Here is a 57,671-nt window from a genome sequence, read left to right on the forward strand (position 1 = left end):
CGAAGTAGGCCTTCGCCTTTTTTAGCATGTCATTCTCCATTTCAGCCCTTTCAAGCTGCTTTTTAAGACGAGCGACTTCTCGCTCTAGCTCAGCTAAAGAATGCTCTGGACCTTCGTTCTTAATCGGGTTTGAAGTTTGCTTAGATGATGTCAATTTGCGCCTCCATTTACTCAAAAGCCTAGGATGAATACCTAATGACTTGGCGACTGAGTTTACTGTATCTGGAGACACTAGTGATTTTTGAACTGCGTTTCTTTTAAACTCGTTTGAAAATACTCGTTTTTGTTTTACTTGCATGACACCTAATCCTTAAATTAGGTGTCTACTTTATTGAGGTCGTATCAGGTCCTATGGCCTTAGGATTAGGGAGTAGCGCTGAACGTCGTCCCTGAGTTGTTTTATCGGGGACCTTTTAGTTTAAGCAGTGCGAATAGATTCCCGACCAGTGTGCTGGCCCAAAAAAGCGTTCGGGAATAACAGAGCTTTAAAAAACTGACAGCTGAAAGCTTCCAGCTGTCAGCTAGTCCCGTCCCCTACGGCCTTTCACCCGCCGCTAACCTACGCTCAATATCCGCTACAACCTCTGGGAAATCAGCAATCGTATCAATCAAATAATGCGGATTGCTTTTCTCCAATTTAGCTCGTGCTTTATCGCGTCCTGCTTGCAGTGTTGCTTCATCTGCATCTAGGTATTCTTGAAGTGTTAACCCTGCCTCGTTACCTGATAGCAATAAACCAACGGTCCACATGCCGGCGTTGTGGCCTTCATCAATACCGGGTGCTGCGTCATCAACCTTAATACAAGCTCGAACATCGCTAACGCCTAAATCAATGACATTTTTCAATGCCATGAATGGAGACGGGCGACCGCCCTGGGGAAGATCATCGGTAGCGACAACGCAATCGGGTTGGTAGCCGTAGTCAGACGCTGCTCTAACTAGTATATCCATGACTTGTCGTGGGTAACCTGAGCATGAGCCAATCTTGATATTTTTATCCTTAAGCCCTTGAACAACCTCAAGTGCATGAGGGATAGGCGCGGCATGATCCGCTACCTTTGCCTTTTGCAGTGGCATGAAGGTTTGATAGATCTTGTCGATATCTTGCGTGTCCATAGGCTGTCCAAATCGCTCAACCCAGCGTGCGTTTACTGAAGGGATTCGACCGACTGCTTGAATATGGTCCCATTTTCCTAGTCCCATTGGCTCGCGAGCCTCTTCTAATGTGAGATCGAAGTCGTATTCTGTCTTGAATGCTTCAACAAAGATGCTAGTTGGTGCAAATGAACCAAAATCTACAATAGTGCCGGCCCAATCGAAGATGACGGCTTGGATTGGTGAAACAGGTGAGTTAGACATAGTTAAAATCCTTACATACTTTTGCAATCGCACGTTCAAATATTTGAAGTGCACTAGTGAGTTCTTCACGAGAGATAATCAGAGGCGGGCTCAGCTGGATTACGTTACCTTGTGACACTTTAAAGCTCAGACCATCGTTTAAACATTGATATAAAGCCGCTTCGGCTTCGTCGAAGGCGCGCTCTTTGGTGACATGATTGGTGACCAGTTCGACGCCCCATAAAAGCCCGATGCCTCGCACATCTCCAATCACTGGATATTGCGCTTTCATGCGCTCAAGCTCGGCTTTTACAAACAGGCTATCTTCACGCACTTTGTCTAGCAGCTGGTCTTGTTCAATGGTGTTGATGGTGGCAAGTGCAGCTGCGCAACCAATAGGGCTCTTTTCATGGGTATAGTGACCCAGTGATACTTGAGCCGCTGTGTTGTATTTGTCTTTTGTTACCATGGCCGCAATTGGCACCACACCGCCGCCTAAGCCTTTACCAATACATAGAATATCCGGCTCAATATCATAGGCTTGGTAGGTAAACCACTCGCCACTGCGTCCCATGCCATTTGGGATATCATCGATGATGAGCATGACATTGTGCTTGTCACAAATCTCTCGCACACGCTTCCAATAGGCCTTGCTTGGTACTTGCACATCGGTGTTGCGAACGGCCTCAGCAATGAAGGCGCCAATGCCCCCTTCTTTCTCGATGACGTACTCTAAATAGTCGGCATAATGCACATCGCTACCGTCTTGAGACGGCAAGGCACCTCGATAAGATACTGCTGGAGGAATGCGCTCCACCCCTGACATTAGCGGCCCCATGCCCTCACGAAAACAGGCCTCACCACCTACAGATATGGCATCTAAAGAGGCGCCGTGAAACGAGTCCCAAAGTGAAACCACTTTGAAGTTTTTAGTAACGTGACGAGCAAGCTTGAGCGCCATGCCGACCACAGAAGTACCACCGGGTGCGAACAGCACGCGGTTTAGTTCTCCACCACAAATCTCAGTGAGCTTTTCAGCACAAGAAACAGCGGTTTCGTTGGTAAAACGGCGTGGAGAAAAAGGCAGTTTCGCCAATTGCTCACTAATGGCATTCAGTACCGCAGGGTGACCATGGCCAAGCTGGTGGACATTATTACCGTGAAAATCCATGTACCTTTTACCGTGAGTATCTTCTAGGTAGATACCATCAGCGCTTTCCAGTGAATCGAGACAAGGCGTCGACATCGCTTGATGCAGAAACACCTCAGAATCTCGTTTTAGGAGCGCTTGAGTGGGTGCATGTTGTAAAGATTCATTCCAAAGCGTACGTGCAGGGGTAGTATTGACGTCCCCTTCACTTCGAAAATGCGTAGAAGCAGTTGCTGCAGTCATTACACCATCTCCCAGTACATGCTTTGCTTCACAGCAATAATTAAGCGTTTGATGTCTTCTGGATACACTTCACCTATATTGCCAATGCGAAAGCAATCGGCGTTAGAGACTTTACCCGGGTAGATAACAAAGCCCTTTTCTTTCAATCGGTTATAGAACTCTTTGAACTGATAGTCGCTATGTGTTGGTGAATAAAAAGAGGTGATGATTGGCGAATGTAGCTCTTCATTTAACAAAGGAGCGAAACCAAGAGAGCGCATGCCTTGCACTAATGCTGTTTGGTTTTCTGTATAGCGTGCTTCTCGCGCTTCTATGCCACCTTCGGATTCAAGCTCAAGTAGCGCTTGATAAAAGGCGCGCACGGTATGCGTCGGCGAAGTAAAGCGCCACTTGCCGTGGTTGTCCTGCATGCACTTCCACTGCGCATAAAGGTCTAAGCTGAGAGAACGGGCTAAACCGTGACACTTTTCTAGTTCACTTTGTTTCGCGATGACGAAACCAAATCCAGGTACACCTTGGATGCATTTATTGGCAGAGCTGATCATAAAATCGACGCCTATCTCACCAATATCCATCTGGATTCCGCCAAAGCTGGACATAGCATCAAGGATGACCACCTTGTTGTAACGCTTAGCCAGAGAGATTAACTCTTTGATTGGATTCAGCATTCCGGTTGTGGTTTCACAATGGACCACTGCAAGGTGAGTAATATCACTATCACGCTGAAGCAACGCTTCAACGGCATCAAGGGAAGGTCGGCTCGTCTCGCCAGGAGCTAATGTCTCACAGGCAATATTAAGGTAGCCGGCGATCTCTGCCATGCGCGCTCCATAAGCGCCATTGTCGACCACTAAAAGCTTGCCGTTACTAGGAATCGCCGAGCCAATAGTGGCTTCAACAGAGACTGTACCGCTACCTTGCATTAATACACTGGTGTAACCGGATTGGTTGGTAGCCAGTGTTACTAACTTGCTACGAATGACCTCAACGATCTCTTTGTTGTATTCGTCATCCCAAGTACACCAATCCTTAAGCATGGCCTCACGAACGGTTTCTGAAGTTGATAGGGGACCAGGTGTCAGTAATAGATATTCATTTCTCATTATCTTTTCTCATTTGGACTATACCAATTAATGTTTGTACCTTAACAAGGCACAGTTCGATGAGTAAATAGGCAGAAAACAGATTTCATAAAACCTTCATCTAACGGTGTAATCTGTCAATAATTACTCTATTTCGTCTTATAAATGCCATTTTTTGTTCATTGAGTCGTAATAAAACCGCTCTAACCTAAGTCTCGTTATCTGGCACAGACCATCAATATTTAAGGAATAAAAAGATGAAAAACCGTTTTATTAAGGGCTCTCTAGCGGCGCTAGTAGCGACACTGGCAACCAATGTATTTGCAGCAACAGAAGTGACGGTTTACACCGCTTTTGAGGCAGACATTCTTGCTAAGTATAAAAATGCGTTCGAACAAGCTAATCCAGATATCCAAATTAAATGGGTACGCGATTCAACGGGTATCATGACGGCGAAGTTGTTGGCAGAAAAAAACAACCCACAAGCAGAAGTAGTGTGGGGATTGGCTGGCTCTTCAATGGCGCTATTGAAAGAAGAAGGCATTCTTAAGCCATACACACCAAATGGCCTAGACAAGCTACGTGTAGAGTTGAACGACCCACAAGGTGAACAGGCGTGGTACGGCAACGATGCATTCTTTAACGCTGTTTGTTTCAATGAAACAGTCGCTAAGCAACTTGACCTTCCAAAACCAACATCGTGGGAAGACCTAACTAACCCTGTATACAAAGGCCAAATCGCAATGCCGAACCCTGCATCATCAGGCACGGGTTACATGCAGGTATCTGCGTGGCTACAAAACATGGGTGAAGATAAAGGTTGGGCATACATGAAAGACCTTCACCAGAACATCGCACACTACACACATTCTGGTTCTAAGCCATGTGTAGAGGCGGGTATGGGTGAGGTTGCTATCGGTATTTCTATGGCAAGCCGCGGCGCGAAACTAAAAACTCAAGGTGCACCGCTAGATGTGATTACTCCTGCTGGTATTGGCTGGGAATCTGAAGCCGTTGGTCTAGTAGCGCCGTCTGATGCTGCAAAGCGTGTAGTTGATTGGTCTATCTCAAAAGAAGCAAACGAGCTTTACATTGAAATGTACCCAGTTGTAGGTCACAAAGACGTAGAAGCAACCATCGCCAACTTCCCGAACGTACAAAAGAAAATGGCGAAAATGGACTTCGCCCGCATGGGTAACGAGCGCTCAGACGTTCTAAAAACATGGTCTGATAAGTTTGACGGTAAGTCTGAAGCGAAGTAATTCGAGCAGTAAGAGCGAAGTATAATCAAACGTCATCCTGACGAAATTCAGGATCTTGGGGAGCACACCGTTAGTTAGGCTGTTTCTAAGATCCTGGATAGTTGCTCTGCAACTTCCAGGATGACGGTATTGATGACACTATGAAAAAGTTCACTAAAGAAGCGCGAATATACCCCAATTCGTCATCCTGATAAAAACTGGATTGCCAGCCCAGTGGAAGCCAGCCCAGCAGGATCTTAGGGTGCACATAGCAGAAATCAGTACTCTCCAAGATCCTGGATAATTGCTCTGCAATTTCCAGGATGACGATAACCTTGTATCTAATCTAGCTAGCCACTACAACCTTCCTATCAATCGGCGTTGCATTAATCGGCAGGTGCACAACCGCAGCTACCAGTGCCAACGCTACCGTAGACCACCAAATTGGTTCGTACGAACCGTAATGATCGTAGATGCTGCCGCCAACCCAAGCGCCCAAGAAGCTGCCGATTTGGTGACTAAAGAATACTAATCCATACAGCGTCGACATGTACTGCGGTCCAAAAATTTGACGCACTAAGCCTGAAGTCAGTGGCACAGTACCTAGCCAAACGAAGCCAATCGCACCACCAAATATTGTCGCACTGAACTCGGTGATTGGCAGAGTTACAAACGCGGCGATGATGGCTGCGCGAAGCAAGTAAAGCACGAAGCTGATGTGTCGTTTATCGAACTTATCCGCCATCATACCCCAAAAATATGAGCCAAAGATGTTGAAGATACCTACATAGGCGAGCGCCATAGCCGCGCTTGATGCAGGTAGGTTTTTATCCGCCAAGTAGCTTGGCAAGTGGGTGGCGATAAACATTACGTGAAAACCACATACGAAGAAGCCAAGGTGGATTAACCAATATCCTCTGTGAGCAAATGCCTCTTTTATCGCCTCTTTAAGGGTGATGTCATCATGGTGTTTTGGCTCTTGAGCGTTGGTGACCTTGGCTTTCTTGTTGCTCTTCATAAAGGCAACAAACGCAATGATCAAGGTACACAGCATAGCAAAACCTTGCATCGCACCCTGCCAACCGAAGTTCGCCAGCATAGTCTGTGCGCCTGGGATCATGGCAAACATACCAAAAGAGCCCGCAGCCGTGGTTAAGCCAAATGCTTTAGCTGCATGTTGAGCTGGAACCACTTTTGCTACTACGCCAAGAATGATCACGTAGCTAGTGGCACTTAAACCAAGCCCCACTAACGCGCCCAATGACAAATACACAACTGCAGTAGAAGTAGTAATTGAGGTCAAAAACAGACCTAAGCCATAAGCTAATGCACCCATAATGATGATGCGCTTAGCACCCCATTTATCTGCGGCCATGCCAACGAAGGGTTGGAACATGCCAAACAGCAGGTTTTGCAGCGCGATAGCAAGGCTGAAAAACTCACGACCCGTATCAAAGTAGTCTGAGATTGGCATCATAAAGATACCAAACGACTGCCTGATACCTAGGCTGATGATTAATATACCAATCCCTATCCACACGACAGGTGGGAAACGAAAAATGCTCATGTGTGGCTCCTAGTGATGGTGCTTGTGCTGATGGTGTTCGGCGGCGTGCATGTGACCCTCTATAGAATCATGCTGGTGGCAACCGGCAGCCATGGCTTGCTCTGCAAGTACATCTAGCATGGGTTGGCAGTTATGTACCGCCAGCAAACTGACGCTGAGCGCGAGTGTCCAGCGTACTAATTGTGCGGTCAAAGATTGTGAGAACATATGCAAAGGTTGTTCGAAAATAAAGGCGCGAATACTAAGGATAGAGCACCCATGAAGCAAATGATAAAAAGGGGATTAGTCTATGCAATTCATGCATATATTCGAGAAATTAGCTGTCAGCTGTCAGCTGTCAGCCGCAAGCCGCAAGTCGCAAGCCGCAAGTCGCAAGTCGTTAGAGTGCTCGGGGACGACGGATTATTTGGCGCGTGTTTTTAAAAGTCTACCCAGAGCCCAGAGCCTAGGACCCATTTCCCTAGAACCCTGCATCCCTTCCAAAATTGTCATAATTTGTCTACTTAAGTGTAATCTGCTTGTCATGCAATAAATCTATGGTTGGTATATACCATTTGGAGGGTGTTATGGATACCAATCAAACCTATTTACAGATTAACAATGTAGTGAAGCAATTCGGTCAGTTCACTGCACTTAAAGATATTTCATTGAGCATTAACAAGGGCGAGTTTGTGTGCTTTCTTGGCCCTTCAGGCTGTGGAAAGACAACCTTACTGCGCGCTATTGCAGGCTTAGATTTGCCAACTTACGGGCAGATTGAGCAAGCAGAGAAAGATATCACCTTTTTACCACCAGAGAAGCGTGACTTTGGCATTGTGTTTCAGTCTTACGCGCTTTTCCCTAACCTGACGGTTTCAGAAAACATTGCTATTGGCCTGCGCAATCAAGGCTCAAGTAAATCTGAAGCAGAAGAAGCGGTGAATCAATGGCTAGAAACCATTGGCCTACCAACATCAGGGAAAAAATACCCTAGTCAGTTATCCGGTGGTCAGCAGCAACGTATTGCCCTGGCTCGCGCCCTTGCGCTGTCTCCGGGTTTATTGTTGCTAGATGAACCACTATCGGCGCTAGATGCGAAAGTACGTACTCACCTTCGTGAAGAAATCTGTCTTTTGCAACGCAAGTTGGGCATCACTACCGTCATGGTGACTCACGATCAGGAAGAAGCGCTATCAATGGCTGACCGCATTGTGGTGATGAACCATGGCGTGATTGAGCAGGTAGGAACGCCGCAAGAGATCTATGAAAAGCCAGCCACACGCTTTGTTGCTGAGTTCGTGGGCAGCATGAACTTCCTTGAAGCGAAGAAAGTGAGTGACACCCAAGTGCTAGTGCATGATCACTTGATTGACGTTGAGTGTGCTAAGTACATGCAAAACAAGGTGGTTTCTGAAGCTTTGGGCGACAAGTTCGAATTGGCCCTAAGACCAGAGAGCCTGTTCTTTACTGAATCCAATGAAAACTCACTCACAGTAATGATTGAAATGCTTGAATTCCAAGGCGCCTACATGCGCGTCGATTGCCGCATCTATGGTCATCCAGAACTGCCACTGATTGGTGTTGATGTGCCGGTCAGAGAAGCAAGAAAGCTCAACTTGAAGCTTCATGAAATACGTTACCTCGAGTTTGTCACTAAGCATATGCATGCCTACCCACTCGCGAAACAAACCGTGCAAGAGGCGGCCTAGTCATGAGTACAAGCGCAATGGATCATAACCCTGTACCCACAAAGGTACCTAGTGCCAATATCTGGACGTTTTGGACCAAAAAACTGAGCCGCGACAATCTCATGCTGCTCGGTATTCTGGGTGTGCTATCGCTATTCATGTTGGTATTCATCTTGATGCCACTTTGGGCGATGCTGACTAAGAGTGTGCAGAACTCTAGCGGTGAGTTTGTCGGACTCGAGAACTTCATTACTTACTTTTCATCACCGAGTTTGTGGTATTCCCTGACCAACACATTAACCGTGGGCTTTCTGGTTATGGTGATTGTGGGTGTGCTGGCATTTGGTTATGCCTTTGCGCTTACGCGCTCATGCATGCCTTTTAAGACGGTATTTCAAGTGCTGGGTATGGCGCCAATATTGGCTCCTTCGCTACTGCCCGCCATCAGTTTGATCTTTTTGTTTGGCAATCAAGGCGTGCTTAAGGAATGGCTTGGCGGTCAGTCGGTGTATGGCTTGATTGGTATTACCATGGGTCTGGTGTTTTGGACCTTTCCTCATGCGCTGATGATTCTGACGACCTCACTTCGCACCTCAGACGCAAGGCTTTATGAGGCCGCTAGATCGCTGAAGACCTCACCACTAAAGACCTTTTTTATGGTGACTCTGCCAGCAGCAAAGTACGGCCTTATTAGCACACTAATTGTAGTGTTTACCCTAGTGGTGTGTGACTTTGGTGTTCCTAAGGTCATTGGTGGTAGCTACAACGTTTTGGCGACAGACATCTTTAAGCAGGTAGTGGGACAACAAAACTTTGCCATGGGCGCGGTGACCAGTATCTTATTGCTAATGCCTGCACTGCTTGCGTTTGCTGTGGATCGCTGGGTGCAGAAGAAGCAAAAGAGCCTGTTTGATACTCGCTCGGTTGCGTACGAACCAAAGCCGAACAAGCTTCGTGATAATGCTTGCCTTGTGTACTGCATCGTAATTTGTATCGCAGTGCTGGGTGTTTTAGGTATGGCGGTGTACGGCTCTTTAGTCACCTTCTGGCCTTGGAACAAAGCGCTAACCCTGAACAACTACAACTTTAGTGAGCTCAGCACCTACGGCTGGAGCCCTTACTTCAACTCATTGACTCTGGCTGGTTGGACTGCGCTAATCGGTACTGTGGTTATCTTCATTGGTGCCTACTGCATTGAGAAGGGACGTGCATTCGGACCACTGCGACAAGCAATGCAGATGCTGAGTGTGGTACCAATGGCTGTACCGGGTATGGTGCTAGGCTTGGGTTATATCTTCTATTTCAACGATGCCAATAACCCGCTTAATGTCATGTACGGCACTATGGCGTTCTTGGTCGTAAACACAGTTGTGCATTACTACACCGTTGGACACATGACAGCAGTAACCTCACTGAAGCAGATCCCTGCTGAAATCGAGTCTACAGCGGCATCGGTGAAACTACCTCAATACAAGTTGTTCTTTAAGGTGACGCTACCTGTTTGTTTACCCGCTATTCTAGATATTGCTACATACTTATTTATCAATGCTTTAACCACGACCTCGGCAGTAGTATTCTTGTATTCTACCAATACGATTCCTGCGTCTGTGTCAGTGTTGAATATGGATGATACTGGGCAAACAGGCGCGGCGGCGGCAATGGCAGTAATGATCATGATTTCGGCGGCAACCGCTAAACTGGTACACGTTGTATTAGACAAAGTGCTAGGAAAGAAAACTCAAGCGTGGCGTAAGCGATAAGCTTGTAACAAACGAAAAGGAAACTCCGTGCAGTACGTAAAAATTAAAGACGTTATCGTTGAGCAGATTGAGTCAGGGTTATTAAGCCCAAGACAAAAGCTGCCGTCGGAGCGCAAACTGGCTGAATCGTTTGATACCACGCGAGTGACTTTACGAGAAGCGCTGTCATTGCTTGAAGCTGAAGGGAAGATCTATCGAGAAGATCGCCGTGGGTGGTTTATCTCACCTGCGCCATTGCGCTACGACCCAACGCGAACTCTCAACTTTAATAATATGGCGCTGCAGCAAAACCGCATACCAAGAACGGAACTGGCATTGTCAAAGAATGTCATGGCAACCAAGCAGGCGTCTGAGCTACTTGATTTGCCTCCGTTTTCAGATGTTGTTCAGGTTGAGCGTGTTCGCTATCTTGAAGATAGACCTGTGGTGTATGTGATTAACTACATTCGCCCTGAAATGGTGCCAAATTTGCTTCAGCACGACCTGTCTCAATCACTCACCGAGCTATACAAAGAGCATTACGGCATTGAGTATTTAGAGACCCGTTACCGCGTGAGCACCACCTCATTGCTAGGGCAAACCGCAACGGCACTTCGCGCCACATCTGGAAGCCCTGCCATGATGGTAGAACGCTTGAACTACGACCAACACGGCAACCTAGTCGACTGTGATATCGAATACTGGCGTCATGATGCGATTTGTATTGAGTCGTTTGCGAAGTTGGAGCGGTGAGTGACGCCCTCTCGTCATCCTGATTTTCATCAGGATGACGACGCATGTGTTTTATCCAAACTTTATTACTAAATAACCCAGGCAAATGCTCTGGGTTATATTCTCACGCCTAAAATTTGGCGTATCGTACAAAATTAACTCAAAAGCAGGTGTGTCATGAGTGAAAAAACGCATCCTTGTCATTGGATAGCAGAAGCCAAGCAAAAGGAAGATTGGGACGAGCCTAGCCCGCTACAGCAGGATATCGAAGCCGATGTGTGTATTGTCGGAGGCGGTTATACGGGGCTGTGGACTGCCATCATGCTCAAACAAAAGTCACCAGAGACTAAGGTGGTTGTGATAGAAAAGCGCTTTTGTGGCTCGGGCGCATCCGGTGTTAATGGCGGGTGTATGCTGACTTGGGCAACGAAATACCCGTCTATGGTAAAACTGTTTGGTGAGCAACAAGCAAAGTTTCTAGTACAAGAGTCTGAGCAAGTTATTTATGAGATAGAAGCCTTTTGCAAAGAGCACGACATAGATGCTGGTCTTCGTCGTCACGGCACCTATTACACCGCCACCAATTCCGCTCAATGCGGCTCAATGAGCCCAACCGTAGAAAAGCTTGAAGCCCTTGGCATCAACAGTTGGAGTAAAGCCAGTGAGCAAGAGCTCAAAGAGAATACTGGCTCGAACAAGCATATTGAAGGTTACTTTTCGGATGCCGCAGGCAGTGTGCAGCCTGCGTTGTTAGCGCGTGGATTACGAAGAGTCGCGCTACAGCTTGGCGTCGAGATCTATGAAAACACAGAGATGACCAAGCTGGACTTTGGTCAGCCTGCGAAGGTGGTAACAAAGCAAGGCGTCGTCACAGCAAACAAGGTGGTATTGGCCCTTAATGCTTGGATGGTCGAGCAGTTCAAAGCGTTTAAGAACAGCATAGTCGTGGTGTCTTCAGACATGGTGATCACCAAGCCTAATCCAGAAAAACTTAAGCAAGCAAAGCTCGCCAATGGCGCAACTGTGGTCGATTCACGCATTTTTGTTCACTACTATCGCGACACGGTGGATGGACGCTTGATGTTAGGAAAGGGAGGCAATCAATTTTCCTTTAACAACCAAGTTGAGCCGATGTTTAATCAACAATCTAAGTACTTGAGTCTACTAAAGCATTCATTCGATACGCTTTTCCCGAACATAGGTCGGGAGCAAATCGCTGCCAACTGGACTGGGGGCTCGGATCGCTCCACTACAGGCTTTCCATTCTTTGGCAATATTAAGCAGCAAAACAACGTGCTTTATGGCTTAGGCTATTCTGGCAACGGTGTAGCTCAAACTCGCATTGGTGGAAAGATCCTGTCTTCAATGGTGCTGGCAGAAAACAACGATTACGCCAAGTGCGCGTTAACAGGTGGCCCAAGAGGGTACTTCCCCCCAGAGCCGGCTCGCTGGTTAGGTGCCATGATGGTTCGAGACGCGGTTCGTCGAAAAGAGAACGCCGAAGACAAGGAGCAAAAGCCCTTCGTAATAGACAAGCTACTGGCTAAATTAGCCGGTCCAGCAGGTAAGGCTGATAAGGTATAGGTTGATATTTAAACGGTTAGTTAGCACTTGTTTTCATATATGTAAAAATTAGTTTGTAAAAAAGGGGACTGTATATCAGTCCCTTTTTTTATACAGTACACCGTCAATGCTAGTGCATATTTTTTGTTTACGGATGATTACGGGCGGTATATTTGATGGCAAATGAAGACAAAACTAAGCGAGTTATTAAAGATGCTAAAAAACAGAATGAGCAAGGTCGAATCAAGAAGACTCGCCAGTTCTCCATTCCAAGAACTTATGTACCTCGCTCAGTCGCTCTCATTCTACCCTCGTATCATTTTGGAGGTAAGGCTTCAGAGGGCGGAGTTGATTCTGAAATTTCGCACACAGAATATGTAAATACACCTCAAGATCTCGCGTATAGCCCAATTGAAACAAAGGGCAATCAGATAGTTCATCCAGAACCAGCACCTTATATCGCTGGTGGTGATTATGAGCCACCACACCATACTGAAAACACCGGTAGCCATCACTTCACGCAGCCTCATCATTATGGAAAGCCTGTCACTAGCACGCCTACGAATACCTTCGGTCAGACGAACTTAACACCTATTCCAACCATTAATTCTCATACAGTTGAGCACAAAGATTATTCATATTTGACACCTCCGGTGGTTGGGTTACCTCAACCTGGAACAGTCGTAGAAGACACCACACTGGCAGTATCAGGAACAGTTGATATTCATAGTGCGCAAAAAGGCGCTCCACTAACATTTACTCCCGACAACTTGCATGGCCAATACGGTGAATTCACCCTGAACAAGGATACGGGCGAATGGAGCTATGCCCTTGATAACAGTCATCACCAGAATCTTGCACAGGGTGAGACTCACACTGAAATTTTGCACGTAACCGCGACTAGCGCTGCAGGCGTATCTGTCCATCAAGATATTACAGTCACGGTACAAGGTACCAATGATATTCCGGTTATCACCAGCCAAGCACAACATGAATCAACTAAAGAAGACGGTGTTCTATTCGTAAATGGGCAAGTTTCTGCTTCCGATGTGGATCATGGGGCAGTGTTGACCTATACCCCTGATAATCTTCAGGGACAGTATGGTTTGTTTTCATTAAACCCTTCGACAGGGAAGTGGGCATACACCCTTAACAACCAAGGCGATCAAGCCCTAGCGGAAGGCGAGCACCACACTGAAACCATGCTAGTGACTGTTACAGACGAGCACGGCGCTACGACTACTCAAACAGTCACGGTTGACGTAGAAGGTACGAACGATAGGCCTGTGATTACCAGTCAACCCCAAGCAGGCACTGTGAAAGAAGATGATGTATTGGCGGTTAAAGGTCAAGTAACGGCAACAGATGTAGACCATGGGTCTTCGTTAACCTACACGCCGGATAATCTTCAAGGGCAGTATGGTTCGTTTTCATTAAGTTCTAGTTCAGGTCGATGGATCTACAAGCTAAACAATAATGCTCACCAAGCTCTAGCTCTGGGTGAATCTCATACAGAAAACATGCTGGTTACCGTAACCGATGAGCGTGGTGCAAAGACTACACAGCAAGTGACGGTTACCGTTGAGGGTACTAATGATAAGCCCGTAATCACCAGCCAAGCTCAAACCGGAGCCGTCAAAGAAGATGACGTGCTATTTGTTCGTGGTCAGGTAACCGCGACCGACATCGACCATGGGGCTGTGCTTACATATACCCCTGATAGCTTACAAGGTCATTATGGCAGCTTTACCCTTAATTCCGGTGCAGGCACCTGGACCTATAAGTTGGACAACAATGGCCATCAAGATTTAGCTTTAGGTGAGCATCACACTGACGTGATGTTGGTTACTGTAACCGATGAGCATGGTGCTAAGGCGACTCAAGAGGTAAGGGTTGAAGTTACTGGCACCAATGATAAACCTGTAATTACAAGTGGCGTACAAAGCGAAACGGTAAAAGAGGACGCGACTTTATTTGTTCGAGGTCAGGTAGTAGCAACCGATGTAGATAATCATGCGGTTCTTACTTACACCCCTGATAATCTTCAAGGGCAATATGGCTCCTTTACTCTAAACAAAAGCTCTGGATCTTGGGCATATAAATTAGACAATGCTGCTCATCAAGCCTTAGCAGAGGGTGAACATCATACTGAAACCTTGTTAGTTACTGTAACCGATGAACATGGCGCTAAGACCACACAGCAGGTGACGGTTGAGGTTGAAGGCACCAATGACCGACCTGTTATTGCCAGTCAGGCGCAAACCGGTGCGGTAAAAGAAGACGCTACCTTATTTGTTCGCGGTCAGGTGACCGCAACGGATGTCGACAAGGGCGCCGTGCTTACTTATACACCAGATAGTCTGCAGGGTCAGTATGGCTCATTTACCTTAAATAAAAACTCCGGAACATGGACCTATACACTAGATAATAGCGCTCATCAGGAACTGGTTGAGGGACAGTATCATACCGAAACGCTTTTGGTCACGGTAACCGATGAGCATGGCGCTAAGACCACCCAAACGGTCACGGTTGATGTTGAGGGGACTAATGACAGACCTGTGATTACTAGTAGCGTGCAACATGAGAGTGTCAAAGAGGACGCTACTTTATTTGTACGAGGTCAGGTTACGGCATCTGATGTTGATAACCATGCAGTTTTAACTTACACCCCTGATAGCCTAACAGGCCAATACGGTGCCTTTACTTTAAATAAAAGCTCAGGTGCTTGGACCTACAAGCTTGATAATTCTGCTCATCAAGCACTTGTAGAGGGTGAGCATCACACTGAAACGTTACTGGTTACAGTAACCGATGAGCATGGCGCTAAAACGACTCAAACAGTCACAGTTGATGTCGAGGGTACCAATGATAAACCCGTAATCACTAGCAAAGCGCAAGCTGAGACGGTAAAAGAAGATGATGTATTAACCGCTACAGGACAGATAACGGCTAGCGATGTAGATCATGGTGCTGTATTAACTTATTCGGCTCCACAAACTGAAATGACAGGCGCGTATGGCAGTTTCACGTTAAATCCAAGCTCGGGCGTATGGCACTATAAACTCGATAATACTGCTCATCAGGCCCTAGCATTTGGAGAAACCCACACTGAAACACTGCATGTGACGGTTACCGATGACAAAGGTGCAACCACCACACAAAGTGTTGTGGTAACAGTAGAAGGCACTAACGATAAGCCAGTCATTACAAGTTCAGCACAATCAGGCTCAGTCAATGAAGACGGCACTATGTTCACTAAAGGTCAGGTCTCTGCCTCGGATGTGGATAATGGGGCCATTCTTACCTATACCCCAGATAACCTTCAAGGTCACTACGGGAGCTTTAGCCTAAATCCGAGCTCAGGTACTTGGACTTACACACTGGATAATCAGCACCATCAAGACCTTGCCGAAGGTGAGAAGCACACAGAAACCTTGTTGGTTACCGTCACCGATGAGCATGGTGCTAAGACCACTCAGCAAGTGACGGTTGATGTGACAGGCACGAACGACAGGCCTGTGATCACCAGTAATCCTCAATCAGCGGGAGTGAAAGAAGACGACGTATTACTCGCTCGCGGTCAGGTGACTGCGACTGATGTCGACAAAGGCTCTGTGCTCACTTACACGCCAGATAGTCTGCAGGGGCAATATGGCTCATTTACTCTTAATAAAAGTTCGGGTACGTGGACTTACACTCTTGATAACCAGCATCATCAAGATCTTGCGGAGGGTGAACACCACACAGAAACCATGTTGGTTACAGTGACCGATGAGCATGGCGCTAGGGTAACACAGCAGGTATCCATTGATATTGAGGGCACCAATGATAGGCCCAAGATCACCAGTCATGCGCAGACCGGCTCTGTAACCGAAGATAAAGTCTTAGATGCTAGCGGTCAGGTAATCGCGACTGATGTAGACCATGGTGCGAAACTTTCCTATACCCCTGACAGCCTACAAGGAAACTATGGCGTCTTCACTCTGGATAAAACCACTGGCGCTTGGCATTACTCTCTAGACAAAGCAGCCTCACAGGTCTTGGGTGATGGAGAACACTACCAAGAGCATATGTTGGTTACTGTGACAGACGAGCATGGAGCAAAGGTGACTCAACAGGTATCGGTCGATGTTCAAGGCACCAATGACGCTCCGGTTATTACCAGTCATCCACAGGCCGAAACAGTTAAAGAAGACGATGTGTTATTTGTGCGTGGTCAGGTAACTGCGACGGATTCAGACCAGCATGCAACTCTACAGTATTCAGCCACCAATAATTTGCATGGTCAATACGGTACCTTCACCTTAAATCCAAGCTCAGGCGGTTGGACTTACACGCTAGATAATGCCAACCAAAGAGTTCAAGCACTGGCTCATGATGAGACTCATACCGAAACATTGCATGTGTTGGTGACTGATAACAATGGGGCTACGACTACTCAAGATATAGAGGTAACGGTAAAAGGTACCAATGATAGACCTGTTATTTCATTGCACGGCAGTGATGCCGATTCAGGCAGTGTGATTGAGGAAGGCTCTACTGCTGCGGGTCAACCAATCACTGGCTCTGCAACGACTACTGGGCACCTGACAGGAACGGATGTCGATAGTGGTGATACTCAATCTTGGAGTATTATCAATCCAATTGGCGGTCATGCCGCTGGTGATGGCGTTTATGGTCATCTAACGGTCAATGCTAACGGCCAGTGGACCTATGCCCTAGATAACAGTCGAACTGAAACCCAGGCTTTAACTCAAGGGCAGCAAGTATCTGAAACCTTTACGGTAAGAGTGACCGATAGCCAAGGGTTAACCGCGGAACATCAGGTGACAGTCAATGTAACTGGCAGTAACGACCAAGCACATATAACGGGTCAAGATTCAGCAACCTTAACCGAAGACACTGGTTTCAATACGAAAGATCAACTGCATACGAGTGGCGATCTAGCGGTAACCGATGTTGATAGTAATGAGGACCATTTCAAAGCCGAGACAATTAACGGACAGTACGGTTCGTTAACTGTGGATACTCATGGTCATTGGCATTATGAAGCAAATAATAATCAGCGCGCTATTCAAGAGCTAAAAGCGAGCGATTCACTCACCGATACCATCACAGTACAGAGTGCAGACGGTACGACCCATGATGTGGCTATTACTATTAATGGTACTAATGACCTGCCAGTGATTGCTAATACTGGCGACAAAGGAAACGTTGTCGAGGCTGGCTCTCACCCTGATGGGCATCGTCACCCGAGCGCAGAAACTGGCACACCAAGTGTATTCGGTACCTTGAGTGCTCAAGAGACAGATAAAGGCGACCCTGCTCACTGGGCGGTGACTAATGGGCAAGGTACATATGGTTGGTTGGTAATCAATGCTCGCACGGGACGTTGGGAGTACACCCTAGATAACACTCAAAATGGCCCAGCTGATAGGCTTCACCAAGGTGAGGTTGTTACTGAGCACTTTGAGGTAACCTATACCGACTCATCAGGCACACCTGTTAAACATACGGTAGAGATAACGGTAACGGGTTCAAATGATGTACCCGTTATCAGCGGCACCCATACAGGAGCTGTAACCGAGGCTGGTGGCACAGCTAATGCTGTAGCAGGTACTCCATTTATAGCAGGAGATCTAAGCGCAACAGACTATGACAACAATGACGGCACACTAACTTGGTCAGTTGATGGTGCAACCTCAGGCACTGAAACCCGAGTCGGGAAGTTTGGTACCTTTACCATAGACCAAAATGGCCACTGGCATTATCAACTGAATAACTCAGACCCTGACGCCCAGAAACTGCAGCAAGGCCAAAATCCAACCGAGACATTTACAGTTTTGGTGACCGATTCATCTGGCAAGCCAGTAGAGCAGGAAGTGACAGTGACTGTGCATGGGACTAACGACGATCCTGTCTTGGCGGCGTATGTGCCCCAAACTTTTGCTGAAGACTCTAGTAGCCACATAAACAACCACAGACAATTTGTGCAACTCCCAGCACTGACTGACGTTGATGACACTCACCATACCTTTAGCTTGGAAAGGGGGCACCCTGGTTGGGTTAGCATTGATCAAAATGGGCAAGTTAGAGTAAAAACGGATGCAGGGGCGTTGCAGCATTTGTCAGTCGGGGAACATCTCGACCAAGACGTTGTTGTAATAGTAGAAGATGATCATGGTGGCACGACTAAGCAAACTCTGCATTTAACTATCCAAGGTACAAATGACACGCCACGTTTATCTGTACTAAAAATCGAAGATCGACCTGGACACTTTAGTCATCAGCAAAGTATGCAGAGCACTGGTAACAATGCTCACCAACCACAGCTTTCTGTCAACGAAGATAGCCAGATAGCAGGCAAGGTATTCTTCAATGATGTAGATGACCACAAGGACTCTAACCATCCGCAAGGTGATACTTATACCTTTACCACTCAGGTAAAAGTAACCGATGAGCACGGACACACCACAACCGTATCCGCTCGAGATGCTGGCTTAACTCTGGGAAATGATGGGCATTTCACCTTTGATGCCAGTGCACAGATATACCAGCATCTGCAGATTGGTCAAAATGCCAAAGTTGATGTGCTAGTCACGGTTACTGACAATCATGGTGCGCATGACCAACAGCATGTGCATTTCACTGTACATGGCCAAAATGACGCCCCAACCGTAACTCAAGTAAACCCAATGCACGTGGACGAAGACCATCACTTGAAGTTTACCCTGGGTAGCAGTCACCCTAGTTGGGGGCAGCCACTAGTGGATATTCAAGATATCGAATCGGATAAACTAGATATCTACAACCCAACTGTTGATCCTAAATATGGTCGCTTGGTGGACCATGGTATGGGACGATTCGAGTTTATTCCTGCAAAGGACCAAAATTTTGACACCTTTGGCCTAGTACCAATTAAGTTTGAGATTGATGACAACCATGGTGCTCGAGTTACTAGAGAGGGGCAGATTCGTGTCGATCCTGTCAATGATGCGCCAGTTGCACATGTGGTCAATTTGCCTGACATAGATGAAGATTCAGGCTCTATTCATATCACTCAAGCTGAGCTCTTGGCTCATACTTCGGATATCGATAATGTTAAGGGTGACCTGGCTGTTACCTCGCTTACTCTGTCAGATAGAACGGCCGGTATCCTAAGTGGTGATGCTCAACATGGTTGGACCTTTACTCCAGCTAAGAACTGGAACAGTCATAAGGCTGGCCATGCCCTTAGGTTTAATTTTGTGGTTAATGACGGTAGCGGTGGTCAGGATAACAATCACGCTAATCTTCATATTCGACCAGTCCAAGATATCGCTGTAATAACCGATGCGAAGAATCCACCTCATACGCAGGATAAGTCAGTAACCGATGGAACTGGGGATTCGCTAAAAGCAGAAGGCTATCTTCAGGTTGTTGATCCTGATTTAAATGAGGACCACTTTAAGGTAGTTAGTTCTATTCCTGTCTCACATGGTTTTGCGTCTATCGACCGAGACGGGCATTGGGTTTACAGCCTAAACCCGAAAGATCCAACCGTATTGGCTCTAGGTCAGGGAGAAACATTAACTGATCACTTTGTAGTGCATTCGGCTGATGGCACGGCGCACACTGTTGATATCTTAGTCACAGGTAAAAATGAAGCGCCTGTTGTGACTAAGCTCGATACTATCATTGCGAGGGAAAGCAACACATCTTCATTGAATGATCCGCAGGTATTGATTCATGGCCAACTGCATGTTCATGATAGTGATGCCAATGACAAATTGACCTTCACCCTAGACCATGCGGTTGATGGGTTGACGCTTGATCCAACTACGGGGGGCTATACGTTTGACCCTTCCAATCCGGCATACAATCACTTACGCCAAGGCGAGAAACAGAGCATTCCTGCACAAGTGACTATCTCTGATGGGCATGGTGGTGTGACTCATACGGTACTCGCTATCGAGATAACAGGTACCAATGATGCGCCAAAAGCTAACGCCGTACCGCTACCTACTACATTCGAAAATCAACCTGTTACTTTTACGGATAGTCAGCTGCTAAGCGGTGCGACAGACCCAGATACTGGCGATCATTTATCCATTGCTAAGTTAACCGCAGGGACCAATGCCCATCCACAGGCTCTGTCAGATGTTAAGCTACACGATCCAAGCGTGGGCTTCTTAACTCAAGATGGTAAGGGTGGATATGTATTTACTCCTCGAGCTGGATATACCGGTAGTATTCAAATCGACTATTCGGTTACTGATGGGATTGAAGAGACTCGAGCCTCTACCTCTTTGGATGTAAGAGCGATTCCACACATATCAGTGCCCTCAATTATTAATGGTGGGCATACAACGACCAATACTCAGACTAACCCTCCGCAAAAGCCGGTGGATACCTTTACTCAGAGCGAGTATCAGGCTTCGATCAAAGAAGATGGTCAGCCAAGCGTGTCCGGCATAGTTAAGGAAACCCACTCTGGGTCAGGCGGGGGGCATACTCAGGTACATGGTCACAACCATATGGTTGGTAATTATGGCTATTTGCAGGTGACCACCGATGGGCTCTGGACCTATAGGCTCAATAACCATCAGTCTCCAACAGACCTAATCAACCAACTTGCAGTGGGTGAAACCGCAGAAGAAGTCTTTACCTTAACCAGTGATCATGGCTATACAAAAGTTAAAGTAACCATCACAGGTTCAAACGATAAGCCTACAATCACGGGTGAGAGCAGTAGCGTTTACGACCATAGCAACCAATTGGTTCCAAACGCGAAGCCAGGGGTTGCTGAAGTTGATACCCTAGAACTTCATGGTGATTTCACTGTTACAGATGTCGATCATGGTGATCATCTTACCTTTAGTGAAGGCAAGGTTACTGGCATACCTAGTGAATTCTTAGACTCTAGTGGACACTTGGCAGGCTTAACGGTGAATCCAGATGGTACCTATGTTTTCGCACCTGATAGCTCTAACTATGGATCAATTCCTCCCGGTCAAAGTAGAACCTTTACCGTTCCTGTAGTCGTTACTGATAAGGGTGGTCTCACGGATACAACCAACCTTGTATTAACGGTGGAAGGTCATAACCGACCTCCAGTGGTTGCGCATCACGATGTGCAATTGCAGGGACAGAAAGAGGACTTTGGTACCCATACGGTTTCCGCGCATTACTTGCTTACCCTAGCTGGTGCAACCGATCCCGATGGAGATCCTTTGCATGTGACGCATTTGACGATCACAGGTGCCAATGGTGCACCTGTTACGGTTCGAGATGATGGTCACGGCAACTTCATTTTTAGCTCTATACAGAACCAGCATGGAGACCTGCACTTTAGCTTTGAAGTAACCGATGGTATGCCTCACTCTCAGGCTCAAACAGTTACGGCTACTTTGCCTGTATCTGCGGTGAACGATAATCCTGTCGCTGCTGATTTCAAATTGGGTAGTGTGGCGGAATCTACCACAGCAACGCCAACACCTACCCATGTATTCACAGAAGCGCAGTTCTTGGCACATGTTAAAGACCCCGACATTGCAACAGACCAAGATGTATTGCATTTAACCGGAACGCCGACTCTTGTAACTGGTGATCAAGCCAAGGGCAGATTTGAAGTAAGTGGTAATGTTTATCGCTTTGTACCAACCGATCCAAACTTCCACGGCACTGTGCATGTGACCTATGAGGTTACAGATTCATCAGGCGCTAAAGCTACGGCTCAAGCTGCGATCGTGGTAACGCCAACCAACGACCCCGCAGTTATCACTAATCCTAAACCAGATTTTGTTGAAGAAGACGGCAAAGCCACTGCTAGTGGACAATTAGGGATTACGGATGTTGATGGGTCTAATCAAGAACACTTCCATGCGAATAGCCATATCGGTGGGCAGTTCGGGTATTTGCAATTGGATAGAGATGGAAATTGGAACTATGTCCTGACTCGTAGTGATAAACCAGGAGTACAACAACTGAGTGCAATAGGAAAACTGACCGAGCACTTCCACATTACATCCCAAGATGGCACTAAGTACGACTTATCCGTAGAAGTTCGCGGTACCAATGATGATCCTGTGCTAAATGCCATTACCGCTATAAACGGAAAAGAGGGAGGTAATACTCTATCAGGACAAATACATGCTACAGATGTGGACACGCAAGGCTCACGCACCATTGATAACCCTGCGGATGTGTTGATTTATGAGACTCAATACACTCATGCTGGGTTTTCGCTAAATTCGGCCACCGGCGCTTATAGCTTGGATCTTAAAGACCCGATCTTCGAACACCTTGCGCAAGGTGAAAAAGAAACACTGACGGTGCCTGTAACCGTGACTGATAATAATGGCGGTAGCAGTCATACTCGCAACCTTGTGATTACCGTAACCGGTACTAATGATGTGCCTGTGCTTGATGCCATTACACAAATTACGAAAAATGAAGATGACGCTGTCGTCACGGGCCAGCTTAGCGCCCATGATGTTGATAGTGACAACTTGCAAGGGCAACACACGACTTACCATTTGCAAGGTAGTCAGGTTGCAGGTTTTACCTTGAACCCTGATGGAAGTTATAGCTTTGACCCTCACGCATACAATGCTCTAAAAGTGGGTGAACACAAGGATATTACCATTCCTATTATTGCTCGTGATAATCATGGTGATAGTGCACCACAAAACTTGGTGATTCATCTAACCGGAACCAATGACGCCCCAATCATTACTGGTACAAGTACAGCAACGGTAACTGATGGCCCGTCTATATCCGCTACGACCACAACGGCCGAACAACTGCATATTACAGACCCAGATAGTGGTGAATCTCACTTTATTCAAGAGCTTAATGTCGTGCCTGATAGCACTAGTGCTAACCCTGGTTTCCAGCAATCTGCCTACGGACACTTATCAATAACAGCTGATGGTAAATGGCAGTACCATGTGGATACACCGGACGCCATAAAAGCGATTCCTCATGGCGAAACAGTTACAGAAACCTTTACTGTGCATTCTGCAGATGGGGCACAGCACACTGTTGCCGTGACTTTGCAAGGTAGCAATGAGGCGGCGACAATTGGTGGTACGATTGCTGGGGTAGTAACAGAAGATAGCAGTGCTAACACAACGGGCAAGCTAACGGTGACTGATGTTGATAGGGGTGAGGAGCATTTTCAAGCTACAACTGCAGCAGGAACCTATGGAACCCTTGATGTCGATCGTAATGGTGAATGGACCTATACATTAAATAATGCAAACCAAAATGTGCAACGACTTGGAGCAGGTGTGCAGGTCACTGACACTATCAAGGTTCAATCAGCAGATGGTACAAGCCAAGATATTACTGTATCCATTACAGGTACTAACGACGCGCCGACTGTGTTCCATGCACTAACTAAGACACTCAATGAAGATAGTTCGTTGAATTTGCGGCCAGTCATGTTTGGTTTCACAGATACAGACCAAGGCGATACCTTGCATTCAATCTCGTTGACTAGTATCCCTGATCCTGCAACTGAGGGACAATTACTACTTAATGGTAACCCTGTTACGTCGGGGCAAACTATTGCGAAAAACCAAATTAGTCATTTGGTGTTCAATCCAGTGACAAACTTTAATGGTGATGTTCACTTTGGTTATAAAGTCAGTGATGGTCATGCCGACTCTGCAGAGCAAACCGCGACACTTCATGTAACGCCTGTCAACGATCCAGCGCAAATTAGCATGGCTGTATCTGCGCTTGTGAGAGAGGACTCACCAACGGGCAAAACTGCTGGATCTCTTAGCATTAGTGACCCTGACGGCTCTTCCGAGGAAGTCTTCAAAGCGGCAACAGGCTTACATGGCCAATATGGTGAGCTAGATATCGATGAACATGGTCATTGGGGATACACCATGACTAAACAATCTGATGCTGCTATTCAGGGGTTAAAAGAAGGAGAGACACTAATAGATAAGGTCACCGTCTATAGTCAGGATGGCACTGCTTATGAGGTAGAGGTTCAGATCTCAGGCGAGAATGACTCCCCTACAGTGACACCAGTACAGGGGATGACTGAACAAGCAGGACAAACCCATGTATTCAGTAGTGCTGATTTTGGATTTAAAGACATTGATGGTGATGCGTTGCATCATATTACCGTTACCTCACTTCCAGACCCTGCCGTCGGCGTTCTAGAGCTGGATGATGGGCATGGCGGCGTATCGGCTGTTACAGCGAATGCACCAATATTGTCTAGTGATTTAGATCATTTGCGATTTGTACCAGCTCAGGGAGTTCAAGGTGGACAGTTGGTAGCGTTCGACTATACCGCTAATGATGGGCATGTAGATTCAGTTCCAGCTACTCTTAGCATGATGTTGGAAAATCCAGCTCCGGCACCACAGCCATCCTCTCTTTCGTCGGCGGATGAAGCGGATACGAATATTATTGAGAATGCAGTTGTCACCTTAGATGATCTTGCTACAGAGCAACCTGAACAAACAGGGGCTCAAGCCTATTTAGCTCATTTGGGTATTGTGCAACACAATCACGACGGCCCTCACTCTCTTGATACTCCAGCAGATCTGGACCTTATTTTTGCATCATCAGAGGTAATACGAGATGAGCATGGGGTTGATAGTTCAACAATCATGGGAGATGACTCACCAGATTTAGAGCATGAGACCCATGATGACTTTAATCACCACCATGACCTTTTGGTCGAACATCATTATTAGTTGTGCAATAGAAAACTAATAATTGGTCTTAATTAGCGGTCTATTATTTAATCATTCGTCCTAAAGTACATTGCTCTTAATGTGCTTTAGGACGCTTTGCGTAATTATTAGACACAAAACGGTAAACAAGGTTATTTAATGTGTGAAATACTCGTCAAAGATACTAGACTGAAATTGTTATCTCTTTAATGTAACTACTGATTAACTATACGTTTTTTTAATGAAACATCGCTTACAGGGAGTGTAAGAACTTAAATGGATTCCTTTTTCGATACCAGCGCCAGAAAAAGACAAACAATTAAAGAAGTCTTAGCACCATCACTACTCATTAATATTTTGTCTTTAGCTATTCCATTGGTTGTCTTGCAGATATACGACAGAATTCTACCTAACCAAGCTTATGGTACCGCCACATTACTTTTAGCTGGGGCGAGCGTTGCGATACTGCTAGATGCCTTCTTACGTTTTGTTCGTACTTGGTTGCTAGGTGCAGCAGCGACCAATACTGAACGCAGTTCTTATGAAATATTGGTTCACAAGCTAGATACCATCTCTTTTAAGCAGGTAAGAGCCCTGCATCCAGGTACCTTGCAAGAAGGCTTTAAAGGCATCAGTCAAATCAAAGACTTTTACTCAGGCGGGTTTGTCAGTGGTTTGATAGATGTGCCATTCGTCTTGATATTCTTGGGTCTGGTTTACTATGTTGGCGGAAATCTGGTGATTATCCCTATCATCGTGTGGGCCATCACTGCTGTGTTAGTGTGGGTGTTTTCTAGTCGCTCTAATACGCACGCACAAAATGCTGCGAATAGTGAATTGGATAGAAGCGATTTAGTGGTATCGATCTTTTCAAAGATTGAAACGATAAAAGCACAAGCAAACGAAGCTAAAATCTTCCACTTTTTCCGCAAGCTAAATCAAAAGCGTTGGCTGGCTAGCTCTGAAGCTGAGCGTCAAACAAGCATTGCGCAAGAGGCCATTCAAGTAGCGGCACTGGGCACATCGGTGGCGATTGTTTTGGTAGGTAGCTTAGATGTACTAGCAGGTACGCTAACCACAGGTGGATTAGCCGCTTGCTCTATATTATCGGGTCGTGCAGTTGCGCCTATGAGCGCGCTTATGGGTCTTCGCTTAAAATACAGCACCTTTAAAGCGTCGAACGAAGCCGTCTCAAAACTACTCAATGCGATTGATCATGAAGACTCTCAATCCAATCGCACGTACCTTGAGCCACTCCAGAAACTCGCGTTAGATGAAGCGAAGATCTCGTTGCTTAACACCCCTTATCAGTATTCATTTGATGTGACTCCTGGCGATGTGGTGGTACTCGAGTCTGAAACCCTTGCCAATAGCTTCTTGTTGGCAGCCGTTGCTGGGGTAGAGAGTGTCGATTCCGGCTCGATTAGTTGGAATGATGCTGTACTTAGTGAACAGGCGCACAATCATTTATCGCAGATTAGCGCAGTGGTGCGACAACCACAGGTGGTTTCCGGTTCGTTGCTAGATAACTTAAGTGGCTTTGACTCTAACAATAACGAAGCGGCGCAAACCATAGCGAAAGCTATAGGGTTGCAAAGAATTATCGCCGAACTTCCAAATGGTGTGGAGACTAAGGTCGGCATGCAGATTGGTAATAACCTCAGCGATGGCAGTATTAAGCTTGTGGCTATTACCGCGCAATTGGCTAAGCCTACCTCACTGGTGTTATTGGATTGCCCTGAGCAAGACTTAGATCTGGAATCAATTTCTCAGTTAATTAAAGTGATTGAGTATTACTCTAAAAATGGCAGAAGCTTCATCATTAATAGTCGAAACCCTGACATATTGGAGCTTGCTACTAAGCGTGTTTCTCCAAGTAAAGTGGAGAATAACCAATGATTTATACTTTGTCTCAGAGCGTATTTGGTCTTTTACAAGCGATCGATGCGGACACCAATCACCAGCACTTTTGCAAGCAATGGCAACAACAGAACAATGTCGAGTCGTTGGATGATTTGCTGACTTTACTAGAGCGTCTTGCTATCCCGTTTCAAGTACTCGGGAGCAACAAAGCGATTGGTAAACAAGAGCACATTGCTGTGCTTCAAATTCAAAAAGAACAGGCAACCGTAGGGCGTTACTCTTTAGGTGGCTATCAAGAATTTGAAGGCCAAGAGTTTGTTGAAGCAGCAACCCCTAAGGCCGCAATAGATTCCTTGTTTATTGTAATTACGGGCTATCCTGAAGAAAAACACTCACCAGATTGGTTGGGCAACCAACTCAACCAGTATCGTCCGCTTATTCCAAAGTTGTTAACGATTAGCTTCATCGCCAATTTATTTGCCTTGATGATTCCGTTTGTCACTATGTCAGTCTATGACCATGTCATCGCGGGCGATGCCGGGCATGAGGTGATGGGAATAGGCATTGGCGCCTTATTACTGTTTAGCATGATTCTGTCTTTGAAGGTGCTTCGTAGTCAGCTTCTTTCGACTATCTCAAACCGCATTAGTAGGGAGATATCAGAGGCAATCATTAACAAAGTTCTTGCCACACCGCTTGCTCAAAATCGGTTAACAAATGGTTCTAGCTTGATGGCAAGGCTGACCAATGCAGAAAGCTTAAAAGGCGTAGCGCAAGGGCCTTTGGGGGGCGCGTTATTTGATGCCCCGTTTGTTCTGTTGTTTATTGTGGCCATTGGATTTTTGGGTGGTTGGATTGTTGTTGTTCCTATAGTTGCTTTGCTCGTGTATTTCCTGCTTGCGGTACGAAGCCAAAAACGTATTGCGCAAAAATCGAATAGGCAAACCATTGCTGGTACCTCAAGAAACAGTCTCCTTATGGAGATCAACACTAAGCTGACGTTCTTGAGAAGCACAGGGTACTTAGGACACTGGTTGAAGCGCTTCAAAAAGGCCAACTACCTGGCATCTAAAAATAGCTTTGATCACGTGGCTCACCAAGCTAAGTACACCTCCATTTATTATGCGGTGGGTTTGCTTAGTACCTTAGCGGTGATTGCGCTGGGGATTGACTTGATTTTCAACGAAGTAATGACGGCCGGTGGCCTTATTGCCAGCATGATGCTTATCTCTCGAGTAACAGGCCCTGCTCAAATGCTCGCCAACAGCTCTGGACGCTTTAAACAAGTGACGGGTGCAAAACAGCAAGTGAACTTTGCACTGTCGCAAACGGTTGAAGGGGACTTTATTTATCAGCATCAACCGCTTTCCGACAAGCCGCCAACAATCGAGTTGGATCAAGTCACTCTGCGTTACCCGAGCCAGCAAAAGCCTGCATTGTCAGGGATAAGCTTTTCTATAGAGCCGGGGCAACTAGTGGTAGTTACAGGGCCAATGGCATCGGGGAAAACCTCGTTATTAGAGGTGATTTCTGCACTGGTACCCACGCAAAATGGCTCAGTGAAAGTGAATGGCAGCAATCTTTCTCAGTATGATCCCTTATTGTACCGTCAATGGTTAGGGTATATGCCGGCGAGAAGAGTGCTTCCCGTTCTATCCATAAAAGAGTTTATTGCGGACAGTCGAGCCTGTAATGATGAAGACATAGTGGCAAGTATTGTGGCGGCTGGTGGCGAGGAATGGTTGTCATCCCTGCCGGAAGGTATTAACACTCAGCTGATGACGCTAGTAAACAATGATGTGGTGGGTGTGGTTACTGATATTCTTATTGATGCAAAATTTAGGCTGCATGACTTTCCAATGTATCTGTTGGATAACCCTGCTGTTGAAATGAAAGAATGGATTCTATCAAAACGAGGCGCGGCAACTGTGGTAATGACGACGCATGATAAAGAGATGATCAGTTTAGCTGATCAAGTGGTTATCCTTGACGGGGGCAACCTTGTTTATGCCGGGCCTGTTCCCGAGGCGCAAGAAGAAGGCGCGCAACCGCCAGCGGCAATGGAGGTGTCTTCATGAGTGATAATCATGTAGAGGTGATTGAATCTGGGGCGATCAAGCGCCTTCTAGGTTACAGCACATTATTAATCGCTATCTGTGTGGCAGCGTTTTCAGCTTGGTCAGTGCTCACCAAAGTAGATGAAATTGCCAAAGCTAAAGGTGCAGTGATTCCAGAGGGTGAGCGTCAGGTCATACAAAGTGAATTGGGCGGCAAACTAAAAACAGTCTTTGTTAAAAGAGGGGACTTAGTTGAAGTCGGTGACTCCATTGTAGAGTTTGATGATACCTTCCAAGCGTCTGCTTTAGATGAATTGAAGGCGCAAGAGGCATCACTAAAGTTAACTATTGAACGTTTAACGGCTCTTATAGAAGAACGAGAGCCCAACTATTCAGAGTACGAAGAATCGTATCCTGCGGTAGTCGCTGAGCAGCGAGCACAACTTGCTGCGGCTAAAAAAGTGTATTTTCAAAAACGCATTGTATTAGAAAAAGAGAGTGAGCAGATTGCTGGGCAGTTAAAGAGTATTGACCGTGAACTGCCAGCTGCAATCCGTCAATTAAGGGCCTCTCAGAACGAGCTGGCTATTTTGGAAAAGGGTTTAAAAACTGGAAGTATTTCTAAAATACGTGTGTTGGAAATGAGACAAACCATTGCCTCTATAGAAGCTGAAGTAGAGCAAGACAAAGGCAAGAAAGCCGTTCTTGTAAACCAAGCAGAAGCGACGGTCTTGAAGATTGATCAACTACTTGCTGAAGCAAAACTCGAGGCAAGTAAAGAGCGCTCTAAAGCGGTAGATGAATTATCAGCTTTGCGCGCGAGACTGCGTTCCGGTCAAGCAAAGGTCAGCAATACACTAGTGACCTCGCCGGTAAAAGGGTTGATTCAAAGCCTACCTACCACTAAGAGAGGCGGTGTTATTCAACCTGGTGGCACTATTGTTGAGATTGTACCTGTCGAGGGCAAGGCGCGCTTTAAAGCCAAGCTTTCTCCAAGAGATATCGGCTTTGTTTCTGTAGGCCAACCAGCACGAGTGAAGGTAGATGCCTTTGATTACTCTCGATTTGGCGCACTTAAGGGTACTGTTATCAATATTTCTCCAACCACCAGTCAAACTGAGCGTGGTGAGATTTATTATGATGTGACCGTAGATGTGGAGAAGGCTTATTTCCGTGATAATCCTGAGCAATTTACGATATTGCCCGGTATGACAGGAGAAGTGGACATCACTACCGGTGAGAAGACGGTCTTCCAGTATCTGTGGAAACCTATTTATACCAATGTGAGCAGGGCATTTGGGGAAAGGTAGATTTCATTTGGTTGGATAAAATAAAAACAGCGCTATATAGCGCTGTTTTCTTATTGAAAAGGTCCCCGATAAAACATTTCCGGTACGACGAGCGTATGAGTGCAGAGTAGTGAGAATGTGCGCTCTAAGATCCTGCTGGGCTGGCTTCCAGTTTTCATCAGGATGACGTGGTGTTTATATTCTCTTTTCATATGCCTACGTACACGTCATTCCCGAGTGCTTTTCTGGGCCAGCACACTGGTCGGGAATCTGGTTCTACGAGCGCAATAAAACTGTCTCTCCATTCCGCCTGAAGGTTAGTCTATAGCCTTGGGTTCATAACATTGGTTCAAGCTCGCCTTGTCGAACACCACAATCCATTCGTCATCAACGCTCCAGTCAAAGTTAGTAATCGTACAATCTTGAGATGTATTATTATCTGTTACGGTAATGAGGACATCAGCACTCTCTGCTACTTCAATGACCGAAGATAATGCGCCCTGAGTCAGTCCGCTTTGAACCTGTGTACCGTCGATACTGATGCTATATGTGCTAGCAGTAGATGAGGTGTCTCTTAGATTCATTACATACAATGCGACCTTGCCATCAGGTACTTCATCATCAGGTTCATCGAAGATAATCAAGCGAGGTGGATCATCTACGGCATTAGTAAGATCTCCAACCGCAAACACCAACTTATCATCGCTAGAAGAGCTTACATTAAGATCTTGTTCATCTAATACTGTGTCAGTATTCGTGTCTTTCAGCGCCACTTCTACCTTGTAAGACGGAAGCTCTGCACCTTCATATTGAATACGTAGACTTTTATTGGTGACTACGCCGTACACCGAACCATCGAACAAGGTAACCTCTTGAGAAAATGGCTCTACACTGTATTCCGCCTCTAAGCTAACACCAGTGCTTACATAGTTAAACGACTGAAAATCTACATCAAAGTCGTTGAGTGAGGGCGAATTATCACTATCACTGCCCCCACAAGCTGCTAACAACACAGGCGATGCGATTACTGCTAATTTAAATACCGTCTTCATACTGATTCCTTGTCTAAACCAAATTGCTTCTTTGTTTAATTATACACCCATCAATCAATGGTGGTGATCAGGTAAATCCATCACATCCGGTAGGTCATGTTGGATATGTTCTTCATCCAATACATGCTGATCATCCGCTTTGTGCTCTTCGCCATTGTTATCAATAAAGGCATCAACTGGATGCTGATGAGCAAGATCATCGGCCTGATTGAGTAGTAAATCTAAATCAGGCGCAGGCTCTGGTGTTGGCATCGCAGAGTCATCCGCTTGTGGCGCATCGTGAAGACCCACAATATCCGTATATGGATTGCTTCCCGAAGAGCTATGATCGTCCGCCAGTGCACTTAATCCCGCCATTAGATCATGATGGGTATTGTCATCATCCGCATATAGGGTGACCTCAATTGTCTCTGGGCTAGAATGAGACTCGTCACTTTGGGGTGGTGGAGGCGGTGGTGGAGCAGGGTGTGATGTATGGACGATAGGCGTGATTGTCATATCAACCACTTCAGTTCCAACGGTTAGCTTTCCACTATGTCCAGGCCCATGACTGAGTATCTGGATATTCACATGGGCGACAACTTCATCTTGATTTGTCCCTTGTAATGCCACTTCAAATTTATCTTCGTGTTGACCGATACCCGAAGCGCTGCCATGTGGACCTGTGTGAACTTGGGCTTGCTCTTGATAATGTAAGTAGCCGGTCTTAGGGTCAATGGTTAATGTTCCATATTGCCCTTGATGACTAGTCACATACTGCCCATTAGGTAAATGGATTCGCCATCCGCTTTGTGCGGTTGGTACTGGAGTTAAGGACGGTAGCAGTGGCGGTACGCCAAGCGTGCCAGACACTTGGTGACTTCCAGATGGTGGTCTGACAATGATAGGTTCAGGTATAGCACTGGCAGCAAAACCTTGGCTACCTGCGGTATTACCGTGTTCGTCAGTCATTGTTGCTTGTACATTAGAACCGGGATGAACTTCAATTTGTATTCCATGCTGAAGACTGTGAGCATCTAATACATGATCCTGTCCGTTAACAACAAGATGCTCACCGATTTTGGCATCACCAGGAGGCGTAACCGTTGCTGTGATCGTGTTTGCCTGTCCTCGGGCGATTTCAGCTTTGCTGTATAAGTTGTCTGCCCCTGCGTTTTCAAAAGTAATCGTAGGAACGCTAACCTGTGTATCGACTTGGTAAGTAACATCTGTAGTGGCATGAGCGCTATTACCTGCGGTATCTGTTACCGCTATTGAGGCCTCTATTTTTTGGTCAGCATCGGCAATGAGTTCACTGCCAGGTACGGCAATTGAATAGTGCCCTTTCGCATCTACGGCACCAGTATGCTGTGTCCCATTTACATCTAAAGTCACAATGTCGCCTGCATTATAATCGCCAGAAACGGATCCGGTAATGTCAATGGAGCTATTGGATTCTTGAGCATTAATCACATTGTCGGCAGTAATTGGGTCTGTTTGAATACCGACGTGCACTTGCGTATCTATATGGACGGAAAGAAGCGAAGACGTAGCAGGTACCACTGACGAAGGAGCCAATGCTTTAGCGGATAGATTATGGTCACCCTCCGATAAACTGCTTACTGCAACACTATATTGTCCAGATGCATCAGACACCGCGTGTCCAACGGGTGTTGAACCATCGTAAACCGTGACTTTCGAGAATGGGATATCAGTATGCCCAGTAATTGTGGGGGTAGTGTCGTTGGTAAGGTTGTCAGTGTTCGACGAACCCGAGTCACTCGTTGATGCTAAATCCAATGTCACCGAGTTCGTTGTTGCTACGTTGGTGACCATTAGCATGGTTGGTAGTGTCGTTGTAACTGTAGGTTGTTGAGGCACTGTGGTTGATATGACTAGGCCACCCGTTGGTGACATGGTGACATGTCCGGAGGCATCAAAGGTGATGAATTTCGAATCTTCAGTATGGCCGTCACTGACTTTTACTTCGAATACATCGACACCATGATAGGAGTTGGTGGCAGAGTTATAACTCATTCCTGTGATAGACGTATTTGGTGTGTAGATGTAGTCACCAGTGTTTGGATCTACCGACAATGAACCGAATTGCCCGGTTGAACTGACAATAGAGAAGGTATGAGAGTCAGTAACATCTACATCAGTCTCTGTTAATGTACCTGTCGTTGATGATGTTTGGTTAACGCCGAGAATCGGTGCGTCATTGGTGCCGGTAATGGTAACCACGATATCATGGTGCGTGCCATCTGCAGATTGAACCGTGATGGTTTCAGTGTCTGTCTGACCTTCGCTAAGCTGTTGAACTATAGGATGGTTGTTATCAAGGTCGTAAGTCCAGTGACCATTTACATCGATATGAGCGTGCCCATAGCCTTTGCTTCCGGCTATTCCAGCTCCACCCTGTACCGCGGTAAACCCTGCTGTTCCATCAGGATCACTCGCCGTCAACGTACCTGAAGCTTGAAGTGTTATGTCTTCTTTGGCCACTCCTGTGGAGTCTCCACTGAATGTTGCAGGGTCAGCGACACTCGCTATATTAATGAGTATTGACCCTTCTTTTGAATCAAGATGACCATCGTTTGCGGTAAATTGCACCCCTCCTAATCCGCTGACACCAGAACTAAAGTAGTTGTGAGTTGGGGTGAAGATGAGTGATGAAACGTCGGAGGCGCTGACGTCATCACCAACATTCACTGTGGTGCCATTCAGCGATAACACGCCATGGGCGACATTGGTAATCGTGATGTGGTTTAACGCATCTCCATCAATATCAGAATATTTAAAGTCTGCGGTGGTGAACGCATGAGGCTTATCTTCTAAAGAACTAATAAAACTCGATCCAACGATAGGTGCATCATTGACTGCATTGACATCCACTACCATCGTTGCGTTTGCCGAATTTTTATGGCCATCATTCGCAGTAAATGTAAATTGCGCATAGTTGGCGCCGTTTTCATTATTGTTCGGCGTGAAAGTTAAATGGCCTGCGTCTAAGTCAGCCTTGCTGATTTGCTGGTTGGCGGTTACGGCGTTACCGTTTAGAAGTAATAATCCATGACTCGGTATGCTGTTAATAGTCACGAACTGTAACGCATCGCCATCTTGATCACTGTAACCAAATTCACTGGTCGTAATGGTTCTGGTGATGTCTTCATTTGTAGAAACGGTTTGCCCTGTCACCGTTGGCGCATGTTGTAGAGGAGGCGTGACTTCAATAGAGAGAGAGTTTTGAGAAGAGTCGCCTATTGGGTTACCACCCTCATCGCCTACTCGATAAACCATGTTTGGCACTTTACCTGAAAAACCTGCTTCCGGTGTGAAGGTATAATGACCATTCGCTTCGATCGCGAGTGTGCCTATGCCCATCATGGTATGGGGCTGCCCGGGCTTGACTGCGACATAACCTGAAACCGGGTCTTTTATTTGGATATCTTGCAACACCAGATGAGCGTTGGAATCGGTGTCTGTTGCGGCACCACTTAATCCTTCATGAGTCCCTAATCCAGTAATTAGGTTCCCTTCTATTGGTCCACTATTTTGGATGCCAGAATCAGTGAGGCTGTGCAAACTAGGAGCATCAGTAGTCCCATTAATAGTCACTGTAATGGAATGCTTGGTACCGTCTTTTGAGGTGATTTCAATGCTATCTGTGAGTGTTTGCCCATTGTCTAAGTCTTGAATAGGAACACTATTGTTGTCTGCCGTATAGAGCCAAGACCCATTAGGTTTAACAATAAAGTGTCCATAGGTTCCATCCTGCGATACAAGTGACTGACCTTTGAGATCTAATGCGGCTTCACCTTGCCCATCAACATCAGAGATAACCAGGTGTCCTTGACAAACAAGGGCGTCTGGAACGGTTGGCTGCCCAGAAATATGTATGTTGTGTTGAAGATTTGTATCTTCACCAATGCTGCCGGAGTCACCGGTAAATGTTGCGACATCATTAACAGCTGCAAGCGTTGTGTTTGCTCCCGTATGAGCAATACCACCGTGTCTATCCGCAACATCGTAAGTAAAGTGAACCGTTCCGTTGTAATTAGGATCGGGGTTAAAGGTAAAACTGCCATCTGAATTTGATACCAAATTGCCGTGGTCTGCAGTCAAGTTTTCAACGTGTAACCAACCTCTATCGTTAGTATCAACATCTGTCGCATTAGCGATTAACTCAGCTTGTGTAATATGTATTGAAGTATCTTCTTTACCTGAAGGTAAAGAGACCTCACCACTAACGGTTGGTACATCATTATTGCCATGCACAACAACGGAGACACTTTTCGAGACATGGCTACCATCAGTAGACACTGCCTCAACCGTAAAGTGCTCCCAATACTCGTCACCGTCTCCTAGTTTTGTCGCTTTACTCTGGTCAACGTCATAATGCCATTGTCCGTCTGCACTTAGGTGGAACGTGCCATACTGACCGCTAATGCCACCTGTTGGTGTTTGTGTCCAGCTCACCGTATCGTGGAGATCAACATCGTGTGCGACTACATTGCCGGAAACTGAAGCGCCTGTTTGGGCATTTTCGACGACATGACCCAGTTCTGAATTGGAATCGATGATGACCCCATCCTCTGTGCCGTTAACCTTAACCGTAATAGGAAATTCAGTACCATCGGTTGCTATTAGCTTTATAGATTCAGTGAATGATTCACCATGCTTTAATTCTTGAACGTGAACATTATTATTGTCGCCAATATAACTCCACGAATGCTCACCTTGATGAGGTCCACTTGCGATAGTGTGGAACTGGAATCTGCCATAAGGAGTCGTAACATCTAGGTCACTGCCTATATTCCATGTGTATTGTTTGCCTGCAAATTCGACCGTGACTTGAGTGTTAGGGCTGTCTACATCCGTAATTTGTAGCGCTTGCCAATCAACAGCGTCCATAATATGGGGATTCGTATAAACAACAGTGGCTACATCTTCAGTCGCTACACCATGGTCAACGCCAGAAATAATGGTTTTGTCATCGACTGCCGCAAGTGTCGTACTCGCTCCGGTATGGGTTACTCCGCCGTGTGCATCTTTGACGTCATAGGCGAAGTGTACTTGACCGTTGTAGTCTTTATCTGGTGTGAAGGTGTAGGTGCCATCTTTGTTATCAACAACAGATCCGTGGTCGACTAGCAGATTAGCAATGGAAAGCTTACCTGCGTCATTGGCATCCACATCGACAGTATTGGCAAGCAAGTCAGCCTTTGTAAAAGTAAGAGCGGTGTCTTCGGTACCTGTAGCAAGTGTCACTTCAGAGCTGATGTAAGGTCTGTCGTTATCGCCATGAATGGTAATCACAATGTCTTGCGCAGTACCATCTTTAGAGTATACGGTAATCGTATCCGTTAATTGCTGACCATCGCCTAATTGATCGATCTGAGTGGCAACGTTTTGTTGGTTGCTACCGACGGTGACCTTATAGTGCCAATTACCATCAGCATTTAATATTAATTGACCATAGGTTCCGTGGTATGAGTAGCCCACGCCTTTTGTATCAAATTGTGCTTCGCCAGTGTCTGGGTCAATAATCTCTAACTTGCCATCAGTGTATAAAGGGTCATTGGTTAATTTAGCCATCCCAGGCTGTGCGTAGTTTGGTGACCGGTCATGATAGGTGCCATGCCCTTCATCGACATCGCCAGTTATCGTTCCAGTGATTACGGCTGAGTCCCCAACCGCATCAATATGAAGTGTGTTGCTAGCCTCTGTAGAGTCGGTATGCCCATCGTTAACAGTATATTTAAACTGAACATCGCCATTAAAATCTTGCGCAGGAACGAACTGAAGTTTACTGATGTCAGCTGTAGGGATCTGTTGTCCCGTTGTAACATCGTGTCCATCAAGTAAAAACTTACCTTGTGTTGCTGGAGGAAGATCTGTGATTGCTATGGAATGTAGCGTATCGCCTGTATCGATGTCGGTGAATCCGAACTGACTCGCCTGCATTTGGTAATGTGTATCTTCAGTGCCATGTGCAAGTGTCGTCGCAGTGATGGTCGGTCGATCATTGGTGCCCGTCACCGTAATGGTTATATCGTGGGCAGTGTGGTCTGCAGAATAAACACGATATACAACTTTTTCTACTTCACCTTCAGCTAATGATTGCAAGCGACTGTTGGCTACTTCATACCCCCAAGCGCCATTTGGTGTTATGCGCAAAAATCCACCAAATGGGTCGTGAATCGCCTGTTCTCCTAATAACCGATTGACCTGAAAATGGTCTTGCCCTGCATCAGGATCTGTCACACTCAGCAAACCCGATGCGGCGACAGGATGTAATGAACTATGACCAACATTATGATCTTCAATAATCGTTCCGGTATTATCACCAGAAATTACAGCAGAATCACGTGTGGGAGCCAGAGTGATTGAGGCTGATGTAGCTACACTTCCACCATGAGCATCCTGCACATCATAGGTAAAGGAGACCTTGCCGTTGTAATCTTGTGTAGGATGAAAGGTGAAGGTTCCGTCATGATTATCGGTGATATTGCCATGATCCGCGATTAGATTTGCTACAGAGAGTTTCCCCGCATCATTGTGGTCGATGTCTGTAGCGTTGGCGAGTAAATCAGAAGCGTGTAGAACGACATCTGTATCTTCAGTACCAGCCGCAAGTGTCACTGCTGAGCTAACAACGGGAGCATCATTGTCACCTTGGATAGTGACTTGAATTTGATGAGGCGTACCATCAGCAGAGCGTACAGTAACAGTATCAATTAATGTTTCACTACTACCGAGAGATTGAATCTTTACGAGGCTATTATCAATCTCATAGCGATATGAACCATTGGATTGAAGAATGAGCTTTCCACCTTCCTGTGTTGTATATCCGGTATCCCATGTGCCTGTTTGCTGATTTTGATGAAGATTGCTGTCAAAATGATTCTCTCCAGCATCGGCGTCAGTAATGGTCAATTGGCCGTTGTATATGATTGTACTACCCGAGTTTAGGGTAAGGTTATGGTCCTCTTGAACAGTAAAGGTGTCTTGCCCGCCAATAACTGCTGTATCACCTACTGCACTCAATGAAGTGGTTGCGCCCGTATGCGTAACCCCGCCGTGAGCATCTTGCACATCATAAGTGAAATGAACCTGACCGTTATAATCTTTAGTTGGTGTGAAAGTGAAGGTACCGTCTTGATTATCTAGAATAGATCCATGATCGGCATGAAGATTCGTAATCGTCAGTTTGCCTATGTCGTTCGTATCTACATCTACGGTGTTTGCCAATAGCTCAGATACAGTGATGGTTTGCGCAAGATCTTCTTTACCGCTGTTAAGTTGCACCTCACCAGAACAATACGGACGGTCGTTATCGCCATGAATGGTGATAACGATATCGTGTGTGGTGCCATCTGCAGATTTAACGGTGACAGTATCGGTTAGTGATTCCCCTTTACCCAGATGATCAATAGCTCTGCCGGTTGCATCTTGGCCGATGGAAGCAAAGTAGCTCCAGTCCCCGTTAGTTTGAAGTATGACACGACCATGTGAACCATAATAAACGCCTGTTTGGGCATAGCTTTCACCTGCATCAGCATCCACTATCGATAGGTGGCCATCGGTATGAATTTCATCGTTCCACAATTTCCCGATGTTTCCATGCATATGATCAGGTGAACGGTCATCAACATAGCCACCAGTCATACTACCGTCTGGTGCGGTGAAAGTGTGTCCTTCATGGACATCGCCGGTATCGACACCTGAGATAGTTGCTGCATCTGCAGTAGCAGCGAGAGTAGACGATGCAGTGGCTTGCACTGAACCACCATGTGCGTCTTTTACATCGTAAGTAAACTGGACTTTACCGTTGTAGTCTTGGTCTGGATGGAACGTAAATGAACCATCGGCATTATGCGTAACTGTGCCGTGATCGGCGGTTACTGCATCAACGTGCAAAGTGCCTGCATCGTTTTTATCGATATCAGTCGCACCTGCTACTAATTGAGTCTGCGTGATGCGAAGAGTTTGATCCTCGGTGCCAACTGGCAATACGCGACTGCCTGTAACCGTTGGCGCATCATTGGTACCCGTGATGGTGATTTGTAGTTCTTGCGTTGTGCCATCTACGGTATGTACTGTGACCTTATCGACATAGGACTGACCTTGGCCTAAAGACTGAACCTGCTGAATATTATTATCCAGTTGGTAATGCCAATCGCCATCGGGCGCTACAACAACCGAAGCTCCTAGTGTGGAGGTGTAGCCAATGCCTGCATTATTTTGGGCATGTAGCACAGGGTCGAAGTGAGCCTCCCCTGCGTCTGTATCAGTGACATTCATGTGGCTATTTACAACTAACCATTGCATGCCATAAATACGATCTTCGGTGACCGCTCCGGTTGTTGTTCCGGTTATTTGAGCAGCATCGTTTGCACCATTTACGGTAATAGCCACTTGATGGGGGGTGCCATCGGTAGAGTGAACGGTAATGATGTCTTTGGCGTGCTGGCCTTTAGCTAGTGCTTGAACTGCAGGATTTGAGTTGTCGAGATCATATGTCCAAGCGCCTGAATCGGTAAGATGTAGAGTGCCCAAGTTGCCCGCAACATCGGTATTGGAGAAATGCGCTTCGCCCGTATCGACATCGGTTACAGTAAGTGTACCCGAGGTTTGAAGTTGAGACTCTTCGGTTACCGCACCTGAGTCAGTACCTGCAATCACGGCTTTGTCATTGGTACCGTTTACAGTAATGGTGACTTTATGGGTCGTACCATCCGCAGATTGAACCGTAATGGTGTCGGTGGCGGTTGCTCCTTTACCTAAAGCTTGAACGGTAGGGTTAGTGTTATCGAGATCGTATGTCCACGCACCATTGTCTTTAAGGTGCAGGGTGCCCAGAGTGCCTGCGATATCGGTGTTGGAGAAGTGCGCTTCGCCGGTATCGACGTCCGTTACCGTCAGTGTTCCTGAAGTTTGAAGTTGAGATTCTTCGGTTACCGCACCTGAGTCAGTACCTGCAATAACGGCTTTGTCATTGGTACCGTTTACAGTAATGGTGACTTTATGGGTCGTACCATCCGCAGATTGAACCGTAATGGTGTCGGTGGCGGTTGCTCCTTTACCTAAAGCTTGAACGGTAGGGTTAGTGTTATCCAGATCGTATGTCCATGCACCATTGTCTTTAAGGTGCAGGGTACCCAGAGTGCCAACAACATCAGTATTAGAGAAGTGTGCTTCGCCGGTATCGACATCGGTTACAGTAAGTGTACCCGAGGTTTGAAGTTGAGATTCTTCGGTTACCGCGCCTGAGTCGGTACCTGCAATCACGGCTTTATCATTGGTGCCGTTCACGGTAATGGTGACTTTATGGGTCGTACCATCGGCCGATTGAACTGTAATGATGTCAGTAGCGGTTGCTCCTTTACCTAACGCTTGAACGGTAGGGTTTGTATTATCGAGATCGTAAGTCCAAGCGCCTGAATCGGTAAGATGTAGAGTGCCCAAGTTGCCCGCAATATCGGTATTGGAGAAGTGTGCTTCGCCGGTATCGACATCGGTTACAGTAAGTGTACCCGAGGTTTGAAGTTGAGATTCTTCGGTTACAGCACCTGAGTCGGTACCTGCTATTACCGCTTTATCATTAGTGCCGTTCACAGTAATGGTGACTTTATGGGTCGTGCCATCCGCAGATTGAACCGTAATGGTGTCGGTGGCGGTTGCTCCTTTACTTAACGCTTGAACGGTTGGGTTAGTATTGTCCAGATCGTACGTCCAAGCGCCAGAGTCTGTTAGGTGTAATGTACCTAATGTTCCTGCGATATCGGTATTGGAGAAATGCGCTTCGCCCGTATCGACATCGGTTACAGTAAGTGTACCCGAGGTTTGAAGTTGAGACTCTTCGGTTACCGCACCTGAGTCAGTACCTGCAATCACGGCTTTGTCATTGGTGCCGTTAACCGTAATTTTAACTTGGTGTGGTGTGCCATCGGCAGAATGAACGGTAATAGTATCGGTAGCGGTTGCTCCGTTACCTAACGCTTGAACTTTCGGATTGGTGTTATCTAAATCGTATGTCCACGCACCATTGTCTTTAAGGTGCAGGGTGCCCAAAGTGCCAACAACATCGGTATTGGAGAAATGCGCTTCGCCGGTATCGACGTCCGTTACCGTCAGTGTTCCTGAAGTTTGAAGTTGAGATTCTTCGGTTACCGCACCTGAGTCGCTACCTGCAATAACGGCTTTGTCATTGGTACCGTTTACAGTAATGGTGACTTTATGGGTCGTACCATCCGCAGATTGAACCGTAATGGTGTCGGTGGCGGTTGCTCCTTTACTTAACGCTTGAACGGTTGGGTTAGTATTGTCCAGATCGTACGTCCAAGCGCCAGAGTCTGTTAGGTGTAATGTACCTAATGTTCCTGCGATATCGGTATTGGAGAAATGTGCTTCGCCGGTATCGACATCGGTTACAGTAAGTGTACCCGAGGTTTGAAGTTGAGATTCTTCGGTTACCGCGCCTGAGTCGGTACCTGCAATCACGGCTTTGTCATTGGTGCCGTTAACCGTAATTTTAACTTGGTGTGGTGTGCCATCGGCAGAATGAACGGTAATAGTATCGGTAGCGGTTGCTCCGTTACCTAACGCTTGAACTTTCGGATTGGTGTTATCTAAATCGTATGTCCATGCACCATTGTCTTTAAGGTGCAGGGTGCCCAGAGTGCCAACAACATCGGTATTGGAGAAATGCGCTTCGCCCGTATCGACATCGGTTACAGTAAGTGTACCCGAGGTTTGAAGTTGAGACTCTTCGGTTACCGCACCTGAGTCAGTACCTGCAATCACGGCTTTGTCATTGGTACCGTTTACAGTAATGGTGACTTTATGGGTCGTACCATCCGCAGATTGAACCGTAATGGTGTCGGTGGCGGTTGCTCCTTTACCTAAAGCTTGAACGGTAGGGTTAGTGTTATCCAGATCGTACGACCAAGCACCATTGTCTTTAAGGTGCAGGGTGCCCAAAGTGCCAACAACATCGGTATTGGAGAAATGCGCTTCGCCGGTATCTACGTCCGTTGCAGTGAGTGTGCCCGAGGTTTGAAGTTGAGATTCTTCGGTTACCGCACCTGAGTCTGTACCTGCAATCACGGCTTTATCATTGGTGCCGTTCACAGTAATGGTGACTTTATGAGTCGTACCATCCGCAGATTGAACTGTGATCGTATCTGTAGCGGTTTTCCCTTGGCCCAGTGCTTGTACTGTTGGATTAGTGTTATCCAGATCGTACGACCAAGCACCATTGTCTTTAAGGTGCAGGGTGCCCAGAGTGCCAACAACATCGGTATTGGAGAAATGCGCTTCGCCCGTATCGACATCGGTTACCGTGAGTGTGCCTGAGGTCTGAAGTTGAGACTCTTCGGTTACCGCACCTGAGTCTGTACCTGCAATCACGGCTTTATCATTGGTGCCGTTCACAGTAATGGTGACTTTATGAGTCGTACCATCCGCAGATTGAACCGTAATGGTATCGGTGGCGTTTGAACCTTGCCCTAGAGCTTGTACTTTTGGATTGGTGTTATCTAGATCGTACGTCCACGCACCATTATCTTGAAGGTGCAGTGTGCCTAGAGTACCGACCAAATCACCACCCTGGAAATGCTGTTGGCTTGCATCGGGATCGGTAACATCTAGCTTACCTGATACTTGCGGTTGCTTATCTTCAACAACACTCCCTAGATCGTTACCTGAGATGACCGCAGTATCGTCTTGCCCGTTGATGGTCACAACTATTTGTTGCTCAGTGCCATCAACAGAGTGAACAGTGATGGTCTCTTGCAACATTTGCCCAGAGCTTAGTGCCTGAACGGTATTGCCCGCGTTGTTTACTTGGTATTGCCAATGCCCTGACTCATCAATCGAGAATTCACCATATTTGGTTGCTTGGTTATGCACGGCAACTAAAGAATCTTGGTCGTGATCTTGGTCGCTAACCGCCAATGTGCCTTGGGTGGTAATTAAGCCATTAGAGTTAACATTAAGATCCTCTGTCACAGCCCCAGCTAGGTCGCCACTAAATTGGGCTGCTTCGTTGTTGCCTGTGATTGGAACTGCAACGGTTTGCTGCAGGCCATTCGACAAATGAATAACGAATGAGTCCGTACCTAATTCATGGCCTTGCAGAAGAATAAAGGCAGGCGACTTTGGATTTAGGTTGTAGGCGTAATGTCCATCTGGTCCAACGGTCAGAGTCCCATACTTACCCGTTAGTGTTTCCTCTCGATAAGTAACTGTGCTTTCTGTAGGTTGTTGCGGTGAGGCAGTTTGATAGCCTTGAAGTTCGGAAGCATGAGTATTCGCTACATCGTAGCCTACATTCATAAAGGGATGTGAGATAACTGGATGGTGAGAGTAGTTCGAAGAATGCGCTTGAGAATGAATCGAATTGCTATCTTTTTCATCAGCAGTTGTGATTATGTTCTGCTGAACTAGTGAAGTTGCAGAAGCACTGTGTTCTGTTTCAGTAGCGTGATGAACGGTAGGGGCACTGATTTTGGAATGAGATTCTAAAGGCGCAATTGCAGATGAGGTATCAGTTTCAGTAGCATCAGCTTTTCTAAAACTTGGAAGAACAAGCGATAGGGTTAAACCCAACGGAATATAGATTTGTTTTTTCTTGGTTTCTCGTTCTTTTTTTACGGCTCTTTTTGAGACATCTGCTTTTGCTGACAAGTCCTTTTGTACAGCTTTTGTGTCGGTATTTTTGATTACTGATTTACTGTCTTTATTCTGCTTGCTTTTATCGCTCATTAACATCACCAATACAACTTCCATTTATTATCTTAACTTAATGGATGTTTGTGTTAATTTCCACTAACAAGCAGTAATTAAAGTCAATTAAAACAGGGTGATAGGTGACTGATGTTGGCTGATAATTCATACATCTTCTTTTACATTACTGTAACTTAATGATTCTTCGCAAGATTCCTCATTTATATCGAGTAAAATCGCAATTAGTTGTAAGAGCCTCACTTAAATGAGTATGGTAGTCTTACTTTGCTTTAATGCTGTAAGGAAACCGATGAAGTGATCCTCAGCGATTGAATTGTTAACTGCCACCTAACTTGGAAATGCCCGTGACTGCACATAAAGAATTCTTCTCAACCTTTACCCAATTAACTCCAAAGCTTTGGAACAAGCTGTATCAAGATATCGTAGAGTTTCGCCAATTGTTTAACCTTCCAATCAACACCGGCATCGAAAGCGACAAGCTATGCCACCTGCATTCAAACCTAATGATCGAAGAGTTGACCGAACTCGCACGAGCAACCAACAAAGAAGACCAAGCCGACGCAATTACCGACACTGTGTACGTTGCGGTAGGTCGCGCAGTGCATGCGGGCCATGAAGCGTTAAATGGTACGACGACCGCCCGTCAGGTAGATGTACTTTTGAATGTCGCTAAAACCTTAGACATCCCATTCGAGCAATGCTGGGACGCCGTGCACGCTAGCAACATGAGTAAAGCGGCGCTTGATGAGCAGCAAGCTAAAGAAACTGTGGAAGTGTATTCCGCAAAAGGGGTAAGCGCGGATTACAAATTGAAGAATGATAAGTACATCGTGTTTTGTAATCAGGATTCGGTAGCTACTGATGGCGTGATGATTAAGGAAGGGAAGATTCTTAAGAATAAGTATTATGAAGCGGTTGATTTGAGTTTTGTGGGGTAAGGGAAAAATTGTGCGCACTAAGATACTGGATAGCTACTTCGTAGCTTCCAGTATGACGAGAGTTTGGAACTTGATGCACAGTGGGGTTGGACCCCAAGTACAAAAGCCCGAAAAGTCGTCATCCTGAACTTGATTCAGGATCTTAGGTACGAAAATGTTGAGCATTGTGCGTACTAAGATACTGGATAGCTACTTCGTAGCTTCCAGTATGACGTGTGTTTAGAGCTTGATGCACAGTGGGGTTGGACACCAAGTACAAAAGCCCGAAAAGTCGTCATCCTGAACTTGATTCAGGATCTTAGGTACGACAAGGTTGAGTATTGTGCGCACTAAGATACTGGATAGCTACTTCGTAGCTTCCAGTATGACGAGAGTTTTAAACTTGATCTACAGTGGGATTCGACCCCAAGTACAAAAGCTCGAAAAGTCGTCATCCTGAACTTGATTCAGGACCTTAGGTGCGAAAAGGATGAGTATTGTGTGCATCTAAGATACTAGATAACTACTATGTAGTTTCCAGTATGGCGGTTTGGGGTGTAAGACTTCGCTAGAACGTCATCTAAGCATTACTAAAGTATGCACTTCTCTGAACCAATACGAGAAATCCTCTTCAAACCTACTCCCATTTGATTTCTTAGACCTAACCTCAAAATTGTCACCTATTTGAGGCAATCCAGTGAAAGCTCCCTGTGTTTATATCCTTAGCTCCATCAATCGAAAGGTTCTGTACATTGGAGTTACAAGCAACCTAAAAGGTAGAGTATGGCAACATAAAAGCCATTACTTCCCCAGTTTCACTTCTCGTTACCATGTGACCCGTTTGGTTTACTTTGAAGTCCATGATGAAATGGAACATGCAATAGAGAAAGAAAAGAAGTTAAAGTTTTGGAGAAGGTCTTGGAAGGACGCATTGATTACAGAGATGAATCCAGAGTGGAATGATCTTTATGAGACGTTGTGAAGGTTGGTGGCAAATAACCGTTGTTCAACTAGAGTCATCCTGAACTTGATTCAGGATCTTGGGTACGAAAAGCCTGTGTATTGTGCGTCTCCAAGATACTGGATAACTACTGCGTAGTTTCCAGCATGACGATTTGGGGTGAGAGGTTTCGCTAGAAGGTCATCCTGAACTTGATTCAGGACCTTTGGTACGAAAAGACAGTGTATTGTGTGTTGCTAAGATACTGGATAACTACTTCGTAATTTCCAGTATGACGGTTTAGGGTGTGAGGTTTCAATAAAGCGTCATCCTGAACTTGATTCAGGATCTTAGGTGCGAAAAGATTGAGTATTGTGCATCTCTAAGATACTGGATAACTACTGCGTAGTTTCCAGTATGACAGCTTTTGGGGCGAGGCTTTAGTAATGTTACCTAAACTTAAGTCCGCACTCACAACGCAACAGTAGTACTCTTCATCCCATCAACCTTTTCACCAAGCTCAACCTCCAACTCATCCAGCCAAGCATATCGTTTCGTATACAAACGGCGCTTGTTCTTCTTCAAAGTAGAAGGATCTTTACGCTCAGGAAATGCAGGGATGTCATAACGATATTTATCACGTTGCACAGCGCCGTACTCTGCCCACAACTCGTCATAATCAAAAGTCACCGCTTTATTCTTCGAGCCTTTATAGCGAAGTGCTTGATAGATGTGACCTTTATTAGACACCCCAACAAACTCTGTCACACCTAGCGACTTTCCAAACATTAAAGCCAGCTCTACCATTAACGCTTTAGGGCGTAACCCATGGAAAGAACGGGTAAGAGTCTTAATGACTTGATTACGATCTTCCACTTGCTCGCTTGGCCCTTTCAACGCGCCAATGTGCATGGTTTTTGTTGGGCTGGTGGATAGGTTAAATGTGATTGAGTAAATCGTTTGACCAAGGTCGTTGATTAGGCGAAGGCCCAGAGAACCTTCACGCATTTCGCCATCAAAGATGATCAGCGTAAATTGATTGCCCTTTGAGTCTGTTAGCTCGCTCAGTGGTAAACCACCCTCACCAAAAGCTTGTTTAATGGAACTATCGAATGTGGAATTGAGCAAGTTAAAGTGCTGCTCAATAAGCCTCATGCGCTCGCTCACAGGAATATCAACAAACAAGTAAGGCTTTAGGGCTTTTTCTAGAAGACGTGGCTTCTGCTCAACAGCGCTACGAAATAGTCCGTTGCTTGTTAGTGAAGCAATGCGGGTAAACGTGGAATGATAGACTTTACTCAATACAAAGAACCGAGCTTTTAGCCAAACACTCTTAAGTGTCTTATCCGTAGAGTAATGCAGTTGCGATAACTCTAGTTCAGGCATTGTGCTGTCTAGCTCGTCAGTAATCATAAAGTCTATCCTTACTTTAGTGCGATGGAATCAGATGTGCCTATACAAAATATTTAGAGAAAGTTCTCAGTGTTTAGGCAAAGTTATTTAGAGCAAAGTGCTTTCATCCGAATGATGTTGGTCCAGTGCAGAAAACCGTGGTCGGTGACATACTCAACGTTCACCATAGAAGCGCCCGTTGGGCATTGCTGCATTACTTGAGCGTAAGCGTCATCCACATAGTCAGTATCAAATGCAAAACCCATCACGACAGTTTGAGAGGTCTCAACCTCGACCGTTTGTGGGTTGTTCAGATGAACGCTTGGGTCATTACTCACCTGCGACATATGAACGCTACTACTACAAGCAGCCAAGAAGAACGGTAATAGAAGAATTAACTTTTTCATCATTACGCCTTATTGCAGTAACCAGTTGCGATGATTTCACGCTTGAAGAACAGCACATAACCTGTGGTCTGGTGTTTAGTCATGACGCCTTCAATCTTACCGTCAGTACATTGTTCTTTCAGATTGGTAACTGCTTCATCAACAATATCGTTGTTAAAGTTGATACCAATAAAGTTCCAGTCAGAAGCAGAGGCGGTAACCGCTTGATCACGCTGTGCTGGTACAGAAGTGAGAGAAACAGTATTTAGACCTACACAGCCCGAAAGTGATGCAGCCGCAATGGCTAATAAAAGGGTTTTCTTGAACATGGTATGAATTCCTACTTGATACAATAACCGTCAACTCGAACCACCTCGCCACTGATAGTGCCGAAATTAGTGGATTCGCGAACAGATGTTAGGCCGGTAAGGTTATGAGTTGGGCATTGAGCGTCGACTTGCTGCATGATTTGGTCAGCATAGGCATCGTTGTAAACAGGGTTACCGGTAGTCGGTCCCATGTTCATCAATGCCAAAACAGTCGCAACAATCTCCATATTTTCTGAAGCGCGCTCACTAGTGGCCACTTCAGAACCTATGCGCGCTGTTTCTGCCGCATCAAAACCAAACTCGTTCACCTTGATGCTAATAGGTGATAGCTCACCTTGCGTCTGGTCGATATCACTGAGTTGTACATGGTGCAATTGCGAGCAAGCGCTAAGAGAAGCAACGCCTATACCCAACAATGCGAGTTTCAAAACTTTCATCGAACGTTTCCTATTTGTGCGCAAAAGTGGCGCGCATAGTAAATGGATGTTGATAGCGATGGAATGCAATACGTGGCAATAAATGTAACGAACTATTTGTATTATGAATAGTATTCATCTCGGGAAGTAATTGTTCGTTTTTGGAAATGGGGGGAGGGGTGGACTTCGGTAAAACGTCATCCTGAACTTGATTCAGGATCTTAGGTGAGAACAGATTGAGCATTGTACGTCTCTAAGATACTGGATAACTACTGTGTAGTTTCCAGTATGACGGTTTGGGGGTTCGACGGTTTGGGGGGCGACTATTCGGGTGCGAGGTTTCGCTAAAACGTCATCCTGAACTCGATTCAGGATCTTAGGTACGAACAGATTGAGCATTGTGCGTCTCTAAGATACTGGATAACTACTGCGTAGTTTCCAGTATGACGGTTTTGGGGGTTCGACGGTTTGGGGGTTTGACAATTCGGGATGCGAGACTTCGCGAGAATGTCATCCTGAACTTGATTCAGGATCTTAGGTACGAAAAGGTTGAGCATTGTGCGTCTCTAAGGTACTGGATAACTACTGCGTAGTTTCCAGTATGACGGTTTAGGGGGTTCGACGGTTTGAGGGGCGACTATTCGGGATGCGAGGCTTCGCGAAAACGTCATCCTGAACTCGATTCAGGATCTTAGGTACTTCCGCAATCAAACAATGACAAGAATGCCAAAAAGTATGAAATTTCTGGAAATAACCCCAAGCATGCAACGCTGAAATTCGAGTTTTTACTTATTGTTCTTAGCCTTAAAGTCCTAGCAAAAATGAAAAGGACTTCCACGTGAAAACTCAACCTGCACCGGCTCAAGCTCAATTCGAAGAAAATACTAACCCAGTATTAAAGCACATCTATTCTGTAACTCAGCAGTTCAGCGTTTACATACTGAGCTCAGTCAATGATGCGTTGCTCTACATAGGGCAAACAGAAAACCTGCAGTCAAAGGTTTGGTTACATAAAAAGAGAACAACGGATCATTTAGGGCTGACGATTTTTGAGCAAAAACTGGTGCATGTGGAACAGTTCGATAACGTTGTAGATGCACGTACTCGGGAGCAGGAGTTAACTATGTTGCCGGAGATTGATTTGAGGAAGATCATTACGACTAATAATCCTAAGTGGGATGATTTGTTTGAGTTCGTTTGAGGTGGTGGGTTGATATGTTTGTCACGCTGACGGCCAAGAACTAGACCCCCGATAAAAGCCCTCGGGGGTGACGGTTTTGGGCTTAGATTGTTGTTCATTAACCCATCATGTTTTTCGAGGGTTTTTATAAGTATTCAGATCCTCGACCGGTGTGCCGGCCCAGAAAAGCGCTCGAGGATGACAATTTCGAGCGCTATGCTGATATCTATGATAGTGCTACTTGGTCATAGTTAGTCCAAAACCCGTCGTTCCCGAGGTTTTTTATCGGGAACCTGATTTTTTATTAGTACTTAGATCCTTATATGGACTCCCTCGGTAAATCAACAAAGAATTTGGAAAACAAGTATAGATGCGCACTTATATACGGGCTTTATTGAGGAGCTACCTCGCCCTAAAATGTAGTCGCACCAATAGGCTATTTCTCGATATCGGCAAGTTTACTGCCTCGAATCTTATCTAGCTCATACTGGTCGGTCTTACCTGTCTTACATCGCTCTTCGTTGACTATGCTCGGTCTATCATGCCAATTTAATTGGCTGATAGTCCGAATCATTCTTTAATAAAGCATAAGCGGTTCGAACGGTTTTGTTCGCTAAAGCAATTGCAGCGATCTTTTTTCCTCGTCGTTCGACAAGTGCTTGTAACCACTGTTCTTTGTTTGTTGTCGCTGGACGGTTTAATACATGAGTGATAACGGAAAGCGCTCCTTGAAATAAAACTGAACGAAGTCGCTTATCCGCACTGTACCTAGATATATGTCCAATACGTTCTTTCCCGCCGGAACTGTTCTGTTTAGGTGTTAGCCCTATATTAGCGGATGCTTCTCGGCCATTAGAAAAGTTTTCACCTCGCCCTAATCGTAACGCTAACCCTAGCGCCCCTAAGGGCCCGACCCCTTCTAGCTTCATCAGCTTTTTGCAAATATGATGCGACTTAACCAAAGACTCGAGCTGCCTATCTAGTTCTTGCAAGTGTTCAATTTGGCCCAATAAATGTGACCATGACTTGTGTAGCGCGGTTCTAAAACTATCAGGTAAAGAGTTATCAGCATCTTCCAGGATGAAAGGGATTTCCTTTCTTAACTTAGATAGGCCTTGCGGTAGAATAATTCCGAACTCAGCTAATACTCCTCGCATCTGGTTACTTTGTGCGACTAATTGAACCTTAGCCAAGTGTCGCATACGCTCTAACGATTGAAGTGCCTGCTCCTCAGTTGAGTGAATATGAGTACCATGGATGTGCTCTTGCTGTGCTGCAACACCAATAGCTAAAGCATCATTCCTATCTGTCTTTTGCTTGGTTTGAAAAGCTTTTACTGCTCTGGCATTGATGACTTTTACAATGTGGCCTGCGCTAATTGCGAATCGAGCCCAGTAGTGTGCACTGCCACAGGCTTCCATAGCCACGAGGGCTTGTTTTTCATTTATCAGAATTTCTTTGAGTTTTGCTCGACTGACTTCGCGGTTATAAATGACTTTTCCGTTAGGGCAGAGTTTGCAAACTTGGAATACATTCTTTGCTAAATCAATAGCTAATAGATTAGGATTAGTCATGTATGGACTCCTTTGGCTAATCTTTAGTCGGATTAAGACCGTAGCTCCTCAAGGAGAGGGAGTCCATACATCTCGATAGGAGCACTCGAAGATGACAAATTCGAGCGTTCTGCTTACATCTATGATTAGTGTTGCTTGGTCATCTTTAGTCAAACAGCCGTCGTTCCCGAGCGCTCCTATCGGGAACCTAGTATTTACCAGAAGCAACCAATTAACTACAGAACACCATAATGACCAAACACCCCTGTGTATACATCCTCTCATCACCGAACAAAAACGTTCTCTATATTGGTGTCACATCCAATTTACCCGCTAGAGTTTGGCAACATAAAAACAAGGTGGTTGAAGGCTTCACACACAAATACAACGTATCTACGCTAGTGTATTACGAAGTGCACGATTCGATTGAATCGGCAATTACAAGAGAGAAGCAACTCAAGACATGGAATCGAGCCTGGAAAGAGCACCTAGTGGCGAAAATGAATCCTGAATGGAAAGATTTATATGAGGAACTCTTTTAAGTATCCATTAAATACCAGTATGTACTCCAGGCTAAAACAATAAACCGCAATTTGATGAGCCATTTTAGCGTGTCTTCAAGCCTTTCTATTACGCAAAATAAACACTATTTTTAATCTATAGCTAAACACAAGTCATGACAATATCGAGCAATTTCGCTATTTTAGATGAATTACTAGATCCCATTAAGGTCAGTTTGAATGAACTCTAATCCAGAGCGCTGGAAGCAACGATTACAAAACCTACAGAAAGCAAACATTAGGCTTGAAAAAGCATGCTCTCAAGACAGTTACAATGAATTGGAGTTGGCAGGATTAGTGCAAACGTTTGAGTTTTCGTTTGAACTGACATGGAAAACACTCAAGGACTTATTGGTCTATGAAGGCTTTGACGTTGCCTCTCCTCGAAGTGTTATCCGAACAGCTTTAGAAGCTAAACACATCTCGTCTGAGCAGTGCGAAACTTTACTTCAAGCATTGATGAAGCGTAACTTGCTCACTCATACCTATGATGAAGAGAATGTACTTGAGGCTAAAAAGTTAATCCTCGAGGACTTTTCTCCAGTGATTGCATCAGTCGTTGAATATCTAGGGAATAAATGTGCTGAAGAATGATATTGAAGCTCATAGCCTAGGGTTGAAACCCCATCAATTAGCGCTAGTCCTCGAAGCGTTACATGACGTTCGTGGTATTAAAAAAGCGACTATTTTCGGCTCAAGAGCACTAGGTACATATCAGGATAATTCAGATATCGATATTGCAATCGAGGGGGAGGCGCTCTCAATTGATGCTGTCGCCCTGATCACAGATAAGTTGGAGTATTCATCTCTGCCATTTAATGTCGACGTAGTAATCAAGCACAAGATTAAATCTAAAGAGTTGCTAGAACATATAGAGCAGTTTGGTTGCGTTGTTTTAGAACACTAGTTATTACGCTAGCCTGAATGCCTCCTAGATCAAGATTAACCTCTCTTACCACCCTTCAACCCAGGAAACACATCACTTGTTGTTAGTAGAACGAATCAAGTCGGCAATAGAAGACAAAACATACAAACGTGGCGTGGCACTTGCTAATAAAGGTAAGGTGGTCAATGTGCAGACTAAGGGTTCTACGGTAGTGGGTGAAGTGCTGGGTACTCATCGATATAGCGTGGCGCTAGATGGTGGGGCTCATCTGTATGGTACTTGTACTTGCCCCGCCGCTGATTTTCAAGCCATCTGCAAGCATATGGTTGCGCTGGCGATAGTTTATGAGCAGGGTTCATCTAAGAACCTTCCTAGCCTAGAGAGTTGGTTAAACAAAAGATCAAAAGCCGAGTTGCTTCAATCCTTGGTTGAAGTGATTGAGCAAGATGAAACGTTGCGAAATATCTGGCATAAGAAGATGGAGCTTTCGCTAAACCCTCCGTCAGAGAAAGAACTTAAAAAGCTCATCACCAAAGCCTTACCGAAACGGAATATTTGGGATTATAGAAAAGTTGCGAATTACTTTCAAAACGCGACAGAGCAACTTCACGCCCCTTTAGATGTTGCAAAGTCTCTAGAGCCTGAGGTCAGGTTAGAGTTCTTTGGCACACTGATGAATCGATTGGGTTTAGTTTTATATCAAGTGGACGACTCTTATGGGTATCGCCTTGAGCTAGAACACAGCGTCAGGGAGGGGTTTAGGCAGAGTTATTGTGGAATCACTTGGGACAATCATCAAAAAGCGAAATGGTTGGTAAATGAGCTATCTAAGAGTAGTGAAATGTACGCTGAGGTGTTACAGGAAGCTGTCGAGAGTGATGGCGAAACTCGTGATTTGTTCCTTTCCTTATGTGTATCCAAACTAGAGTCAAACGCAAAGCTAACTGATGAAAGCCGACGATTGCTGATTCGCATATTGATAGATGGTGCAGCGTCATGGCAAGAGGAAGTCAAGTATAAGGCTTTGATTGCTAAAGACTGCAGTGATTATTTACACCTGGCTGAAATCTGTCTCAAACATGATGAAGAGCTAGACGCTGAAGATTGGTTACTCCGTGCAAAGCATAAAATCTCTGATGATTTTGACCTGCAATGTTGGAACGAAATGGAGCTACAGGTTCTGCATGCTTTAGGCGATGTAAAACACGCTTGGCAAAAAGCGATGGCGAACTTTGTGTCCAAACCTAACTGTGAAGCGTGGCAGCGGTTGCTGAATAGTAGCGAACTATTGCACGTAGACATATCCAACAAGAAAAATGAAATTGAAGAGTCACTTCTGCGTTGTCTCGATTTAGCCACGAATAGTGCTTCAGAGTCTGAGATAAAGCAGGTGCTTATTTTGTTTTATCTGCACTTTTCACAGCCAGAAAAAGGCAAGCACTATGTTGGTCAAAACTATGAAACTCCGGCTGCACAAAAGCTGGGTTTGGCATTGCTAATTGATGAGACTGACTATGCGTTAAGCTTGCTAGATAAGAGTATTACTAAGGATATCCAGCGGGGTACCAAAACCAATTACCACTGGGCAGATAAAAAGCTCGATAGGATTTACCAACAGATAAAATCCAATGCTAGGGCACTTGAAGTTTTTAGTGAGTACAAGGCTAACCTTGAGCAACTACATAAACGCAAAACTACATTCATTAAGCTTCTTCATGCGAGAGACGATTACTACGTTCCTAATAAATAACGCAAAACTGCAAATTTCCGTCATCCTCGAGTGCTCTTCTGGGCCGGCATTCCGGTCGAGGATCTGAGTAGTTCAGCAGTTGAAGAGGTCTCCGACCAGTGTGCTGGCCCAGAAAAGACTTCGGAGACGACGGTATGTTTGAGGTTATTTAGCTATTAGTAGGATAGGAGTTTTGCCATCAACCAAACCGCTCTTCCATTTTCTCAATAAACAAAGCAACCATGTCTTCAGGCAATGCATTAATCCCTGCAGCAGCCAGCCTGCCACCGCCCGTTGGAAACTGCGAACAAACATAATCCGCGCCTTTTCTATTTGTTAATGGGCTTCTAACACTGACCGTATAAGACTCACCACATGGATTGGCGGTTAAAACAGCAATAGCCTTATTTGGATACTTATTAGCGAGCCAATTTCCGTATGTGCCGCTTATGCGCCTTGCCCATGCTTGGCTCGGAAGTTTATATATCTCTATATGTTGAGTGGAGGAGGTTGCTTGAATTGATCTAACGTTATTCCAGTCGCGATCGAATCCTGCTTTTAACTGGTGAAAAACACCATCGGTTTTATCTCTGAGGCGTAACGGGTTTGGGTGTTTTAATAGCGACTCAAATAAGGCTTTAGGGTGAAAGTGAAGATCTTCAATCGAACCGCCATAACCGTTGTAATTGATCAGTGTCCCTAGCTGCTTGAGAAAATCAATGTCCTCATGGGCTACGCCGTGCTCTAAAGCCAGAGCAGTAGCTTCTTCTGATAGGTTATCACCAAAGGCGCCAACACAAGCCCATAGATAGTGAGTGTTATTGAGGAGTAGGTTGATGAGCAGGCTAGTACAGACATCTGACGAGGTATCTAAAAGAGATTTTAGATGGGCTGAGATTGGCACTGGCCCTGTTCTATGATGGTCACAGTAGAAAATATCCACGTTTCTGTTTAGTAAAGCCTGCAAGGAAGTCTGGTTTTTCTCCATTGAGATGTCTAGCACAGTCACTGACGAAACGTCTTCTTTGTCGGCAACTTGTTGCAGCAACTGAATATCTCGCTTTACGCCGGTGATGAGTGTCGAGTCTTTAAAGGTATTGAGCCTAAGCTGCAACAGAGCGCAAATCCCATCTGCATCACCGTTGAACACGTCATAATGCTTGGAGCGTTTAGACATAGCCGTTATCTCGTAAGTATTGAACGACTTGCTCCGCGTTTTCTTCAATAGATTGTTGATCAGTTTTTAGATGTATCTCGGCTGCTTGTGGCGCTTCATAGTCCGATGTTAAGCCGGTGAAGTGTTTTATTTCGCCTTTACGAGCTTTTTTGTATAAACCCTTAGGATCTCGTAGCTCACAAGTTTCTATCGGCGTATCTACGAACACCTCGATGAACTCATTCTCAGGTAAAAGTGCTCGTACTTGTTCACGATCTGCAATAAAAGGAGATATAAAGGCGGTGAGCACTAGACTGCCAGAATCGACAAACAATTTGGCTACTTCACCAATACGTCGGATATTTTCAATTCGGTCTTCATCTGAAAAACCCAAATCACTATTGAGGCCATGGCGCACATTGTCACCATCCAATAAATAGCTGTGTATAGAGAGTTGATTGAGTTTTAGTTCAACGGCATTGGCTATTGTTGACTTCCCCGAACCACTAAGGCCAGTGAACCAAAGCACAGCCGGTTTGTGGCCTTTAAGTTGTTGACGTTGCTCCCTAGTAACGGAAGCTTGGTGCCATACGATGTTTTGATTTCCCATGATTTGTTTATGTCCTTATGTGTTGCTCGTCATCCTGAACTTGATTCAGGATCTTAGGTACGTCAGAACTAGCTTTTGTACTACCTAAGATTCTGCCGGGCTGGCGACCCGGCGTTCGCCAGAATGACGATTTAACGTGGCGTTCGTACTCTATTTTTACCCGTCATCCCGAACTTAATCTAGGATCTTTGGTGTAACGAAATGTAATTCTGTACACTCTAAGATTCTGACTTTCGTCAGAATGACGATGGAGTGAATAAATTGTTCGACGCCCTGTGTCATCCCCGAGTGCTTTTCTGGGCCAGCACTTTGGTCAGGGATCTCTTCCCCCACCAGATTCCCGCTAACAACCGCGGGAATGACAATTGAGATCCTACGTTCGCACTATACTCTTTCGTCATCCTGGACTTGATCCAGGATCTTAGGTGCTGCTGCACGTACTTTTGTGCAACCAATTTTGTTTCTTGTATTCACTTACTGCTTTGTACTACCTAAGATTCTGGCGTTCGCCAGAATGACGATGCTTTACTTTCGTCCCAGAACCCAGAACCCAGAACCCAGAACCCAGAACCCAGAACCCAGAACCCAGAACCCAGAACTGACAGCTTGTAGCTAAAAACTGTCTTAGAGCCCAAAAAAGTGCTCAATCGCAAATATCGCAGTAAAACTGTAAATCACACTAATCGGCGCCCCAATCTTCACAAAATCCGACAACTTATATTGCCCAGCATTAAACACCATCAAATTGGTCTGATAACCATACGGGCTAATAAAGCTAGCACTCGCGCCAAACGCTACCGCCATTACAAACGCAATGGGGTTGGCATCCAAACTCAGTGCTAGTGAGTAGGCGATAGGAAAGGTGACTGCCGCCGCTGCGTTATTAGTAACTAATTCCGTGAGCAACAGTGTAGAAAGAAATACAAACACTAAAGCCAAGTGCGGGCTCACGGTGACGTTATTCTGCGTTAATAAGTATTCTAAATGTTCAAACAATCCGCTGTTTTGTATCGCAAACGACATCACAATCGCTGAAGTGATGATAAGCCATATGTGATAAGGAAAGCGCTGAGTAACATCGTTAATGGTGAGTACGCCAAAGCACAGCAATACACCAAACAATAAAAGCATAGCCTTAAACAGCGACACCAAACCTAGCGATGCGGTGAGTAGAGCGACCACAAATCCAAATAAGGTGGCTTTTTCGCCTAGTCCTTGTATTTTGTTTTCTACCGCGATGTCACTAAGCAAAATAAAGTGTTTTTGAAAGCTTGGTGCCAGTGAAGGTGGCTCTCCGGCAGTCAGTACCAAGTAGTCCCCAGCTTTGAGCTTCACTTCACCAAGTTTGCCGGATAAACGAACGCCATTTCGCTTAATAGCCACAACACCGGCATTAAAGGTTTGTCTAAAATTACATTCTTTTAGTGAGCGATTAACCAATCGGCTTTGTGGTAGCAGTATGGCTTCAACAAAACTGTGTGAGGCCAAGCCTTCTTTATCGGCAAATATCTCTAATCCATTGTAATGTTTAAGCTGAGAAACCTTAGATACGTCACCATTAAAAAATAGGCGATCATTGCTTTGCAGCACCTCGGTGGGAGACACTGGGCTGATGA

The 57,671-nt window shown here is 45.7% G+C and carries 32 protein-coding genes (2 of these 32 only partly in view); 16 read left to right on the top strand and 16 right to left on the bottom strand.

Annotated features, from left to right (window positions below; genetic code table 11):
- The 4 genes from OCU35_RS14310 to phnW all read right to left on the bottom strand — a co-directional run.
- Positions 1 to 298, bottom strand: a protein-coding gene (locus OCU35_RS14310) for an IS3 family transposase (RefSeq protein WP_261825663.1) whose coding sequence is annotated in 2 segments (ribosomal slippage) — positions 1 to 25 and positions 25 to 298 — 1,173 coding nt in all (it extends 874 nt beyond the left edge of the window). Because the reading frame shifts where the segments join, the coding sequence is not laid out codon by codon here.
- Positions 299 to 534: 236 nt separating this feature from the next.
- Positions 535 to 1,359: a phosphonoacetaldehyde hydrolase gene (gene phnX / locus OCU35_RS14315; RefSeq protein WP_017029509.1), complete on the bottom strand. Its 825-nt coding sequence runs from the start codon at positions 1,357 to 1,359 to the stop codon at positions 535 to 537.
- Positions 1,352 to 2,731: an aspartate aminotransferase family protein gene (locus OCU35_RS14320; RefSeq protein WP_261826348.1), complete on the bottom strand. Its 1,380-nt coding sequence runs from the start codon at positions 2,729 to 2,731 to the stop codon at positions 1,352 to 1,354. Before OCU35_RS14320 ends, phnX begins: the two co-directional genes overlap by 8 nt.
- Positions 2,731 to 3,834: a 2-aminoethylphosphonate--pyruvate transaminase gene (gene phnW, locus OCU35_RS14325; RefSeq protein WP_017029507.1), complete on the bottom strand. Its 1,104-nt coding sequence runs from the start codon at positions 3,832 to 3,834 to the stop codon at positions 2,731 to 2,733. The genes OCU35_RS14320 and phnW overlap by 1 nt, the downstream gene beginning before the upstream one ends.
- Before the next feature lie 236 nt (positions 3,835 to 4,070).
- Here phnW and OCU35_RS14330 point away from each other — a divergent pair, with 236 nt between their 5' ends.
- Positions 4,071 to 5,075 carry a putative 2-aminoethylphosphonate ABC transporter substrate-binding protein gene (locus tag OCU35_RS14330; RefSeq protein WP_261826349.1) on the top strand — a complete coding sequence of 335 codons (1,005 nt, stop codon included), beginning with the start codon at positions 4,071 to 4,073 and terminating at the stop codon, positions 5,073 to 5,075.
- Positions 5,076 to 5,400: 325 nt separating this feature from the next.
- Here OCU35_RS14330 and OCU35_RS14335 read toward each other — a convergent pair whose 3' ends face one another.
- A complete protein-coding gene (locus OCU35_RS14335; protein ID WP_017029504.1) occupies positions 5,401 to 6,621 on the bottom strand; it encodes an MFS transporter in 1,221 nt (406 codons plus the stop codon).
- A gap of 9 nt (positions 6,622 to 6,630) precedes the next feature.
- Positions 6,631 to 6,828, bottom strand: coding sequence for a hypothetical protein (locus OCU35_RS14340; protein WP_065210885.1), 198 nt, complete (start codon positions 6,826 to 6,828; stop codon positions 6,631 to 6,633).
- A gap of 359 nt (positions 6,829 to 7,187) precedes the next feature.
- Here OCU35_RS14340 and OCU35_RS14345 point away from each other — a divergent pair, with 359 nt between their 5' ends.
- The 8 genes from OCU35_RS14345 to OCU35_RS14380 all read left to right on the top strand — a co-directional run bounded on the left by OCU35_RS14345 (position 7,188) and on the right by OCU35_RS14380 (position 30,238).
- Positions 7,188 to 8,309, top strand: coding sequence for a putative 2-aminoethylphosphonate ABC transporter ATP-binding protein (locus OCU35_RS14345; protein ID WP_102360321.1), 1,122 nt, complete (start codon positions 7,188 to 7,190; stop codon positions 8,307 to 8,309).
- Between the two features lie 2 nt (positions 8,310 to 8,311).
- Positions 8,312 to 10,048, top strand: coding sequence for a putative 2-aminoethylphosphonate ABC transporter permease subunit (locus OCU35_RS14350; protein WP_261826350.1), 1,737 nt, complete (start codon positions 8,312 to 8,314; stop codon positions 10,046 to 10,048).
- Positions 10,049 to 10,075: 27 nt separating this feature from the next.
- Positions 10,076 to 10,780 (top strand): phosphonate utilization transcriptional regulator PhnR, encoded by a 705-nt coding sequence (gene phnR, locus OCU35_RS14355; RefSeq protein WP_017029500.1) that lies wholly within the window; start codon positions 10,076 to 10,078, stop codon positions 10,778 to 10,780.
- 156 nt (positions 10,781 to 10,936) lie between these two features.
- Positions 10,937 to 12,343, top strand: coding sequence for an FAD-dependent oxidoreductase (locus OCU35_RS14360; RefSeq protein ID WP_261826351.1), 1,407 nt, complete (start codon positions 10,937 to 10,939; stop codon positions 12,341 to 12,343).
- Positions 12,344 to 12,498: 155 nt separating this feature from the next.
- A complete protein-coding gene (locus OCU35_RS14365; RefSeq protein WP_261826352.1) occupies positions 12,499 to 25,029 on the top strand; it encodes a VCBS domain-containing protein in 12,531 nt (4,176 codons plus the stop codon).
- Positions 25,030 to 25,284: 255 nt separating this feature from the next.
- The gene (locus tag OCU35_RS14370; protein WP_065210880.1) at positions 25,285 to 26,907 is read left to right on the top strand and encodes an ABC transporter transmembrane domain-containing protein; all 1,623 of its coding nucleotides are present in this window, start codon (positions 25,285 to 25,287) and stop codon (positions 26,905 to 26,907) included.
- A complete protein-coding gene (locus OCU35_RS14375; RefSeq protein WP_261826353.1) occupies positions 26,904 to 28,949 on the top strand; it encodes an ABC transporter transmembrane domain-containing protein in 2,046 nt (681 codons plus the stop codon). The genes OCU35_RS14370 and OCU35_RS14375 overlap by 4 nt, the downstream gene beginning before the upstream one ends.
- On the top strand, positions 28,946 to 30,238 hold the full coding sequence (locus tag OCU35_RS14380) for an HlyD family type I secretion periplasmic adaptor subunit (RefSeq protein ID WP_261826354.1): 1,293 nt from the start codon (positions 28,946 to 28,948) through the stop codon (positions 30,236 to 30,238). Before OCU35_RS14375 ends, OCU35_RS14380 begins: the two co-directional genes overlap by 4 nt.
- A gap of 296 nt (positions 30,239 to 30,534) precedes the next feature.
- On the opposite strand, the gene OCU35_RS14385 is transcribed toward OCU35_RS14380, so the two are convergent.
- Both OCU35_RS14385 and OCU35_RS14390 read right to left on the bottom strand, forming a co-directional pair.
- Complete coding sequence (locus OCU35_RS14385; protein ID WP_261826355.1) at positions 30,535 to 31,269, bottom strand: hypothetical protein; 735 nt, start codon at positions 31,267 to 31,269, stop codon at positions 30,535 to 30,537.
- A gap of 54 nt (positions 31,270 to 31,323) precedes the next feature.
- On the bottom strand, positions 31,324 to 44,019 hold the full coding sequence (locus OCU35_RS14390; RefSeq protein WP_261826356.1) for a VCBS domain-containing protein: 12,696 nt from the start codon (positions 44,017 to 44,019) through the stop codon (positions 31,324 to 31,326).
- A gap of 320 nt (positions 44,020 to 44,339) precedes the next feature.
- Between OCU35_RS14390 and OCU35_RS14395 the strand changes: the two genes are divergently transcribed.
- Together OCU35_RS14395 and OCU35_RS14400 are read left to right on the top strand one after the other, a co-directional pair.
- Complete coding sequence (locus OCU35_RS14395; protein WP_261826357.1) at positions 44,340 to 44,939, top strand: nucleoside triphosphate pyrophosphohydrolase family protein; 600 nt, start codon at positions 44,340 to 44,342, stop codon at positions 44,937 to 44,939.
- 676 nt (positions 44,940 to 45,615) lie between these two features.
- Positions 45,616 to 45,900: a GIY-YIG nuclease family protein gene (locus OCU35_RS14400; RefSeq protein WP_017028531.1), complete on the top strand. Its 285-nt coding sequence runs from the start codon at positions 45,616 to 45,618 to the stop codon at positions 45,898 to 45,900.
- Between the two features lie 429 nt (positions 45,901 to 46,329).
- On the opposite strand, the gene OCU35_RS14405 is transcribed toward OCU35_RS14400, so the two are convergent.
- From OCU35_RS14405 to OCU35_RS14420, 4 genes are all read right to left on the bottom strand, one after another.
- Positions 46,330 to 47,271 carry a VirK/YbjX family protein gene (locus tag OCU35_RS14405; protein ID WP_261826358.1) on the bottom strand — a complete coding sequence of 314 codons (942 nt, stop codon included), beginning with the start codon at positions 47,269 to 47,271 and terminating at the stop codon, positions 46,330 to 46,332.
- An 83-nt stretch (positions 47,272 to 47,354) separates the two neighbouring features.
- Positions 47,355 to 47,657 (bottom strand): putative periplasmic lipoprotein, encoded by a 303-nt coding sequence (locus OCU35_RS14410; RefSeq protein ID WP_017028529.1) that lies wholly within the window; start codon positions 47,655 to 47,657, stop codon positions 47,355 to 47,357.
- 2 nt (positions 47,658 to 47,659) lie between these two features.
- Positions 47,660 to 47,965: a hypothetical protein gene (locus tag OCU35_RS14415; protein ID WP_261826359.1), complete on the bottom strand. Its 306-nt coding sequence runs from the start codon at positions 47,963 to 47,965 to the stop codon at positions 47,660 to 47,662.
- A gap of 11 nt (positions 47,966 to 47,976) precedes the next feature.
- On the bottom strand, positions 47,977 to 48,402 hold the full coding sequence (locus OCU35_RS14420) for a hypothetical protein (RefSeq protein WP_261826360.1): 426 nt from the start codon (positions 48,400 to 48,402) through the stop codon (positions 47,977 to 47,979).
- An 817-nt stretch (positions 48,403 to 49,219) separates the two neighbouring features.
- Here OCU35_RS14420 and OCU35_RS14425 point away from each other — a divergent pair.
- Positions 49,220 to 49,582: a GIY-YIG nuclease family protein gene (locus tag OCU35_RS14425; protein ID WP_261826361.1), complete on the top strand. Its 363-nt coding sequence runs from the start codon at positions 49,220 to 49,222 to the stop codon at positions 49,580 to 49,582.
- A gap of 518 nt (positions 49,583 to 50,100) precedes the next feature.
- Here OCU35_RS14425 and OCU35_RS14430 read toward each other — a convergent pair.
- On the bottom strand, positions 50,101 to 51,135 hold the full coding sequence (locus OCU35_RS14430) for an IS110 family RNA-guided transposase (protein WP_261825648.1): 1,035 nt from the start codon (positions 51,133 to 51,135) through the stop codon (positions 50,101 to 50,103).
- A gap of 230 nt (positions 51,136 to 51,365) precedes the next feature.
- Between OCU35_RS14430 and OCU35_RS14435 the strand changes: the two genes are divergently transcribed.
- The 4 genes from OCU35_RS14435 to OCU35_RS14450 all read left to right on the top strand — a co-directional run bounded on the left by OCU35_RS14435 (position 51,366) and on the right by OCU35_RS14450 (position 54,310).
- Positions 51,366 to 51,656: a GIY-YIG nuclease family protein gene (locus tag OCU35_RS14435; RefSeq protein ID WP_261826362.1), complete on the top strand. Its 291-nt coding sequence runs from the start codon at positions 51,366 to 51,368 to the stop codon at positions 51,654 to 51,656.
- 198 nt (positions 51,657 to 51,854) lie between these two features.
- On the top strand, positions 51,855 to 52,268 hold the full coding sequence (locus OCU35_RS14440) for a nucleotidyltransferase substrate binding protein (protein WP_261826363.1): 414 nt from the start codon (positions 51,855 to 51,857) through the stop codon (positions 52,266 to 52,268).
- Entirely contained in the window at positions 52,255 to 52,581 is a 327-nt protein-coding gene (locus OCU35_RS14445) for a nucleotidyltransferase family protein (RefSeq protein ID WP_261826364.1), read from the top strand. The genes OCU35_RS14440 and OCU35_RS14445 overlap by 14 nt, the downstream gene beginning before the upstream one ends.
- A 76-nt stretch (positions 52,582 to 52,657) precedes the next feature.
- Positions 52,658 to 54,310: an SWIM zinc finger family protein gene (locus tag OCU35_RS14450; protein WP_261826365.1), complete on the top strand. Its 1,653-nt coding sequence runs from the start codon at positions 52,658 to 52,660 to the stop codon at positions 54,308 to 54,310.
- Positions 54,311 to 54,488: 178 nt separating this feature from the next.
- Here the strand turns inward: OCU35_RS14450 and OCU35_RS14455 are convergent, their stop codons facing one another.
- The 3 genes from OCU35_RS14455 to OCU35_RS14465 form a co-directional block, all read right to left on the bottom strand.
- A complete protein-coding gene (locus tag OCU35_RS14455; protein WP_261826366.1) occupies positions 54,489 to 55,466 on the bottom strand; it encodes a DHH family phosphoesterase in 978 nt (325 codons plus the stop codon).
- The gene (gene cysC / locus OCU35_RS14460; RefSeq protein ID WP_261826367.1) at positions 55,459 to 56,055 is read right to left on the bottom strand and encodes an adenylyl-sulfate kinase; all 597 of its coding nucleotides are present in this window, start codon (positions 56,053 to 56,055) and stop codon (positions 55,459 to 55,461) included. The genes OCU35_RS14455 and cysC overlap by 8 nt, the downstream gene beginning before the upstream one ends.
- Before the next feature lie 624 nt (positions 56,056 to 56,679).
- Positions 56,680 to 57,671 carry the 3' portion of an SLC13 family permease gene (locus tag OCU35_RS14465; RefSeq protein ID WP_261826368.1) on the bottom strand. Its footprint extends 742 nt past the window's final position, so the window shows 992 of its 1,734 coding nt (coding positions 743–1,734); its start codon lies off the right edge, out of view — the gene reads right to left on this strand; its stop codon occupies positions 56,680 to 56,682.

The organism is Vibrio breoganii, from assembly GCF_024346795.1.
Lineage (GTDB): Bacteria > Pseudomonadota > Gammaproteobacteria > Enterobacterales > Vibrionaceae > Vibrio > Vibrio breoganii.

Excerpts from the sequence above, each read along its gene's own strand:
- OCU35_RS14430 (WP_261825648.1), bottom strand. The coding sequence starts at position 51,135 with ATGACTAATCCTAATCTATTAGCTATTGATTTAGCAAAGAATGTATTC.
- OCU35_RS14375 (WP_261826353.1), top strand. The coding sequence starts at position 26,904 with ATGATTTATACTTTGTCTCAGAGCGTATTTGGTCTTTTACAAGCGATC.
- OCU35_RS14395 (WP_261826357.1), top strand. The coding sequence starts at position 44,340 with ATGCCCGTGACTGCACATAAAGAATTCTTCTCAACCTTTACCCAATTA.
- cysC (WP_261826367.1), bottom strand. The coding sequence starts at position 56,055 with ATGGGAAATCAAAACATCGTATGGCACCAAGCTTCCGTTACTAGGGAG.
- phnW (WP_017029507.1), bottom strand. The coding sequence starts at position 3,834 with ATGAGAAATGAATATCTATTACTGACACCTGGTCCCCTATCAACTTCA.
- OCU35_RS14415 (WP_261826359.1), bottom strand. The coding sequence starts at position 47,965 with ATGTTCAAGAAAACCCTTTTATTAGCCATTGCGGCTGCATCACTTTCG.
- OCU35_RS14385 (WP_261826355.1), bottom strand. The coding sequence starts at position 31,269 with ATGAAGACGGTATTTAAATTAGCAGTAATCGCATCGCCTGTGTTGTTA.
- OCU35_RS14335 (WP_017029504.1), bottom strand. The coding sequence starts at position 6,621 with ATGAGCATTTTTCGTTTCCCACCTGTCGTGTGGATAGGGATTGGTATA.
- OCU35_RS14350 (WP_261826350.1), top strand. The coding sequence starts at position 8,312 with ATGAGTACAAGCGCAATGGATCATAACCCTGTACCCACAAAGGTACCT.
- OCU35_RS14390 (WP_261826356.1), bottom strand. The coding sequence starts at position 44,019 with ATGAGCGATAAAAGCAAGCAGAATAAAGACAGTAAATCAGTAATCAAA.
- OCU35_RS14405 (WP_261826358.1), bottom strand. The coding sequence starts at position 47,271 with ATGATTACTGACGAGCTAGACAGCACAATGCCTGAACTAGAGTTATCG.
- OCU35_RS14435 (WP_261826362.1), top strand. The coding sequence starts at position 51,366 with ATGACCAAACACCCCTGTGTATACATCCTCTCATCACCGAACAAAAAC.
- OCU35_RS14410 (WP_017028529.1), bottom strand. The coding sequence starts at position 47,657 with ATGAAAAAGTTAATTCTTCTATTACCGTTCTTCTTGGCTGCTTGTAGT.
- OCU35_RS14440 (WP_261826363.1), top strand. The coding sequence starts at position 51,855 with ATGAACTCTAATCCAGAGCGCTGGAAGCAACGATTACAAAACCTACAG.
- OCU35_RS14370 (WP_065210880.1), top strand. The coding sequence starts at position 25,285 with ATGGATTCCTTTTTCGATACCAGCGCCAGAAAAAGACAAACAATTAAA.
- OCU35_RS14345 (WP_102360321.1), top strand. The coding sequence starts at position 7,188 with ATGGATACCAATCAAACCTATTTACAGATTAACAATGTAGTGAAGCAA.
- phnX (WP_017029509.1), bottom strand. The coding sequence starts at position 1,359 with ATGTCTAACTCACCTGTTTCACCAATCCAAGCCGTCATCTTCGATTGG.
- OCU35_RS14320 (WP_261826348.1), bottom strand. The coding sequence starts at position 2,731 with ATGACTGCAGCAACTGCTTCTACGCATTTTCGAAGTGAAGGGGACGTC.
- OCU35_RS14365 (WP_261826352.1), top strand. The coding sequence starts at position 12,499 with ATGGCAAATGAAGACAAAACTAAGCGAGTTATTAAAGATGCTAAAAAA.
- OCU35_RS14455 (WP_261826366.1), bottom strand. The coding sequence starts at position 55,466 with ATGTCTAAACGCTCCAAGCATTATGACGTGTTCAACGGTGATGCAGAT.
- OCU35_RS14380 (WP_261826354.1), top strand. The coding sequence starts at position 28,946 with ATGAGTGATAATCATGTAGAGGTGATTGAATCTGGGGCGATCAAGCGC.
- OCU35_RS14330 (WP_261826349.1), top strand. The coding sequence starts at position 4,071 with ATGAAAAACCGTTTTATTAAGGGCTCTCTAGCGGCGCTAGTAGCGACA.
- OCU35_RS14420 (WP_261826360.1), bottom strand. The coding sequence starts at position 48,402 with ATGAAAGTTTTGAAACTCGCATTGTTGGGTATAGGCGTTGCTTCTCTT.
- OCU35_RS14340 (WP_065210885.1), bottom strand. The coding sequence starts at position 6,828 with ATGTTCTCACAATCTTTGACCGCACAATTAGTACGCTGGACACTCGCG.
- OCU35_RS14360 (WP_261826351.1), top strand. The coding sequence starts at position 10,937 with ATGAGTGAAAAAACGCATCCTTGTCATTGGATAGCAGAAGCCAAGCAA.